Annotated in this window: 38 protein-coding genes, 1 pseudogene and 1 riboswitch; of the genes and pseudogenes, 22 read left to right on the forward strand and 17 right to left on the reverse strand. The window is 44.5% G+C overall.

Annotated features, from left to right (window positions below):
- Positions 1 to 51: 51 nt before the first annotated feature.
- From dapD to AB4371_RS16830, 6 genes and pseudogenes are all read right to left on the reverse strand, one after another.
- Complete coding sequence (dapD, locus tag AB4371_RS16805; protein WP_017059885.1) at positions 52 to 1083, reverse strand: 2,3,4,5-tetrahydropyridine-2,6-dicarboxylate N-succinyltransferase; 1032 nt, start codon at positions 1081 to 1083, stop codon at positions 52 to 54.
- A gap of 258 nt (positions 1084 to 1341) precedes the next feature.
- Positions 1342 to 1485: pseudogene (locus AB4371_RS16810) on the reverse strand (MarC family protein); the annotation flags it as partial.
- A gap of 197 nt (positions 1486 to 1682) precedes the next feature.
- A complete protein-coding gene (locus AB4371_RS16815) occupies positions 1683 to 2672 on the reverse strand; it encodes a GGGtGRT protein (protein WP_065584394.1) in 990 nt (329 codons plus the stop codon).
- A gap of 25 nt (positions 2673 to 2697) precedes the next feature.
- Positions 2698 to 3390 (reverse strand): iron-sulfur cluster assembly scaffold protein, encoded by a 693-nt coding sequence (locus AB4371_RS16820; RefSeq protein WP_017071044.1) that lies wholly within the window; start codon positions 3388 to 3390, stop codon positions 2698 to 2700.
- 194 nt (positions 3391 to 3584) lie between these two features.
- A riboswitch (Fluoride riboswitch) is annotated at positions 3585 to 3669 on the reverse strand.
- A gap of 155 nt (positions 3670 to 3824) precedes the next feature.
- Positions 3825 to 4118, reverse strand: coding sequence for a YebG family protein (locus AB4371_RS16825; RefSeq protein ID WP_008223840.1), 294 nt, complete (start codon positions 4116 to 4118; stop codon positions 3825 to 3827).
- Between the two features lie 88 nt (positions 4119 to 4206).
- A complete protein-coding gene (locus AB4371_RS16830) occupies positions 4207 to 5103 on the reverse strand; it encodes a LysR family transcriptional regulator (protein WP_017059889.1) in 897 nt (298 codons plus the stop codon).
- A gap of 208 nt (positions 5104 to 5311) precedes the next feature.
- Here AB4371_RS16830 and AB4371_RS16835 point away from each other — a divergent pair, with 208 nt between their 5' ends.
- The 6 genes from AB4371_RS16835 (at position 5312) to recD (ending at position 20604) form a co-directional block, all read left to right on the forward strand.
- On the forward strand, positions 5312 to 6268 hold the full coding sequence (locus AB4371_RS16835) for a TDT family transporter (RefSeq protein ID WP_372150374.1): 957 nt from the start codon (positions 5312 to 5314) through the stop codon (positions 6266 to 6268).
- A 125-nt stretch (positions 6269 to 6393) separates the two neighbouring features.
- Positions 6394 to 8256 (forward strand): MrcB family domain-containing protein, encoded by a 1863-nt coding sequence (locus tag AB4371_RS16840; protein ID WP_372150375.1) that lies wholly within the window; start codon positions 6394 to 6396, stop codon positions 8254 to 8256.
- A gap of 26 nt (positions 8257 to 8282) precedes the next feature.
- Entirely contained in the window at positions 8283 to 10628 is a 2346-nt protein-coding gene (locus AB4371_RS16845; RefSeq protein ID WP_372150376.1) for a DUF2357 domain-containing protein, read from the forward strand.
- A gap of 205 nt (positions 10629 to 10833) precedes the next feature.
- Positions 10834 to 14310, forward strand: a complete 3477-nt coding sequence (gene recC, locus AB4371_RS16850; RefSeq protein ID WP_372150377.1) for an exodeoxyribonuclease V subunit gamma — start codon at positions 10834 to 10836, stop codon at positions 14308 to 14310.
- Between the two features lie 409 nt (positions 14311 to 14719).
- Positions 14720 to 18394, forward strand: a complete 3675-nt coding sequence (gene recB, locus AB4371_RS16855; protein WP_372150378.1) for an exodeoxyribonuclease V subunit beta — start codon at positions 14720 to 14722, stop codon at positions 18392 to 18394.
- The gene (gene recD / locus AB4371_RS16860; protein ID WP_372150379.1) at positions 18394 to 20604 is read left to right on the forward strand and encodes an exodeoxyribonuclease V subunit alpha; all 2211 of its coding nucleotides are present in this window, start codon (positions 18394 to 18396) and stop codon (positions 20602 to 20604) included. The genes recB and recD overlap by 1 nt, the downstream gene beginning before the upstream one ends.
- Positions 20605 to 20685: 81 nt before the next feature.
- On the opposite strand, the gene AB4371_RS16865 is transcribed toward recD, so the two are convergent.
- Together AB4371_RS16865 and argA are read right to left on the reverse strand one after the other, a co-directional pair.
- Positions 20686 to 20877, reverse strand: coding sequence for a hypothetical protein (locus AB4371_RS16865; RefSeq protein ID WP_046224581.1), 192 nt, complete (start codon positions 20875 to 20877; stop codon positions 20686 to 20688).
- Between the two features lie 283 nt (positions 20878 to 21160).
- The gene (argA, locus tag AB4371_RS16870; RefSeq protein WP_017065782.1) at positions 21161 to 22498 is read right to left on the reverse strand and encodes an amino-acid N-acetyltransferase; all 1338 of its coding nucleotides are present in this window, start codon (positions 22496 to 22498) and stop codon (positions 21161 to 21163) included.
- Between the two features lie 161 nt (positions 22499 to 22659).
- Here argA and AB4371_RS16875 point away from each other — a divergent pair, with 161 nt between their 5' ends.
- The 4 genes from AB4371_RS16875 to csdE all read left to right on the forward strand — a co-directional run bounded on the left by AB4371_RS16875 (position 22660) and on the right by csdE (position 25716).
- Positions 22660 to 23133 (forward strand): DUF2850 domain-containing protein, encoded by a 474-nt coding sequence (locus AB4371_RS16875; protein WP_017064193.1) that lies wholly within the window; start codon positions 22660 to 22662, stop codon positions 23131 to 23133.
- A gap of 81 nt (positions 23134 to 23214) precedes the next feature.
- Positions 23215 to 24327, forward strand: coding sequence for a murein transglycosylase A (gene mltA, locus AB4371_RS16880; protein ID WP_372150380.1), 1113 nt, complete (start codon positions 23215 to 23217; stop codon positions 24325 to 24327).
- 113 nt (positions 24328 to 24440) lie between these two features.
- Positions 24441 to 25250 (forward strand): tRNA cyclic N6-threonylcarbamoyladenosine(37) synthase TcdA, encoded by an 810-nt coding sequence (tcdA, locus tag AB4371_RS16885; RefSeq protein ID WP_017059899.1) that lies wholly within the window; start codon positions 24441 to 24443, stop codon positions 25248 to 25250.
- Between the two features lie 37 nt (positions 25251 to 25287).
- Positions 25288 to 25716, forward strand: a complete 429-nt coding sequence (csdE, locus tag AB4371_RS16890) for a cysteine desulfurase sulfur acceptor subunit CsdE (RefSeq protein WP_017059900.1) — start codon at positions 25288 to 25290, stop codon at positions 25714 to 25716.
- A 69-nt stretch (positions 25717 to 25785) separates the two neighbouring features.
- Here the strand turns inward: csdE and csdA are convergent, their stop codons facing one another.
- The 3 genes from csdA to AB4371_RS16905 form a co-directional block, all read right to left on the reverse strand.
- Complete coding sequence (gene csdA, locus AB4371_RS16895) at positions 25786 to 26997, reverse strand: cysteine desulfurase CsdA (RefSeq protein WP_017071036.1); 1212 nt, start codon at positions 26995 to 26997, stop codon at positions 25786 to 25788.
- An 87-nt stretch (positions 26998 to 27084) separates the two neighbouring features.
- Positions 27085 to 27978, reverse strand: a complete 894-nt coding sequence (gene panE / locus AB4371_RS16900) for a 2-dehydropantoate 2-reductase (RefSeq protein WP_372150381.1) — start codon at positions 27976 to 27978, stop codon at positions 27085 to 27087.
- A 111-nt stretch (positions 27979 to 28089) separates the two neighbouring features.
- Positions 28090 to 28905, reverse strand: coding sequence for an outer membrane protein OmpK (locus AB4371_RS16905; protein ID WP_137001984.1), 816 nt, complete (start codon positions 28903 to 28905; stop codon positions 28090 to 28092).
- A gap of 588 nt (positions 28906 to 29493) precedes the next feature.
- On the opposite strand from AB4371_RS16905, the gene AB4371_RS16910 reads away from it, so the two are divergent.
- Positions 29494 to 30840, forward strand: coding sequence for a DUF4397 domain-containing protein (locus tag AB4371_RS16910; RefSeq protein ID WP_372150382.1), 1347 nt, complete (start codon positions 29494 to 29496; stop codon positions 30838 to 30840).
- 66 nt (positions 30841 to 30906) lie between these two features.
- Here AB4371_RS16910 and AB4371_RS16915 read toward each other — a convergent pair whose 3' ends face one another.
- The 4 genes from AB4371_RS16915 to AB4371_RS16930 form a co-directional block, all read right to left on the reverse strand.
- The gene (locus tag AB4371_RS16915) at positions 30907 to 32265 is read right to left on the reverse strand and encodes an AmpG family muropeptide MFS transporter (protein ID WP_017059905.1); all 1359 of its coding nucleotides are present in this window, start codon (positions 32263 to 32265) and stop codon (positions 30907 to 30909) included.
- 53 nt (positions 32266 to 32318) lie between these two features.
- Positions 32319 to 32867 (reverse strand): peptidylprolyl isomerase, encoded by a 549-nt coding sequence (locus AB4371_RS16920; protein WP_136978992.1) that lies wholly within the window; start codon positions 32865 to 32867, stop codon positions 32319 to 32321.
- Complete coding sequence (locus AB4371_RS16925; RefSeq protein ID WP_017059907.1) at positions 32867 to 33436, reverse strand: YajG family lipoprotein; 570 nt, start codon at positions 33434 to 33436, stop codon at positions 32867 to 32869. Before AB4371_RS16925 ends, AB4371_RS16920 begins: the two co-directional genes overlap by 1 nt.
- A gap of 66 nt (positions 33437 to 33502) precedes the next feature.
- On the reverse strand, positions 33503 to 34654 hold the full coding sequence (locus AB4371_RS16930) for a methyltransferase (protein ID WP_372150383.1): 1152 nt from the start codon (positions 34652 to 34654) through the stop codon (positions 33503 to 33505).
- A gap of 174 nt (positions 34655 to 34828) precedes the next feature.
- Here AB4371_RS16930 and bolA point away from each other — a divergent pair, with 174 nt between their 5' ends.
- The 9 genes from bolA (at position 34829) to nqrM (ending at position 42948) form a co-directional block, all read left to right on the forward strand.
- Entirely contained in the window at positions 34829 to 35137 is a 309-nt protein-coding gene (gene bolA, locus AB4371_RS16935) for a transcriptional regulator BolA (RefSeq protein WP_076677920.1), read from the forward strand.
- Between the two features lie 521 nt (positions 35138 to 35658).
- Complete coding sequence (locus AB4371_RS16940; protein WP_032545690.1) at positions 35659 to 36999, forward strand: Na(+)-translocating NADH-quinone reductase subunit A; 1341 nt, start codon at positions 35659 to 35661, stop codon at positions 36997 to 36999.
- Positions 37000 to 37004: 5 nt separating this feature from the next.
- Complete coding sequence (locus AB4371_RS16945) at positions 37005 to 38249, forward strand: NADH:ubiquinone reductase (Na(+)-transporting) subunit B (RefSeq protein WP_004735208.1); 1245 nt, start codon at positions 37005 to 37007, stop codon at positions 38247 to 38249.
- On the forward strand, positions 38239 to 39006 hold the full coding sequence (locus AB4371_RS16950) for a Na(+)-translocating NADH-quinone reductase subunit C (RefSeq protein ID WP_017059911.1): 768 nt from the start codon (positions 38239 to 38241) through the stop codon (positions 39004 to 39006). Before AB4371_RS16945 ends, AB4371_RS16950 begins: the two co-directional genes overlap by 11 nt.
- Positions 39006 to 39638, forward strand: coding sequence for an NADH:ubiquinone reductase (Na(+)-transporting) subunit D (locus tag AB4371_RS16955; RefSeq protein ID WP_008223083.1), 633 nt, complete (start codon positions 39006 to 39008; stop codon positions 39636 to 39638). Before AB4371_RS16950 ends, AB4371_RS16955 begins: the two co-directional genes overlap by 1 nt.
- Before the next feature lie 7 nt (positions 39639 to 39645).
- Positions 39646 to 40242 carry an NADH:ubiquinone reductase (Na(+)-transporting) subunit E gene (nqrE, locus tag AB4371_RS16960; RefSeq protein WP_009848375.1) on the forward strand — a complete coding sequence of 199 codons (597 nt, stop codon included), beginning with the start codon at positions 39646 to 39648 and terminating at the stop codon, positions 40240 to 40242.
- A 29-nt stretch (positions 40243 to 40271) separates the two neighbouring features.
- Positions 40272 to 41498, forward strand: a complete 1227-nt coding sequence (nqrF, locus tag AB4371_RS16965; protein ID WP_017059912.1) for an NADH:ubiquinone reductase (Na(+)-transporting) subunit F — start codon at positions 40272 to 40274, stop codon at positions 41496 to 41498.
- A 174-nt stretch (positions 41499 to 41672) separates the two neighbouring features.
- Positions 41673 to 42677 (forward strand): FAD:protein FMN transferase, encoded by a 1005-nt coding sequence (locus AB4371_RS16970; RefSeq protein ID WP_017059913.1) that lies wholly within the window; start codon positions 41673 to 41675, stop codon positions 42675 to 42677.
- Between the two features lie 16 nt (positions 42678 to 42693).
- Entirely contained in the window at positions 42694 to 42948 is a 255-nt protein-coding gene (nqrM, locus tag AB4371_RS16975; protein WP_009848378.1) for a (Na+)-NQR maturation NqrM, read from the forward strand.
- Positions 42949 to 43083: 135 nt separating this feature from the next.
- Here the strand turns inward: nqrM and AB4371_RS16980 are convergent, their stop codons facing one another.
- Positions 43084 to 44322 (reverse strand): response regulator, encoded by a 1239-nt coding sequence (locus tag AB4371_RS16980; protein WP_372150384.1) that lies wholly within the window; start codon positions 44320 to 44322, stop codon positions 43084 to 43086.
- Between the two features lie 162 nt (positions 44323 to 44484).
- Here AB4371_RS16980 and dinB point away from each other — a divergent pair, with 162 nt between their 5' ends.
- Positions 44485 to 45561: a DNA polymerase IV gene (dinB, locus tag AB4371_RS16985; RefSeq protein ID WP_029236421.1), complete on the forward strand. Its 1077-nt coding sequence runs from the start codon at positions 44485 to 44487 to the stop codon at positions 45559 to 45561.
- A 64-nt stretch (positions 45562 to 45625) separates the two neighbouring features.
- Here dinB and AB4371_RS16990 read toward each other — a convergent pair whose 3' ends face one another.
- On the reverse strand, positions 45626 to 47560 hold the full coding sequence (locus AB4371_RS16990; RefSeq protein ID WP_372150385.1) for an ATP-dependent DNA helicase RecQ: 1935 nt from the start codon (positions 47558 to 47560) through the stop codon (positions 45626 to 45628).
- A gap of 145 nt (positions 47561 to 47705) precedes the next feature.
- Here AB4371_RS16990 and AB4371_RS16995 point away from each other — a divergent pair, with 145 nt between their 5' ends.
- Entirely contained in the window at positions 47706 to 48179 is a 474-nt protein-coding gene (locus AB4371_RS16995) for a GreA/GreB family elongation factor (RefSeq protein ID WP_017059917.1), read from the forward strand.
- Positions 48180 to 48210: the final 31 nt, after the last annotated feature.

The following is a 48210-nucleotide window of genomic DNA, read 5'->3' on the forward strand; positions in this document are numbered from 1 at the left end:
CCTCCTCCTACTCGATTTCTAGCATCTAGCATCTAGCATCTAGTGCTTAGATTAGTTGTTGCTGTGCAGCTCGCTGTTTAGCTCAACCGCAGACTTGTTCGCTAGGCACTCGATTTGGCCTGTGATTGAGTTGCGACGGAACAGAAGATCAGACACGCCAGCAAGATCGCGAGCTTTAATGATTTCTACTTCATTGCCTTCTTTATCTAGCATGCGAACCTTAGTACCCGCAGTCACATAAAGACCAGACTCAACTGTACAACGGTCACCCATAGGGAAGCCAAGACCCGCGTTTGCGCCTAGTAGGCAGTTTTCGCCGATAGAGATAACCATCGTACCGCCACCAGACAGAGTACCCATGATAGAAGCGCCGCCGCCGATGTCTGAACCGTTACCTACAACAACACCCGCAGAGATACGACCTTCAACCATGCTCACGCCAGTTGTACCAGCATTGAAGTTGATGAAACCTTCGTGCATTACTGTTGTGCCTTCGCCTACGTGTGCGCCAAGACGAACACGAGAAGTGTCAGCAATACGAATACCTGTTGGTACTACGTAGTCCACCATTTTAGGGAACTTGTCTACGCAATCTACAGACAGAGCACGACCTGCAAGGCGAGCTTCGATTTGACGCTCAGCCAGCTCAGGTAGGTCGATAGGGCCTTCGTTTGTCCATGCGATGTTGTGCAGTAGACCGAAGATGCCGTCCAGTACCGTACCGTGTGGTTGTACTAGGCGGTTAGAGATAAGTTGTAGCTTTAGGAAGCCTTCAGCAACTGATGCTGGCTTCTCGTCAGTAGCAAGAACAACAAGAACAAGTGGCTGTTCAGACGCTGCCGCTTTTTCTGCGAAAGATGCGTTAGCTGCATCATCGTTTGCTGCGAATGCTTTCGCCAGTTCTGCGCTTTGTGCAGCAGAGATTTCGATAGCTTGGTTGCCTTCAGCGTAACCTGACACTTCAGCTACAGCTGCTACAAGAGCGTCGCTTGGGTTTAGAAGCGGGTTAGGGAAGAACGCTTCAATGATTTTATTGTCGCGATTTTTGGTTGCCGTACCGAAGGCTAGTGAAAAATAAGCCATGTTGAATCTCCATGTGTTGAGTCTTGATTTTGCTATTCCAAAACAACGGCTCGAATAACAAGCGCTGCCGTTAGCAAAGTTAATTTAATTGCGTTCATCATAAAGAGAGCGCCCTCGTTATGAAAGGGCGTATCGGGATAAAGTCTGTAAAATGATATTGCTTGTCTTTTGAGAGATAGTTTTCTGCAATGAGAAAACACTGCAGATCAACACAAATTGATTGGTGCGTTAATCAACATTCTCCTGTGAATCCCCTCTTTAGATAAACAGTGCCTTATAAGCTTGCTCAATCCCTTCAATCAACATCTGCATACCGATTACCGCGAGTATCAACCCCATCATTCGAGTAATCACGTTCAGTGCGCTTGGTCCAACGGCTTTAACGAAGCGCTCGCCAAATACGACAACAGAATGTATTTAATCTTAGATACAAATAATTATTAGAAATAGATAGTAGAGCAAGTGTGAATAAAAAACAGCCAGCATAAGGCTGGCTGTTTGGTTTTAGTGATAGGTGTAGAGTTTTAGTCGTCCGTTATTGCTTGATTCTCAACTAACAGACTCTACATAACAGGCAGATTGTGGGACTCACTTTGTCGTTATGCGTGTTGAGATTCACTCACTGCCACAGCCAATGCAACCGTCGCTCCGACCATTGGGTTGTTGCCCATGCCGATGAAGCCCATCATCGCCACGTGAGCAGGAACTGAAGAGCTACCTGCGAACTGAGCATCAGCGTGCATTCTGCCCATGGTATCGGTCATGCCGTAAGACGCTGGGCCTGCTGCTACGTTATCTGGGTGCAATGTTCGACCTGTACCGCCACCTGAAGCAACTGAGAAGTATGGCAAACCTTGGCGAGTGCGTTCTGCTTTGTAGATACCAGCAACAGGGTGTTGGAAGCGTGTTGGGTTGGTTGAGTTACCCGTGATACTCACATCCACTTCTTCTCTGTGCATGATCGCTACACCTTCACGTACATCATCAGCGCCGTAACACAAGATCTCGCCACGAGGGCCTTGTGAGAAGCGGCGACGTTCTGTTTCAACTAGCTCACCCGTTTGGTAATCAAATTGAGTGCGAACATAAGTAAAGCCATTGATGCGAGAGATTAGGTAAGCGGCATCTTTACCTAGACCGTTCAAGATAACTTTCAATGGTGTTTTGCGTGATTTGTTCACGTTCAGTGCAATCTTGATCGCACCTTCTGCAGCAGCAAAAGACTCATGGCCTGCAAGGAAAGCAAAGCAGTGGCTCTCTTCATTGAGAAGGCGAGCAGCCAGTGCGCCATGGCCGATACCGACTTGGCGTTGCTCCGCAACACTGCCGGGTTTTGTGAATGCTTGAAGGCCTTCACCAATGATATTCGCTGCTTGTTCTGCGTTGTTCGCTTTACGGAACAGAGCCAATGCTGCACCAAGAGTGTAAGCGTCAGCTGCGCTTTCAAATGCGATAGGTTGAGTGTCCATCACTAATGCTTTTGGATCGACATTGTGTGATAAACAGTATTGGTTTGCTTGCTCTAAAGAGTCGAAGTTCATTTCTGCCAATACGCGAGTTACTGATTCATTAAATTGAGTGTTCATCATATCTTTCCTCTTTTATTGGCAAAAATTATTGTTGGCGTGGGTTAATGGTGGTCACGGCTTCGTCGAAGCGACCATAAGTCCCTGTCGCAAGGTCGGCCGCTTCATTCGCTGGCACGCCTTGGTTAATCGCCTTCATCATTTTGCCGAGGTTGAGATATTCGTAGCCAATCACTTCGCTGTGATCATCAAGTGCAAGCTTGGTTACGTAACCTTCTGCAAGCTCTAGGTAACGAACGCCTTTTGCTGCGGTTGAGTAGCTGGTGCCAACTTGGCTGCGCTGTGTTTGACCTAAGTCTTCTAGTGCTGCGCCGATCTCTAGGCCACCTTCAGAGAAAGCCGACTGAGTTCGACCGTAAACAAACTGCAGGAAGATTTCGCGCATCGCGACGTTAATCGCGTCACATACCAAGTCAGTATTCAGCGCTTCTAGAATGGTTTTTCCGGTGAGGATTTCCGCAGCCATCGCGGCAGATTGAGTCATACCTGAACAACCAATCGTTTCGATTAATGCTTCTTCGATGATGCCGTTTTTTACGTTAAGAGTCAGTTTTGCAGCACCTTGTTGTGGTGCACAAGTGCCAACACCGTGGCTTAAGCCAGAAATAGCGATGACATCTTTTGGGCTAACCATTGCGCCTTCAACTGGAATTGGAGCTGAATTGTGCAGATCACCCCTTTGAATAGGGCACATTGATTGAATTTCTGAAGAGTAGTGCATAATGTTTTCTCACTTATAGAGCCATTTAACGCCTAGGGCGTTGAGAAAACAGGACGTGTTGGAAGAGGTGCGGCTAATTCACTACAGATCTTGAGTATCGATAATCCAAAGGTGTCATGGAACTTGGTCTTAATAGACTAAGTCCATTTCAAAATGGAGGAATAGCGATACGTCCAACAGTATTACCTGTTTTCGATTCTGTAGGAGTCATTAGCACTGTTCGGAAAGAACGGGCGGTTGAAGCAAAAGCTTAGGTGGAACCCCATCACCTGATGGCTATAGATTAGATCTTCCTCACACTTTCATGCAAGCGAATGTTTAGAGCGATTTCGACTATAAACAAGCTTCATTATATTTCGATAAGTATAAAAAAACGCCAATAACGAACTCTGATTAGAGGCGTCATTGACGTTTTTTAGAAAGGTATCAGCTAGTTAAGCTGCATCTTCTTCTGCGTCTTCAACAGCTTCAAGCTTCTTAGCTTTTTTCGGAGCTGGCTTACGCTTAGCACCTAATGCGTAAAGAACTTCTTCTTTGTTCTTCGCTAGGTACATTGCAAGTTCTTCTTGCTTGCCTTCATCTTCAACTAAATCGCTTTTGCCTAACAGTTCAAAAAGCTCATCAGCCATATCCAGCATTTTGTCGTATGCGTCAGCTTCGGCTTTAGAGGTAAAAGTCATTTTCTCTTCTCCGTTGCGTTCCACCACGTACTTGACGATAACAGCCATGGTTAATCCTCTAAGTTTGATAAATTTTACTGGCTTTTTATACAGTTTCTGATGTTAAAAGTCCAGTTGGAGCCCGTACTATGCGGCCTCAATCTTGATGTGCCGCCCAGTCTTCACAATAACTCATGAAAGATTTCAGCAGTGGGCTTTGATATTTGTCCTTGTGTACCAGCATCCAGAATCGGCGTTTCATATCAAGTGGCACATTAAGCGCTTTTACTCGGCCTGAATCGATCGCTCGCTGAGCAGCTAAACGAGACAAACAGGCAAAGCCAAGACCGGCAGAAACAGAGTTGATGATTGCTTCTGTGGTGTTGAGTTCAAAAGATTCATACCAATGTTCGATGCGCGGTGCGACGGCACGAAGGAAAAACTCGCGAGTCCCTGAGCCTGATTCACGTAAAATCCAATGGCTGTCTTCTAAATCGCTTAAAATCACTTTTTCTTTGGCAACGAGAGGATGTTGATTACTAACAATAATGCACATTTCATCGCTGCTAAACTGACTCGAAATGAGTTCAGGGTGTAATGTTTTTCCTTCAATTAGCGCGATATCCAGTTCATAATCCACCAACTTTTGGCAGATCAGTGCACTGTTTGAAATGAACAAGCTTTGATCCTGATGTTGAGTTCGTTCGCGAAAGCCTGACAAAATAAACGGTGCGACCTGATTACCAATCGTGTCACTCGCGCCGACCTTTAGATTGCCACTTAAAGGCTGATCATCACGGAACAAAACATCAATACCAGCAGCACGATGTAATATTTCATCCGCCAATGGAAGTAACTTATGTCCCTCTTGGTTGAGAATTAATCGGTTGTTGACCCGGTCAAATAGAGAGTGGCCGAGTTGTTTCTCCATTTCGCCTAGTGCCATGCTGACCGCAGCTTTAGACAGAAACAGAGCCTCAGAGGCAGCAGTCAATGTCGAGTGCTGAGTAATAGTGACGAACACTTTGAGCTGTTTTATTGAAATATTAGCCATCAGATTCCTAGTTTTACTCTGCTGGTGAAAATGGATTCTGTTCAGTATTGATGAACACTTGTTATATATAATTGGATATTGTTTAACGAAGCGCAAGCGTATTATGGCTTCAACAAGCTGATGAGTTCACAAGTTTAGTGAATTAGGTTTAAGAGAGGCTGACATGATTCAACGTATTAAATATAGATTAACAGGAGCTCCAACACCCATGGCAGGGTTAGCACTCGCAATTGCAAGCTTAGGCTGGTGTTGGGATGGTGTTCTAGTCGCACAAGGTATCTTACATACACCGGGTTTGGTGCAGTGGATCAGTGCTGGCATTGCGGCGGTATTACTTCTTGTTTTAGCTGTGAAATTTTTGATTCATGGTCACCTATTGCGTGAAGATCTTGCTCACCCTGTTGTCGGCAGTGTGGTACCAACATTTGCAATGGGGTGCATGGTGGTGTCAGCGTCTTTGGCGCCAATCTCTCAATTCTTACAAGAAGCTATGTGGTTGGCTTCTGTGGCTTTGCATGTTGTGTTTCTAACGAGCTTTTTGTACCACAGAGCTAAAAACTTTGAGATTCACCACATGGTGCCAAGCTGGTTTGTGCCACCGATCGGTATTATCGTCGCTGACGTCTCTTTCTCAGGTAATCCAGTTTTAGAGCCAGTAGCTAACGCGACTTTGGTATTCGGCTTATTGGTTTACGCAGTAATGCTACCAATCATGGTTTACCGTTTGATCTTCTCTCACGAAGTGCCAGATGCTGCAAAACCAACGATTGCGATTATGGCAGCACCGGCAAGCCTATCTTTGGCGGGTTACTTAACCGTTACTGCTAACCCTTCACCTGTGATCATTGGTTTACTATTTGGTATTGCAGTGTTGATGACGTTCATTATCTATATGGCGTTTTTCAAACTACTTCGTCTTCCATTTAGCCCTGGTTATGCGGCGTTTACATTCCCTATCGTGATTGGTGCGACGGCACTGTTTAAATTGGCGGCTTGGATGGAAAGTGTCGACATTGCAAGCCAATACATAACTCAAGTCCATGCTCTTGCAGTACTGGAACTGGTGGTCGCAACATTGGTGGTGAGCTATGTTGTGATCAGGTATTTAGCTTTCTATCGACCTGTCAAAACCATACTGTTTTCAATGCGTTTGTCGATGAAATAGACGATTAGTCTACTTTGTTTTTAATATCAATTAGATGGTTTGAAAAGTATAATTCAAAGAGTGTACATGAATTAATAGCTAAGATTTAATCGATAAGCTTCGAGTTGTCAAATGAAGGTGAATTTATGAAGTTAAGGGCTCTATTATCAGAAATAGCAAGTAACTGGGTGCAAGCAAAGACAGAGCCATTTTCTAGTCACCCTATTGCTAAGTTACTAAGGAAAGATCTAACTTCATGTTTAAAGGCTGAATTGGATCTTGATGAACGATTTCTGATGAAAGCGAGTGCCGGAGCCGGTAATTGGGCCGATGTCGCTTGGTTATCCATCCTCGACTCAAAAATTACAACTTCAACACAATCAGGTGTATATCCTGTTTATTTGTTTCGCTCAGATGGTTCTGGGGTTTACTTGTCGTTAGGTTTCGGAACCACAGAGTTAAAAAGCAAATATGGGACAACCTTAGCGAAGCAAAAAGCAAAAGAGATGCGAGATAGAATACGTACCTCAAACCAACAGCTTATGCAATGGGATCAGACAGTTGAGTTACGATCGAATACTACATTGGGTCAGTCTTATGAGTGGGCTTCTGCCGGTGCTAAGTTTTATCCGACAGACCAGATGCCAGATAATGATGCTTTAATATCTGACATCAAAGAGCTTTTAGAACTATATGCAGGTATTAATACACGTAATGAGCCTGTAGAACCTACAGTTTTCGTAGAGCGGCAATGCTTATCTAAACCATTCCTTCTTTTAGCCGGTATTTCAGGAACGGGTAAGACTCGCTTTGTTCGTAAACAAGTAGAAGCGACTGGCTCTCTAAATGAAACTTATTGCCTTACTTCCGTGCGTCCTGATTGGCATGAACCAAGCGACTTGTTGGGGTATGTCTCGCGCTTATCAAAAGATGGTCAAGGGGAATACATCACCACTGATGTGTTGCAGTTCATCGCAAAAGCTTGGCGTGGAATCTTTGATAGTGGTTTAAGTGTTCAGGTTCACTCTAATGAACAGCGTGGAGAACGTTTGGTGGTCACTGGTGGTAGTCAAACTCAACAAAAAGTACGATATTATTGGCTCTGTTTGGATGAAATGAATCTTGCTCCAGTCGAGCAATACTTTGCAGATTATTTATCAGTACTAGAGACAAGAAGTTGGAGTTGGGACAACGACCAATTTACCTATTCTAGCGATCCATTGCTGAAGCCATTAGCGTTAGGGTTAGCTGATGAGAACGGTGATACAGATGAAGTTTACGATAGAAAGCTGCGTTCAAGCTTAGGCTTTGATGATGATAAATATGATGAACTATGGCAGTTGTTCTGTCAGTACGGTCTGGGGATTCCATTTAACTTGATTGTAGCCGGAACGGTTAATATGGATGAAACGACTCATGGTTTCTCTCGAAAAGTCATTGATCGTGCATTGAGTATCGATTTTGGAGAATTTTTTCCTAATGACATAGATGAATTTTTTGAAGCGAAGAAACAACCATTAACCTTAGGTTATCCAATATATAGCCAAGCTAAGCTGGATCTGTTCTCTCAAGTTGAGGCTGATTCTACTGCTGAGAAAACGAAAGAGTTCTTTTTGTCAGTAAATGCTGTATTAAAAGGTACCGCATTTGAATTGGCTTACCGCGCATTTAACGAGCTTTGCTTATCAGTCATTAGTTTTTCTCCTAAGGATGAAGATGAATTAGCGGCTGTTTTTGATGACTTTTTAATGTGTAAGATATTACCTCGTGTTGAAGGTGATGAAGATAAGTTGACGACGGAAGATGGCGGTGCACTATTAGAAAAGTTAGTAGAAGTTCTATCAAATCAAAGCACCTTAAAAGCTATTTGGGATGGTGAACGTGCAGATTTATTGCGTCAGAATATTGAAGATAAAGACACACCAATCAAGGTAAGCTGCCGCTCAAAGATTAAGCTTGAGTATATGCAGTCGAAGTTGCAGTCAGGCTTCACCTCATTTTGGCCATAATAATGGTGATAGGGTAGCAGTAAGAAATGGTGAAGAAAAAGCGTGTGACTATCAAAGCTAAACATGATGATTTTACGGTTTATGTTACATGTGATGATATTGATAGCCCTTTAAGTAAACTAGAGCACACTTACAGACAGCGTGATCAGATATTGCCTTCTGGTGATATTGTATTGATTAGTGTGGGGGGAGTAGCGGCTACATTTGATGATGAGGGTGCATCGTCTATCGCTACCCCTTTCTTTTTTGAAAATCGCCAGTATTGGTTTGATATTGAGTTTGAAAGGTCAGTAATTAAGAATACTGCAACAGTTAATCATAAGCATCGTCTAATCGAAGAAGCTTTTCATCTAACCCGAAATGGTGATGGGCTACAAGCTGCTATTAATTTTGGTAATGATGTCGGTAACTGCAGTTTTAATATTGAGTATCAAGTGGGAGATAAGCTTTGTAGTGCTGAAGTTAGCTTTAATATCTTTGCTACAAAGATGGTGATGGATCAAGACCTTCCTTTGATTAATCGTACCATTGATGATATTTATCCTCTTTGGCGCTATAGCTTAAGTAGCAAAACAAATCAGGGTGTGAGTCAATCACAGCGCAGTACTGAAAAGTTTGAACTGTTTTGGCTTGCTCAGTTTCAGCGTTTGGTTGAAGACCTGCAAAGTGGTGTAAAGCAAGTCATTAACTCCCCTCATAATCGACTGCAATCTTTTTCTAAGTATCAAAAGTTAGATCGGGTTAATAAACGATTGAACCCAAAGCAGGCGGAAAAATCTCAACATTTAATCCAAAGCGGAGTGGCGAACCCAAGACTCCCTATTAGCTTTAAAAAACTGCATATTGATACGCCTGAAAATCGTTTTATTAAAATGGTTATTAATAAAGTCGCTAATAATTTACATCATTTAATTTCTACTATTACCCGCACAGAAAAATCTCAATTGTCAGGCTCTTTTATTCAAAAGGTGCAAACGTGGCAGCATACGTTTAACAAAATGTGCAAGCATCAGCTTTGGCGTGAAGTTGGTACCTTCAAAGGGCAAGGTGGTGAGTCGAAGGTATTACAACAGGGCACTGGCTATGCAAAAGCTTATAAAGCATGGCAGCAGTTAAAATATTATTTAAATAATACTAAAAATCAGACGGATATGTCGGTTAAATCGGTCGCTGAGTTATACGAAATTTGGTGTTTTGTTGAAGTTATGGCTGTTATTAAAAGCCTTGGTTTTAAAGAGATAAAGCGAGAGTTAGCTAAGTTAAAACAAGTGCAGTTTGAAAAGCAATTTAGTAAAGATGGAATGGCTGCTGCATTTGAGTTTTCTCGTGATGATGGAGTGATTATCAAGTTAGCTCATGAACCGACCTTTTCACCTAAAGGAGAGAAAGAGCGCACTTGGACAGCAAATCAACGGCCTGATATCGTGCTGCAGGTTACACTAGAAAATCAAGAGTCCTTTCTCATTTTGTTTGATGCTAAATACCGAATCGATAACTATCAAATCAAAGCTCATAACAAGGGATTTGATGCTGTACCTGAAGATGCAATTAACCAGATGCACCGCTACCGTGATGCAATTATTCATCAGCAAAAATTAGAAAATGAAAACCCGATTAAGAGTCGACCAGTAATGGGCGCTTTTGCTTTATATCCAGGTTTTTGTGATCAAGTGAATACTCATAACCCTTACCAAGATGCTATCGAACAAATTGGCATTGGTGCGTTTGCTCTGCTACCAAGTGTTAACAATCAATTGGGTCATAACTTGTGGCTGAAAAACTACTTACAGCAAAAATTAGGAGCGAGTATTACAAGTCGCTCTAGGTTAAGTAACGACTACTATTTCATCGAAGATTCAGCTCGTATTGCACCTTATGGAAGCTGTAGTGCTCGTTATCAAGATCTGACGATGGTAGCTCCATTAAATGAAATCGGTCGTGATGATAGTTACTTGAATCTAGCTCGGAGTGGCAAGCTTAAGGGGTATCATACACAGCTATTAGCGACCAACCGCCAAAATGTGCACCGTAACATTGTTCGTGAAGTTCGTTATTTATTGATCACTGTTCGTAATAAGGTGACTGATAATAGTCAATTTTCAAAGTATCTATATCGTGTGGCTAATGTGAAGTTGCTACCACGAAGTAAAATAAGCCAACAGTTTACGGGTAAAGATAGTCAACAAGATGGCCTATACTGGTTTTTTGAGTTTACTGATGAGCCTATCATATTGAATACGCCAATAGAGAAGTCTTACCAAGAACACTTTAGGTTCAAGTTAACTAAAGCTGAATTATTGCATCAATTGCATCATTGGGATGACGTAAAGGGCGATTATCAGCTTTATGCTGACCTAGACAAAACGTGGTAATTGACAATTACAGCTACTGATATTGGGTTTCTGTGCTTAAATAAAATCCAACTTAGCGGCATAACGGTAAGCAGTTAACAGGATTTAGCTTGAGCTACCAATAGATAGTAAGTTTTTGGCATTTCATAAGCTTATATTCCTAATCCAAACACGGCACTTATGCTAATCTGGCTTTATATTGTGGCAAGATTAGCGTGAGTGCACTTTGTTTACTGTTTACCATTCCAATAAAGTTGATACTTTAAAAATTCTTCTCGTTCACTTAATCAAAAGTGACCCTTTAGCCAATCCTTTCGAAAAAGAGCAGATCTTGGTTCAGAGCCCGGGTATGTCTCAATGGCTTAAGATGGAACTCGCCAAAGAGTTTGGCGTAGCAGCAAATATCGATTTCCCACTTCCAGCAACCTTCATTTGGGATATGTTTACCCAAGTGCTTCCTGATGTTCCTAAACGCAGTGCTTTTAACAAAGAAGCGATGACGTGGAAGCTGATGAGTTTGTTACCCGCGAAACTTGACCACCCTGATTTCTTACCCCTACAGCGCTATCTTGAAAACGACGAAGATGACTCTAAGTTGTATCAATTGGCAGAGAAAATTGCCGATATCTTCGATGGATACTTGGTGTATAGACCTGAGTGGATGGCGATGTGGGAAGCGGGAGAGCCCGTTACAGAATTGATAGATAGTGAAGGGCAGCAAGAGCACCCTTGGCAACCCATTTTGTGGAAGGCACTCTATGATCAAACTCTGTCTCAAGGCCAATCTAAATACCACCGTGGCAACTTGTATCACGACTTCATTGAAGCGCTAGCCAATCAACAAGGTCAGCTACAACACTTACCTAAGCGTCTGTTTGTGTTTGGTATCTCTTCGCTGCCTCCTCGTTATATGGACGCGTTGAAAGCACTTGGCGAGCAGATTGATGTCCACCTGATGTTTACCAACCCTTGCCAACATTATTGGGGCGATATTCGCGATCGTAAATACTTGGCAAGAGTGGAAGCGCAGCGTCGTAAGCAGTTTGCTTTGGTTGATGGTTTACCTCAGCTAGAAGGCGAAGTCTCACCATTAAAAGATGGCATTGAAGCCAATATTGAAGACGAACTGCATACCAGCCAAGCGGTCGGTAATAGCTTACTGGCGTCTATGGGTAAACTGGGCAGAGATAACCTGTTCTTGCTGTCTCAATCAGACAGCGAAGAGCATGAGTTCTTTATTGATGTCGAGAGAGACAGCCTGCTGCATCAACTGCAAGCCGATATTCTTGAGTTAGAAGAGCACCAAGACGATCACATCTTAGACTCCAGCAACCACAAACAAGTGGTTGAGCTGGGCGATCGTTCGTTGACGGTACACGCTTGTCACAGCCCAATGCGCGAGGTGGAGGTTCTCCATGACCAGTTGTTAGCGATGTTTGATGCTGATCCAAGCTTAAAACCACGCGATATCATTGTGATGGTGGCAGACATCAATGCTTACAGCCCTGCTATTCAGGCGGTATTTGGTAATGCTCCGGGTGAGCGTTATATCCCTTACTCGATCTCGGATAGAACTGCAGACCAAGAAAGCCCAATTCTGACCGCTTTCATGCAATTGGTCGCGCTACCGAACACGCGCTGTTTAGCCTCTGAGTTGCTAGAGCTGTTAGAAATTCCTGCGATGATGGCACGCTTTGGTATTGACGAGTTTCAATTCGAGCAAGCCAAGCAATGGGTTGAAGAGGCGGGCATTCGTTGGGGGGTTGATGCTTCAACTGCAACAGAATTTGATCTACCTGCGACTGAGCAAAATACCTGGCTATTTGGTATTCAGCGTATGTTACTGGGCTATGCGATGTCAGACTCTGCGGGCTTGTTTGAAACTGAACATTCTCCGATTGCGGCTTATAACGAAGTTCAGGGTATTAACGCCGAACTTGCGGGTAAGTTAGCGCACTTTATTGACCGTATCGCTCATTACCGCCAACGACTAACTGAAACCCAATCTATCGAGATGTGGCGTGAAACCTTGCTGCAAATGATTGATGATTTCTTTGTGGTTGAACTGGAAGGCGAGGTGGTGCTCAAATCGATTCGTGATGCACTTTCGCAACTGAACGAACAGCTTGATGATGCCTTGTACGAACAAGAACTGTCGCCAAGCATTATCTACCAGTACCTCAATAATAAGTTATCTGGCGCGCGCATTAGCCAGCGTTTCTTAGCTGGCCAAGTTAACTTTTGTACCTTGATGCCGATGCGTTCTATTCCGTTCAAAACCGTCTGTTTGTTAGGCATGAATGATGGTGTTTATCCTCGCTCAATGCCGCCAGAAGGTTTTGATCTAATGAACGGACGCACACGACCTGGCGATCGTTCGCGTCGTGATGATGACCGCTACCTATTCTTAGAGGCGATGCTGTCAGCGCAAGAATGTTTGTACATCAGTTATGTTGGGCGTTCGATTCAAGATAATACCGAGCGAGTGCCGTCGGTGTTGGTATCTGAATTGATTGAGTATTGTCAGCAAAACTACTGCCTAAGTGAAGACCAAGCACTACCAAGTGATGATTCAGGCATTAAGTTGACTCAAGCGATCAGCTTTGAGCACACCATGACACCATTTAGCCCTGCAGCCTTTACCCAAGGTGATGCAAGCCATGTGCTGAGTTACGCCAAAGAATGGCTTCCTGCGGCTAATCGTTCTGGTGAACGCAGTGGTGAATTCAATCGTGCATTGGATGACTATTTGCTTGGTGCGAGCTATCCGTTAGAACTCGATTTGGTTGAGCTACAGCGTTTCTGGCGTTTGCCGGTGCAATACTTCTTTAATCGCCGTCTAAAAGTCGTGTTTGAGCCACCGCTTCCGGTAATGGAAGACGACGAGCCGTTCGTGCTTAATGGCTTAGAAAGCTTCCAGCTTAAAGATGCGCTGCTGCAAGTGTTGCTGGACCACCCAGAAGGCGCAGACGAAGCGGTGCGACTGTTTGTCTCTGAGCAAAAAGCCCAAGGTCGATTACCGGTCGGCGCCTTCGGTGACATCGAATTTGAAACCAACCGTGTTCAAGCGGAAGACTTAGCCAAAGAGATTAGATTTGTGAGCGGATCACCGCAGCAAGATCTCGAAGTGAATATCGAGTTTGACGTGTTAGGCGAAGGTAAGCCTGTTCGCTTGATGGGGTGGTTAACTCAAAACTATCAATCAGGTCTAGTGCGTTTCCGTAGCGGCAAAATACGCTCTCAAGATTACTTGGCTGCGTGGATTGATCATCTATCCTGCGCTGTTATGGGACACGGAAAAACGACCCATATTATTGGCTATGACAGAAAAGAGGGCGTGGTTCACCAAACGCTACAACCTATCGGCGATGCGCAGCAAGCGAAGAGTATATTAGCTGAGTTAGTACGACTGTTTTATCAAGGTATGACTGCACCATTGCCATACTTCCCGAAAACGGCATTAGCTGGTGTTGAAGCGGGCTTTAGCCGTGGTAAGTGGGTCGATGATGAAGAAAAGTCACTCAAGAAAATGGCCGATACCTTTAATGACAGCTTCGCCTTCACGGGCGAGGGTAGAGATACCTACATCTCACGAATCTGGTCTAAATGGGACGATGAATTGGCTACTGAGTCGCGTATGTATTCAACGCTTGTGCTACAGGCGGCAAGGTTGGCTGCTGCCGATCTGGAAGATCAGGAGTAGGTGGCTGTGATCGACAAGATCAATAGCGAGTGCGCTGAATTAATGAAAGACAAAAGAGAGTCGCTGGTAAGCGTTTGGTACGCTTGCTTTCAAGATGTAGGGAATCAAGGTGAATAGAAGCAAGGTACAGGAAATAAAGTGGCCGCCAGTAAATCATTATTAGTGTAGGGCGTTCGCTGTACGGCCACAGGTCAGAGGGACCATTATTCTGTGGTTCAAAGTAACGCCGTAAAGTACAAAACTCGTACGTGCTCCTGAACTCGTGGGCGCATAGTAGCGAGGCGATCCGAATTGATCCGTGAGAGAGATCGCACTAACTATTAACAAATTAGCGTAGGACGTAAATTGAATGACGTTTTCCACGCTAGGTCACATTTGTAACAACATATTTATCAGAAGGCAGTAAGGCATGACGACCACAAGCAGTGTTCAGGTAATTGCTCCACAGACACTCAATACCATGACGTTTCCACTTCATGGCGCGCGTTTAATTGAAGCATCAGCGGGTACAGGTAAAACATTTACCATCGCTGGCTTGTACTTACGCCTACTGCTCGGGCATGGCACGGCCGCTCCACAAGGTGATCTGACTGAAGCCACTCGACACCATGAGCCGCTAACCGTAGACCAAATTCTGGTGGTGACCTTTACTGAAGCAGCTACGGCTGAGCTGCGAGACCGTATCCGTGCGCGAATCCATGATGCTCGCATAGCGTTTGCTCGTGGGCAAAGTGATGACCCAGTGATTGCTCCTTTGCTACAAGAAATCGAAGACCACGCTGGCGCTGCGAAAACACTGCTCAATGCCGAAAGGCAAATGGACGAAGCCGCGGTATACACCATTCACGGCTTCTGTCAGCGTATGTTGACTCAAAATGCCTTCGAGTCTGGCAGCCGATTTGATAATGAGTTTGTGACTGATGAAAGCCATCTTAAAGCGCAAGTGGTAGCTGACTACTGGCGTAAGCAGTTTTACCCGCTGCCGATTCAACTGGCTGGTGAGGTTCGTAATATTTGGGGTTCACCGGCTGCATTGTTAGCAGACGTCAATCGTTATCTGACGGGTTCTCCATTGAAGCTAACCGTCGACGCGATGTCGGGTGATTTGCAAACTCTACACAATCAGAACCTAGACAAAGTGAAGCAGCTTAAAGCACTGTGGTGTGAGTCTGAAGCGGACTTTTTGGCTTTGATTTCAGGCTCGGATGTGAACAAGCGCAGCTACACCAAGAAGTCTTTGCCGACTTGGTTAGAAGCGGTGACTGCATGGGCACAAAGCGACACTCATGATTATCAATATCCAGACAAGTTAGAGAAGTTCTCCCAAGCCACTCTAATTGAAAAAACACCAAAAGGCACCGCGCCTCAGCACGCGGTGTTTGAGGCGATTGACGACTTCTTAAATAACCCTGCCGACTTGAAAGCTCCGTTATTGGCGCATGCCATTACTCATTGTCGAACCATGTTAGCTAAGGCTAAGCAGCAGAAGCAGTGGCTATCATTTGATGACTTGCTGACTCAGTTATCTGCGTCGATTGATGTGGATGAGCAATCACTGCTGGTGGAGAGAATCCGCACCTTATACCCGGTGGCGATGATCGATGAATTCCAAGATACCGATCCGCTTCAATACAGTATTTTTAGCCGAATCTACCTTGATAACCCGCAATGCGGTCTGTTTATGATCGGTGACCCGAAACAGGCTATCTACGGTTTCCGTGGCGCGGATATCTTTACTTACATCAAGGCAAGAAACCAAGTTAGTGCTCACTATACGTTAGGCACTAACTGGCGTTCGAGTGCTGATATGGTCAGCGCGGTAAACCAAGTCTTTATGAATTCGGATAGCCCGTTTATCTACGACCAAGACATTCCATTTCTGCCCGTCGCTGCCAGTCCATCGGCTGACAACCGCCAATGGGTGATGAACGGAGAAACTCAACACGCACTGACCTTTTGGTTACAAGATGCAGAAGATAAGCCACTACCTAAAGGCGAATATCACAAAGCCATGGCCGAGGCGACGGCGAGTCAAATTCAAACCATTCTGACCGCTTCTCAAAACCAGCAAGCCTATTTTGATAACGGCAAAAAACAACATGCCGTGAATGCGGGTGATATTGCTGTTTTGGTTCGAACCGGTAGTGAAGGTCGTCTGATTAAGAACGCGTTGTCGGAACAAGGCATTGCGAGCGTGTATTTATCCAACCGAGACAGTGTGTTCACCAGCTTGGTCGCACAAGATATTCAACGTTTGTTGCAGGCGGTGCTGACACCTGAAAATGACCGAGCATTACGCGCCAGTTTAGCGTCGGAGTTGTTTGCTCTGGATGCCGCATCATTGGATGAACTCAACAACGATGAAGTGGTGTGGGAAAACGTCGTTAACGAGTTTAGAGAATATCGTAAGTTGTGGCTTCAGCGCGGCGTGTTGCCAATGCTTCGCAGCGTGATCAGTAAACGACATCTCGCGGAACGCTTACTGGAAGAAGAAAATGGTGAGCGCTCACTCACTGATTTAATGCACATTGGCGAATTGTTGCAACAAGCAAGACAAGAACTCGACAGTGACTATGGCTTGTTGCGTTGGCTGGCTGAAGCAATCTCAGATGCACAAAATGGTTTAGGTGGCAGTGACGACGACATTCAACGCCTTGAATCAGAAAGAAACTTGGTTCAAATCGTTACCATTCATAAATCGAAAGGCTTGGAATATGACTTAGTATTTTTGCCGTTCGTTGCAAGCTATCGTGAAGCGAGTGAAGGTAAGTTCTACGACCATGATTCAGACACCACAGTACTCGATATTACTGGCAGCGACAGTGCCTTAGCGCAAGCCGATAAAGAACGACTAGCGGAAGATTTGCGCCTGGTTTATGTAGCGCTGACTCGTGCGGTTTATGGCTGTTTTATTGGTATAGCGCCACTGCGTAAAGGGCGTTCAACCAAAGAACCGACAGGCGTGCATTTGAGTGCGATGGGCTACTTGGTTCAAAACGGACAAGAGCAGGGTATTGCCGAATTGCATCAAGCTCTAACGGCAATTGAAGGCAAAAATTCAAGTGTGCTGTTAGCCGAAACACCAACCGCTCATGAACAGGTGTTTGTACAAACAGAGCAAGTGAGTGACGACTTACAGGCCAGTGAACTTAAGGCTTCAATTGACCGATCTTGGCGTATTACCAGTTACTCAGGCTTAGTCAAACAGGGCAGTCACGGCGCGAGCCATGATGCGACCATTGAGGTGTCTGGTTTCGATATTGACTCGGCTGATGAGCAGGATGAGTCTGAGTTGATTGAGCCTGAACGCTCTATCTTTACGTTCCCTCGTGGTGCTCGCCCAGGTACTTTCTTACACACCTTGTTTGAGGAGGTTGAATTTACCGAGCCAGCAACCAGTGAACATAACACGCAAGTAATCACTCACTTATTAGAATCAGAGCAATATGAATTAGAGTGGCTACCTGTGCTTCAGCAACTGGTCGATACAGTGCTGAACACCGCATTAGACGGCAAGAACTTAAAACTAAGCGAGAAAGACTCAACACAACGCTTAGTTGAGATGGAGTTCTTATTACCAATCGAAGTGTTGGCTGCATCTGAATTGAATCAAACCATTCAATATCATGATCCGTTATCGGCGAAAGCGGGCGACCTAGGTTTCCAAACCGTGCAAGGCATGTTGAAAGGTTTCATCGATTTGGTGTTCGAGCATCAAGGTAAATACTATGTACTTGACTGGAAATCGAATCACTTAGGAGATGATGTTGCTGTCTACCATGGTGAAGCATTGAAATCGGCGATGGCCGACCACCGCTATGATCTGCAATATCAAATCTATGCATTGGCGTTGCACCGTTTCTTACGTAGTCGTGTTGCCAATTACAGCTACGAGCAACATTTTGGCGGCGTGTACTACTTGTTCTTACGAGGAATGGACGGTCAATCTCAGCAAGGTATTTTCTCGGCGAAACCAACACTGGCGTTACTTGATGAAATGGATCAATTGATTGACGGTAAAGTGATAGACAGACGTTCAGCACAATTGAATGACGATGAAACTGGACAGATGGGGCTTTTATAATGACAACAACGACCACTAATACCGGCATAGAAACAGCGAACACAACGAAGCCAGTTTCACTTATTCCTGAGCAACTTATGGATGTACTCAAGTTTCTTGCAGATAAGGGTTCGATTCGTCAGTTGGATTATCAGTTTGCCCGTTTTATTGCTCAGCAAGCCACGAGTTACTCTCAAGAGATCGGCTTTCTCGCTGGGGTAGTGAGCCATGAATTAGGCAAAGGACACATTTGTACTCAGCTTATACAGCAGCATACGATAGGCCCTGCACAAACGGCAGATATAGCCCAGTTACTTGGGTTGTACGGTGAAACGGCGCTGCAATTGAATCAAGAGCTATTAGGTATTGATTGGGTGACTGTTTTGCAATCATCTAACCTCGTTGGCGCAACTAATGACTGTGTTAAGCCTCTGATGTTTGATGGACAGCGCGTCTACTTACAGCGTTACTGGAACTATGAGGTTGTGCTGGCTGACACCTTAAATCGTTTAAGTAAGCCGGTAGAGTTCAATATTGAACAGAAAAAGGCGCTGACGGAAACACTCAATCAGCTTTTCGCACGTAGTTATCACTTTCTGTTTAACGCCTTAGCCAAGGCTGAAACAAATCAGCAGACGTCTCAGGTACTGCGCCAACAGTTGGTGTGTGATCATCTTGATATTGTCGATGAGCAATCTTTGAATTGGGGCGCAATTGACCAAGCGATTGTTCAAGCCAAGCAGGTAACGGACTTAGATGTTCTAGACGGTTTAGTACCACTATCGGCATGTTTAAACTGGCAAAAAGTGGCAGCAGCAGTAGCTCTAAGTCGTCGCTTTGCAGTGATCTCTGGTGGGCCGGGTACTGGTAAAACAACCACGGTAACCAAATTACTGTCAGCGATGGTCGAGCAATCACTAAGCCAAGGTAAAACGCCAACGATAAAGCTCGTGGCACCAACGGGTAAAGCGGCGGCGCGTTTAACTGAATCGATCGGTAAAGCGATTGAACAGTTACCATTAGCGCCTGAAGTGAAAGCCAACATACCAACGGAATCGAGCACTTTGCACCGATTGCTTGGTGCTATTCCCAACCGTGCTGAGTTTCGACATAACCGACGTAATCCACTTCACCTTGATATATTGGTAGTGGATGAAGCTTCGATGGTTGATTTATCGATGATGTATAAGCTGGTGGATGCACTTCCTGAGCACGCAAGGCTCATCTTATTGGGTGATAAAGACCAACTCGCTTCAGTAGAGGCAGGTGCTGTGCTCGGTGATATCTGTTCATTCAACTCTGCAGGGTACAGCACAGCGCAAGGCAATTTGATTGCAGAGATGACAGGTTTTGATGCGATAGCTAAACCAAGACAAGACAAAGCTGGAGCGGTGAATCCGCCTGCGATTGCGGATAGCTTGTGTATGCTGCAGAAGAGTTATCGTTTCGATGCGCGCTCCGGTATCGGTCAGCTGGCAAAAGCAATCAATAATGGTTCTGCGAATCAAGTAGACCAAGTGTTTGCCAAAGGTTTTGGCGATATCGAAAACCACCCTCTGTCGAGTGACAGCTATAACCTGATGCTGCGTACTTTGGTTAACGAGTATGGTGCGTACCTCAATAGAATGAATGTGCCGTTGGAAGAGTTAGAAACTCAAGAAGCGAGAGCGAAATCGGTACTCGATTTGTTCAGCCAATGCCGACTGTTGTGTTCCATTCGTGAAGGGGATTTTGGTGTTAAAGGCCTCAACCACAGAATTGAAAGAGCACTGGCCGCAAGGCGTTTGGTGAGCCCTCATAATGATGAGCTGTGGTATCACGGACGTCCTGTTATGGTGACGCGAAATGATCATGGCTTGGGTTTGTACAATGGTGATATTGGTATCTGTATGCTTGAGGCGGGTTCTAGTCAACCTGACTTAACCCCTCGTTTGAAGGTCTATTTTGAGTTGCCCGATGGCAGCGTAAAAGCTGTGCTACCAAGCCGAGTGCCCGATCATGAAACGGCTTATGCAATGACAATACACAAATCTCAGGGTAGTGAATTTGATCTGACCTTAATGATCTTGCCGCCAGATTTCAGCCCTATTTTAACGCGGGAGCTTATCTATACAGGTATTACACGTGCGAAGAAACGACTGATGATGTTCAGCGATACAAATGTGTTGAAGCGTGGGATTAAGGTGAAAACAGAGCGAGTGAGTGGTTTAGGCAGTCGCTTAACGAATTAGTCGTTATGGACGGCTAGAGAAGGTTTTGAACTTAGGGCTAGATAAACACAAAGCAACCATCCTTGGTTGCTTTGAGCGTTATTAGGAATCAGAGCCTAAAAACGCTCGAGTAAACGATATGTGGTTTATCTTGTACTTTGCTTGGCAATTCAAAATAAACTCTTTTAGATTCTCGCTAACAGGGAACACGCAGTGTACGTCTAGCCCTTCTAAGAATTGGTTATCAGCCATATCCCAAAAACTTTGCAGCGAGTTACAAACAATGGTTCTCATATCAATATTGCTCTTTTTGCTGTTTATATTAACGAGCAGAGCTAATGTTAGCGTGCTGGCCGTCAACGGGTATAGCAATCCGTGCAGTGACCACCTCAATGAGTTCGACATGACTATCGAGATGGCAATTCCAATAAAAACATTTGTTAAGATTATTAAAGCGTCTAAATTCTATACAATTATACGTGTGAGTGAAAGTGCATAGTTAATAAATCTCATATAGAAAACGATTACATTTGCAATTATTTTTCTGTCGAAGTGAGATTGTGCTCCAAAACTTTATTTATACGTTGAGCGCCAAGATCTTTGAGTTTCTCTGATAGTTGTATAACCCTTGTTTTTCCATCGGTAATTCATCAACCGCTATCTCGTAAAAACCCTGTTCACGGAACCAGTGAAGGCTGTGCGTAGTAAGGACAAAAATCTGGTCGATATCACGAGATTTTGATTGGTGACGCATGTAATCCAGCAACAATTGCCCACGGTTTCCATCGCGATAGTCAGGGTGAATCGCCACACACGCCATCTCTGCCATGTGATCTTCCGGATACGCATATAGTGCAGCGCAACCAATAATCAGTCCGTCTTTTTCGATAATCGTAAAGCGGTGAATCTCTTGTTCCAATTGTTCTCTTGAGCGACGAACGAGAATGCCTTGTTCTTCCAAAGGACGAATAAGGTCAAATATGCCACCAATATCGTCAATCTGAGCTTGTCTTACTTGCTCGGCACTAGCCATGACCACTTGGGTTCCAATACCGTCAAAAGAGAACAACTCTTGGATTAATGCGCCATCTACCTTGTAGCTGATTAGATGACAACGAGGCACACCAGCTCGACAAGCGGAGATCGCTCCTTTCAAGAAGCGCAGTGTTCCTGTGCTCATGTCTTCGGCAGGATTTTGAGATTCCGTTAATCGTTCTAGAATTTGCTTGGCATCTTTAGGGAAGAGTTCGGCGAGCACGTTACCGCGTTCATCTGTTACCCCTTGTTCGGAGCAGAAGCCAATCAGCTTGTCGGCCTTTAGACGAATAGCAACTTGGGTAGCGACCTCTTCAGAAAGTAGGTTAAAGCTTTCGCCTGTCACGGAGCTGGCAATAGGGCCAAGCAGTACAATTGAACCTTGGTCAAGCGTGCGATTGATCCCTTCGATATCGATTCGACGAATACGCCCGCTATGGCAATAATCCGTACCGTCATCCACGCCAAGCGGTTGAGCCGTAATGAAGTTACCACTCATAACATTGAGTTGAGTGCCTGCCATCGGCGTGTTGTTTAAGCTCATTGAGAGGCGTGCGGTGATGGCAAGTTGAAGCTGTCCAGCAGCCTGCATAGCAACGCCCAAAGAATATTCATCAGTGACCCTAATATTCTTGTGATAAGGCGTATGGCAATCTTGCTTGGCGAGCAATTGGTTGATCTGCGGTCTTGCCCCGTGAACGAGAACAATCTTTACTCCAAGGCTGTGGAGCAAGGCTATATCACTAATAATGTTACCAAAGTTCCTGTCGGCAACGGCTTCGCCTCCCAGCATAATGACCATGGTTTTGCCACGGTGAGCATTTACGTAAGGGGTTGATTGTCTGAAACCTTTTACTAGCGCTGTACTTCTTAATTTCACAGAACAAGTCCATTTTGTTTATTTATTCGATAATTTAGCATTTAAATTCAAATGTAAACAACACCTTTTTGGAATAAAGCGCAAACTATTCTTATCTAGGCTTCAATATATAAACTGTCTCAGTGTAGAATGCGCATAGCATCCTTATGAGTAGTCACCGAATGCAACAAGCTCCAGCAACAAAGAACAAAATCGATGAGATAACCAAAGGTCTCTACAGCGAAGCTGATCAGCGCAATCAATCTAAGTTGAAGCGTAAGATCATTGAACGTTGTTTAATGGTTCTAGCCTTAGTGGGTTCGTTTGCGGTGGTTTCTTTGTTCGGCGATGTGCTTTCCCGAGTGCAAAATGCGGCGACGCCCGACAATCTGATATACGGCACTTGGATAGAGCAAGATGTTGCACATTATGCGACCGATGAGTTTGTTCTGAATGCTAATGGTGTGTCAGTTCGTGGGTCTGTTGTTTCGACGAGCTTTGACTTTGATGGAAACTACTTTGAATACAAGGCGGGTGATAAAACCTATCGCTTCCGCATGACCAATTCTGACAATACAGAAATGGTGCTCGATTCTGACAGTCACTACAATCCCATCTTCCGCCTTAAGGGCCATATCGATAACTCCGTCCGATAGGTTATCTTCTTGTAAACTCTTACAATCTAAGATTGTGTTATCTGACTGTTTTTGTCATCCTCGATGCATAGAATTTTTAGGATGACTCTTGTGATTAAAAAATGGCTTCCCCTTGTCGCTGCCTCTTTGTTATTTGGCTGTGCTCAACCCACTGATCTTGCTCAGCAACACCTTGATGACGAATTTCCTCGCACCTTGAATAAGGTCGATCAGGTTGAATCCAATAAACCAAGAGACTACACCGCATTTGCAGAACAAGCTGAGATAGTGGTTTCTAAATCCCCTTCGATGGCTAAAATCTATGAGCCGCTTTATCAACAACTCAATGAGTGGGCGATGCTGAGTGGAGATCCAAGCGAGCTAGCGAATTTTGGCGTTCAAACCGCTCAACTAGGTGGTGGTGATAAACAAGGCAATGTTTTGTTCACGGGCTACTTTTCTCCTGTGATGGAGCTGCGCCACGAAGCGAATGAAGAATACCGTTACCCTGTTTACGGGCTTCCTGAGTGTGGCAAAGAGTGTCCAACACGCGAAGAGATTTACAACGGCGCATTAGAAGGTCAAGGCCTTGAGTTAGGTTATTCAGCAAACCGTATCGACCCATTTATGATGGAAGTACAGGGCAGTGGATTTGTACACTTCGGTGATGATGACACGCTGCAGTATTTCGCCTACGCGGGTAAGAACAATAAAGCTTATGTGAGCATTGGCCGTGTTCTGATTGAACGAGGCTTAGTTCCACGCGAAAAAATGTCGCTAAAAGCAATCAAAGAGTGGGTATTGGCAAACGATCCTGAAGTGGTCAAAGAGCTGCTTGAGCAAAACCCTTCTTTCGTTTTCTTTGAAGCGAGAGACGACCTATCGGTAATGGGCAGCGCGGGCATTCCTCTATTACCGATGGCGGCGGTAGCGGGCGATCGCTCTATCTTACCTATGGGAACACCGATTCTTGCTGAGGTTCCACTACTGAATGCTGATGGTACTTGGAGCGGCGCTCATCAACTAAGACTGCTATTGGTTTTGGATACGGGCGGCGCGGTTAAGCAAAACCATTTGGACCTTTACCACGGCATGGGCCCTCGAGCGGGTACAGAAGCGGGCCATTACAAGCATTTTGGTCGTGTGTGGAAGCTCGGTTTAGATGGCAGCGCAACTGAAGCGCCTTGGGCTTTGCCTCCTGAAAAGGTTGAGTAAGCTACAATAAAATAGGGCATTGAAAGCGAATCGCTAATCCCCTAGACTTTTTATTCAAGAGTGCGTATAAAACGCACTCTTTTCTTTTTCTCAGAAATAAATTGGCGGCAACAATGCGTGAATTGACCACTCCAGCTTCAGAAAACTATGACCAACGATTTGGTGGCACTCGTCGCCTATATGGCAATAGTGAAGTCGACATACTTAGAGCTGCACACGTGTGCGTGATCGGTATTGGCGGTGTAGGTTCATGGGCGGTTGAAGCGCTTGCTCGTACTGGTTTAGGTGAGCTGACTTTGATCGATATGGATGATGTGTGTGTGACCAACATCAACCGTCAGATCCACGCAATGTCGGGTACCGTTGGTAAAAGCAAAATTGAAGTGATGGCAGAGCGCGTTAAGCTGATTAACCCTGAGTGTAAAGTTAACCTGATTGACGACTTCATCGGCCCAGACAATCAGGCTGAATACCTGTCGAAAGAGTTCGACTTTGTATTAGATGCGATTGATAGCATGAAAGCTAAGGCTTCACTGTTGGCATATTGTCGTAGCAACAAAATTAAGGTGATCACCACTGGTGGTGCGGGTGGTCAAATCGATCCGACTCAAATCAAAGTGGCTGATCTGACGAAGACGATTCAAGATCCGCTAGCGAAGAAGCTAAAAGATACCCTTCGTCGTCATCATAACTTCCCTAAGAATCCAGCACGTAAGTTTGGTATCGATTGTGTGTTCTCAACTGAACAGCTGAAATACCCTCAAGCTGACGGCAGTGTATGTGCTGCGAAAGCGACAGCAGAAGGTCCAAAACGCATGGATTGTGCGACGGGTTTTGGTGCGGCAACGGTTGTAACAGCGACGTTTGGCTTTGTGGCTGTTTCACGTATCGTCGAAAAGCTGATTCAAAAGCACGCTAAGTAACGTCTTCTACTCAATTAACAATCGACTGGATATTAAAATGACCACATTCCCAAGCTCTCCATTCGGCACTGAAATTACCAGTGATGATATCGTCGCGAAGATGCAGACATTCAGCGGCTGGGAAGACCGTTATCGCCAAGTGATTCAATGGGGTAAGAAACTGCCAACGATGCCTGATGAACTGAAAAGTGAGCAGGTGATTGTCTCTGGCTGTGAAAGCCAAGTGTGGTTGGTTTCTCAAAATATCGACGGTGTTTGGCACTTTTGTGCTGATTCTGATGCTCGTATTGTGCGCGGTCTGATTGCATTAGTGATGGCTGCGTATGATGGAAAAACATCAGAGCAGGTTCAAGCGTTCGATATTGATGGTTACTTTGAACAAATCGGTCTAATTACCCACCTTAGCCCATCTCGCGGTAATGGATTAAAAGCGATTGTTGCTCAAATCCAAGAGCTAAGTGCTTAATATCTCCTTGATACACAGAAGCAAAAAGGGTTGACGTTAAACGCCAACCCTAAGTAATTTCGCTACTCCCTAAAGCATATCAACGGCTTTTTCTATTGCCGCGATGAGTTTTTCAACATCCTCCATGGTGTTGTAAATACCAAATGAAATTCGCACCGTTCCTTTCACATTAAGTGCATCCATTAATGGGTGAGCACAATGATGTCCTGCACGTACTGCGATACCTTGCTGATCCAGTAGAGTCGCTATATCTTGATGGTGAACACCATCCATCACAAAAGTAATCACACTTGCGTTAGGTTGATACCCTAAAATCTGAATGTCATCCAGTTTACTGAGAGCAAGATAAGTCTCGTGTTGTAGTTGGTGGATATGATTTTCGACATCTTGTTGTACAAAACCACTTAACCATTCTATTGCGGTGCTTAGTGCTATGGCTCCTGCCACATTTGGCGTGCCCGCTTCGAATTTGCCTGGCAGTTCTGAAAAAGTAGTGCCAGAGAAAGAGACGCGCTCGACCATTTTGCCACCACCATGCCAAGGTGGCATCGCTTCTAACAATTCAAGCTTGCCGTAAAGCACACCGATGCCCGCAGGGGCATAGAGCTTGTGTCCAGAGAATACGTAGAAATCCGCACCTAAAGCTGCAACATCAATAGGCTCATGGACGATGCCTTGCGCGCCATCGACCACAACAATCGCATTCATCTTGTGTGCTTTTTCTATGACAGCTTCAATTGGCTGACGAGAACCCGTCACATTGGTTATCTGAGCTAATGCAACAATCTTGGTTCGTTCATTTAAAAGCGTATCAAACGCGACTAGGTCAAATTCGCAATCCGATGTCATCGGTACTTTAACGACTTTAGCGCCGGTTTGTTGTGCAACAATTTGCCAAGGCACTATGTTGGCGTGATGCTCCATTTCGCTGACTAAGATCTCATCGCCTGGCTGAAGGGTACTTCTTGCGTAAGTTTGAGCAATTAGATTGAGCGCCTCGGTGGCACCACGAGTCCAGATGATCTCTTTTGAAGAGCTTGCACCGATAAACTGAGCGACCTTATCTCTGGCAGCTTCAAACTGACTGGTCGCGTTCGCTGTTAAGCTATGGCTACCACGGTGAACATTGGCATTTTGTTTGGAGTAATATTGGCTAATGGCATCAATAACTACCTGAGGTTTTTGTGTCGTTGCCGCGCTGTCTAAGTAAATCAATGGTTGTTGATTGATGGTTTGTGATAGCGCAGGAAACTGCTCTCGGATGTGATTGATATCAAGCATCTATTCTTACCTAAAATCTTGGAAATTGGTGCCAGCGTTATGCTTAGCGGTATTGTTATTTTATCGCGACTTGTTGACCGTTGCTGACTAATCTTGATGATTCCAGCTATTTTCTTGCTCTTTGACTTGATCGAACAGCTTTTGGTTAACGGGAACTTCTATCTGATGCTTAAGCGCTGTTTTTATTAGGTGTCCAGTGATGAAGTCGATCTCTGTCTTGCGTTGGTAAAACATATCCTGCTTCATGGATGAGTTGTTCTGCGCCGTGGCTTGGATGACCTGCTTGACACTTGCTTCTAATCCGTCGAATGAACAAGCGATCTCTTCGGCCTGCATAACTTGTGTTAGCTCTTCAACGATAGAACTTAAAATACCCTCAAACCTTTGGTCTGCAAGTTCACCATTCTTGATTTGTTCCAACCCTGTCAGTGGATTGATAGCACAATTGATGGCGAGTTTAGCCCAAAGCGCGGTTTCTATTTGTGGGTTCCAACTCACAGCGGGGAGAGCATCATCCAATACATCAACCAAAAACGTGCACTGTTGACCCGTTTGGTTAAAAGCACCCAATTGGGTGTGGCCTAACCCTGTATGAGATACATGATTACGGCTGGGTTTGAATGCGGCTTGAGTCGTGGTCGCCAATACAACGGGGTAACCATCGACTTGAGTAGCAATATTATCGACCGCGCCCATTCCGTTGTGCATGAACATAAGAATGGTGTCAGGGTCGAGATATTGAAGTAACGGAGTGGTGGCTTCTTTTACTTGCCAAGCCTTGACCGTGACGATCACTAAGTCACTCGCAGATAGCTTTTCGATATTGTTGTTACTGAAGGAGAGTGAGGTTTGCTCATCAAGTGATAGGTCTATAGATGTGTCAGAAGAACGACTCCAAAAAGAGACATTATGACCAGCTTGAAGTAGTTTTATGGCCCACAAAGAACCAATCGCTCCGGGTCCAACAATCGTGATGTTCACAGCAATACCGAGATAAGAAAGTGATGCTGCAAGGATAGCGAGGCATTAAATGAAAGCAATAAAAAATGGCACCCGAGGGTGCCATTTAGGAAACTTTTCTTAGAAGTTCGATTAGAACTTGTAAGTTACTGCAACGTAGTGACCTACGCCAGAAGAGTCAGCTTGTGAAGAAGCATCCCATGGTAGGTCTGCGCCATCTTTAAAGCCGTATACATCGCTGTATAGTTTCAGGCCGTAACCAACTGCGAAACGATCTGAGTGCCAGTAGATACCGTTGAACATTGCGCCGCCGTTGCTTACTTGAGCGTATTCATCTTTCATGCCGAATTGGTAATCAATGTAACCTTGGTAAGAGATGAATGAACCGTTCTCGAAGAAGTAGAAAGGTTTGAACCAGTTAGTCGAGATTTGGAAACCGTTCCAATCTTTAACACCTGAATCGTATGTACCGTAAAGGTTTAGACCCATTTTACCGAACCATGGAACCATTACGTCAGAACCTAGACCAACTTTCTGAGTGTTAACACCACCGTTGTTACCATCCCACTCGAAAAGAGTTGAAAGGTATAGCTCTTCAACTGGACCGAAAGAAAGATCTTTACCAGTTAGGCCGTCAAGAGACATACGAGGAGCAAACTTCATGAAGATTTTGCCATCTTTGTCTGCTTTGTCGCTGCTTGAGTCTGATGTTAGGTTAAATACATCAACATAGCCGTAAAGGTCGAAGATTCCAGAGCGACCACCAAATTCCATCTCTAGGTAATCATGAGTAGATTCGTAAGGACCTTTCTCGTTGATTGCACCCATGATGTTGAACTGCATCCACTTGTAATCGTTTTTGTGGATGTCGCCGTCAGAATAATCTGCTGCCATTACTGGAGCAGAAGTTGCTGCAAGTAGGCCAAGAGTTAAAAGTGATTTACGCATAATGGAACTCTCTATGTTTGAAATAAGTAACCCGCTAATCCGTGCGTGTTTATATGTCCGAATGCCGAGCATCATAGCGATTTTGTTCTCAAATAAAAGTGAGACGGAGTGAAAATTGCAATTATTATAGTGAGGTTGATCACACTAACGATCTAAATGATGGAACTTTAAGGTGGTAATGCATCTTGATGCACCCTGAGTTCTATTGATTTTGTGAAATCTGATTATTTTGTAGATAAATTGGTGGATTGCTGCTCTAAGCAAACGATTATACTAAATAGAGTGATATGCATATCAAAATCAACAGTATTCTTTTCTATGTAGTTTATCCCCAGAAAACGACTAAATCTCTCCTCAGTTAGATCCTCTCTTTGATCTATTTTTAACCAACTCCGTAATGGTGGTGGAATCAATTGATGAACAACTCATGTGATAAGTAATTTGGAATGTGAGCCTTATTACTTTTCCCATCACAGATATTATTGAGACAGTTCACTGCACTAAATACTGAGAGAGAGTATTTGAAGATTTTTTACTGAGCTTATCTTTTGTGTGACGAACTGGTCTAACTTTTTGGAGAGAAGACCGATGAAATATTCACCATTACTAGCGGTAGCAATATCAGCGCTGTTCATTGTCGGGTGTGATGATGACGATGAACCTACCACACAACTTCAAGCTGTTCATGCATCACCCGATGCTCCTTTGGCTAATGTTATCGTCAACAGTCAGGCTCGATGGACTGGTGTCGATTATGCTCAAGCGTCTGGGTACGCTTCAGTGACAGAAGGGCAGACTTCAGTGCAAGTTGATGTTCAACTTCCCGGAGAGGCTGTCGCAACCGTCATACCTCAAAGCCAATTTAACCTGAGCCAAGACCTCGATTATACGGTGATGGTGGTGGGCGATGCTGATGGTTCCAACAACCCTGTAGAAGCTTTAGTTGTGACTCGTCCTGCTGTGGGCACGGCAACCAGTTCTAGTTTAGATGTGCAAGTGGTTCACGCTGCTACAGGTGTCGGCGATGTAAACTTGTATGTCACAGGTCCTAGCGATCCATTGGGTGCACCGTTGGGGACGTTGGCTTATAAAGATTTTACCGATGTGCTTAATATTCCAGCAGGGCAATACCGAGTGAGATTAGAAACCGTGAGCGGCAATGCTATTGCTTTTGACTCCGGAGAAATAACTCTGTCTGGCGGTAGCGAGCTAACGATCGCGGCTGTGCCAAGAGCTGACTCCAATAGCACTTCCCCAGTAAAATTGATGGTAATGGACGGTTCGGGCTCATCTTTAATCTACGACATGGCAGAAACTGCAGAAGTAAGAGTCGGTCATCTCGTTGATGGCGCCCCAGATGTAGATGTTTTTGTCAACGGAGCTGCATTTGCACCTCTTGCTGATTTGATGTTTAAAGAGATCCGCGGTTTTATCGATTTAGCCGCAGGAAGTTATGACATTGACATCTTTGCTGATGGCACTACAACCAATGCACTGATTGATGCAGATGGAGTCGCGGTATTTGCTGGTATGGATTACAGCATCTATGCAGTAGGGACGGTAACTCCACTGAATTTGGAACCATTGGTTATTCCTGAAAACCGTCGTCCGGTTGCGACCAGCGCAGTGCTAAACATTACCCACGCCGCTGCTAACCCAATAGCGGCTTCGGTGGATATTTACTTAACAGAAAACGCGGGGATCTCTGGTAGCACTCCGGCGCTAAGTGATGTGAAATTCAGAGATTATGCGAATGGCATTTATGTTGCGGCGGGGTCTTACTTTGTGACGATTACTGTAGCGGGTCAGCCGTCAGTTGTGGCTATCGACTCTGCGCCCGCAACCTTAGCTGATGGTGTGGTGTATCAAGTCGTGGCGATTGATGATTCGATGGGTACGGGTTTTAACCTAATTGTCAGTGAAACAACAGACTAGATCTGAAGACAGAACGTAGAAGAGGGTAGATCAATGCTACCCTCTTCTTATTTGTTTTCTTTGACTCTATTCTTGGTTAGTTTTGGCTTTCTCTAATAAATCCGTGAAAAAGTGGCGTAACGAGTAGAGCATGATCAAACTTGGAATCACCATAAGTGCGGTCAGTATAAAGAAGGTTGACCAATCATTGAGGTAATCGACCAATTCACCACTAAATGAAGCCAGTGTTGTTCGACCGAAGTTACCCAAGGATGCGAGTAATGCATATTGGGTTGCAGAGAAGGCCTGCCCAGTTAATAACGTTAAGAAAGAGACAAAAGCTACTGTTGAAAAGGCGGTCGTGAAGTTATCGACAATAATCGTTGCCAAGAACAGTGTTTCACTTGGGCCTGCTTGAGCGATCCATGCAAACATTAGATTACTGGCTGCCATGGCAACACCGCCAATCATCAGTCCGCGTACAATGCCGAATTTTACATTGAAGACGCTGCCTACCAAAGTGAAGAATATGGTTGCGCCCCAACCAATTAACTTCGAATAGTGGCCGATCTGTTCGTTACTGAAACCTATCTCTTTATAGAAGGTGATCGACATGCGACCTAGGAAGGCTTCACCTATCTTAAATAGGAATACGAACAGCAGTAGGGTGATGGCAACTTGAACTCCGTTTCGTTTGAAGAAGTCATAAAACGGTTCTAACACGGTAACACTGAACCAAGCCACGACTTTCGAACCGACAACCTTATTGTGGCGTTGCTGAGCCTGTTCTTGCAGGGCTTCGCGTTGTGTATTTGGCTCTCCGACAAAAAGAGTAAACAGCATTAGTACGACAACGACGCCTGCCATTCCGTAATACACGCCATTCCAACCGATTGAGTCTGCGTTAATAAAGGCAAGGTAGCCTGGTAGAGAATACCCCGTCCACCAACCAATTACGGCCATTGCAGAAGCTTGCGGCAGTTTTGATGCTTCGGATTTTGGGAAGGTATCAATACGAAATGCATCAATCGCGATGTCTTGCGTGGCTGAGGCAATGGCAATAGCGAGCGCCAACATTGAAGTAAACGCCAAGTTCTCTGCGGGATTGACGCCTGCGATGAATAAGGTACCGATTAAAACAATGGATTGGCAGAAAAAGATCCAACTGCGTCGCTGGCCGAGTATTGCGTGAAGCACCGGCAGTTTTACTCGGTCTACCAATGGTGCCCATAGAAAGTTAATCGCATACACGGCAAACACACTGCCAAAGTAGCCGATGGCAGCACGCGTTAAACCTGCATCTTTTAGCCAACCAGACATATTGGATCCAATAAGAACCCATGGGAAGCCACTCGAACAGCCGAGCATAAACACCCAAAGTAGACGTTTATCTAGGTAGCTGCGAAAAGTCTGCATCCAAGAAAGAGAGGGAGTGCCTGATGACATAGGGCGTCCTTGTATAGAAAAACGCCCTTAAGAAATAAGGGCGTTACATTGGATTACTTAAGAAGGGTCACTTTAGTGATGACGATTGGGTCGACTGGGATGTCTGACATGCGGCCCATTCGCTTGGTTGGAATCGTTGCCATCTTTTGAACAACATCAAAACCTTCAGTTACTTTGCCAAATACAGCGTAGCCTGGGTTACCACCTTTTGCGTTCAAGAAATCATTATCAGAGAAGTTAATGAAGAACTGGCGAGTTGCAGAATCTGGCACATTAGTACGAGCCATAGCGATTGTTGCTGTATCGTTCTTCAGGCCGTTGCTGCCTTCATTCTTGATAGGAGCATAAGTCGCTTGTTGATTCATCTCTTGATCGAAGCCGCCACCTTGAGCCATAAAGCCAGGAATAACACGGTGGAAGATAGTGCCTTCGTAGCTGCCGTCTGCAACGTATTTTAGGAAGTTCTCCGCGCTAACCGGTGCTTGTTCTTGGTTTAGCTCAATTGTGAAGTCGCCTAATGTTGTTTCCACGTTTACTTTAGGACCAGCCCAAACGCTTACGCTCACTAGCATTAATGCGATAGAAGATAAAATACGACCCATTAGAAACGTTCCTTCATGTAAGTTTGTAGCTCTTGGTCGTTAGCGATCTCAGTAAGAACCAAGTTGATCACGTCATTAAGAACCATAGAGATGTCGTCGTTAGATGCACTCAATGCACCAGTGCGTGTTGCAGTGCCGTTGAATGTTTTAACTAGTTTGCCTTCAGGCGTTTCAGCCGTAACTTCAAGCGTTACTTTACCGTCCATTTTGTTTTCCATAATGGTGTGTTCTACGGTAACAAGCGCTTCTTGAATCTCCAAAACAATTGAGTTTTCACTGTTTACGCTTGCACGAAAACCTTGAGACTCTAACTGCTGTGCAACAGCATTTTCTAGAGAGATACGCATGTTTTGCTTAGCGTGAATTGGCTGAATGTTTGAACGGCCACTATCAACCAATGCAACATATTGAGCGGCACGAACATCTTTACTGGTTAGTGTGTATGTTTTGCCTTGTACAAGGTTGCTTGAGCTTAGTGAAGCTTCTGGCATTACATTGATCTGTTCTTGCTGAGGGGCTGAACATGCTGTCAAAGCCATAATAGAAGCAGCCAAAATCAGTTTTTTCATTCCTTTATCCTTTCTAAATTCACACCAGAAGCTCGGTATCTTAAATTCTTGTGAAGTCGTTTCTGCTTATTTATTAAAATTCGCAGGTTCTCTTGTTGCTTGTAATATCTCAAATTTTTGGTTTAGTTCAAGCGTTTCAACGTTAGCTTCACCAAATAGTCTTGCTAGTTTGACATCGTATCCGAGGTGTCGGTTGCCAATAACAATTAATTTGCCTCCATTGCTTAGAACATGCTTTGCATCACAGAACATTTGCCACGCAATGTGATCCGTAATCGCTTGTTGCTGATGGAATGGAGGATTACACATCACTAAGTAGGTGCTGTTTTTCTTGAAGCCATCTAAACAGTTGTTGGCGATGAACTGGAAGTTGCCTTCTTCACCAAGGTTATCTTTGACGTTTTGGCGCGCCGATTCCACCGCCATAAAGCTTTCATCCACACAGGTGATACGGGCTTGTGGGTTCAATTGCCCTGCTTTTACACTCAATACACCGTTGCCACAACCAAGATCGATGATATGACGTAGCTCAGGATCTTGTGGGATGTGCTCTAGCATATAGCGAGCGCCTTGATCGAGTGCTTCCCCTGAGTAAACATTTGGTAAATTTTTCAGGCGGATATCTTCACCGTCTACATCCCATTCAACAAAAGGCTCTACCGTTTGAATTGGCTGGCAGTTTGGAGATGAGAAGACTAAGCGGTGTTTTTTCTTCGCTAGTGATGTTTTGGTTTCTCCTAGGTATTTTTCGAACAGGTTAAGCGTAGAGGTGTGAATCTCTTTTACCTTGTTGACGCCGATCACTTGGCAGCCTTCAGGCAATGCTTGGCGTAGCTGACTCAATTGCCAGATTAGGTGACGATTTGTTTTTGGCAGCTGCATGATCACAAGATCGATACCGTGTGGGATATCATCCATCGTGTTCAAGAAGTTCACTCGGTTACTTTGATTGCGCTGCAAGTTTTTCAGGGCACCACGGTGAGAGATAAATGAGTCGCTCATCATAGTGATATCATGATCTTTCGAGAACCAAGCGGATAGGGCACCGAAGCTGTCGTTCATGATCAGGATGTGTTTGCCAGGTTCAAGGTTCATCTCTTCAACATGACTGATCAGGTATTCGTCGCCCGCATCCCAAGCTTGAAGGGTTTCATTTGAACGTTTCGGGAAACGATGTAAGGTTAAAGTTCTATCGTGAAGGGTAAGTTCGGTTTTCATTGCTTGAGATACTTATGTAAGAAATAACAAAGATATTGTCTCAAATGCAGGCTGAACAAGATAGAAAAAACTCAAGCAAACCTACGCCATTCGCTATCAAATACTCAGACAGTCGACCGCTTAGGGTTTATACTCATCCCACGGATAATGCCAATACGTTATTAAGGAATCACAATGATCCAAGAAGTTATCGAAACAAAATTGCACAATGAGTTTTCACCAAGTCATTTAAACGTGGTTAATGAGAGCTATATGCACAATGTTCCGGCCGGTTCTGAGAGTCATTTTAAAGTGATTGTTGTCAGTGATGCGTTTGAAGGATTGCGTCTTATTGCTCGTCATCGAGCGGTAAATAAAGCTCTTTCAGAAGAGTTAGCGAATAATATTCACGCACTGTCCATTCACACTTATACAAAAGATGAATGGATGAAGCAGCTCGATAACGTGCCAGACAGCCCTATGTGTATGGGTGGTGGCAAGTAACACAGCGAGCATATTGACAAAAGGTGGTGATGCCGCCTTTTTTGCCGCCAAACCTATGTGTTTTTCGTTGTTATATCACTCAAACTGATGGCAATTTGAACGACTAAAAATACCTACAATGAGTAATGTTTTTATTAACAGTGTTTCAACATAACTCGTAAAATAATAGTTTGTGACAGAGTATTAATCTCTTGTTTAAAACACGTTTCAAAAGCCATTTTATCTGTGCGGCTCGTCAAATTTATACATATTTGAGAGTCCATATGCTTCAAATCTCACCAAATAAACGCGGTATTCAAGTTATTGGTCATGGCATCAAGTTGTCAAAAAATGCTAGAATACGGCACCTGATAAATCTCACATAATATTTGTGATGAGTTTATTAATGTAATGTTGCGATTTTGGTATCTCAAATTTACCAAAACCGGACACTGTAATGTCGTGTCTAAGGGCGATTTTAAAACGTCCTGAATTTACGCAATTAAAAGAATCTTTTTCCCGATAAAGTAGTGCAAGTGCGTATGATTACAATAAAGAAGGGTTTGGATCTTCCTATCGCAGGAACTCCATCCCAGGTGATTAATGATGGTAAGTCCATCACTAAAGTCGCCTTGCTTGGCGAAGAGTACGTTGGTATGCGTCCTACGATGCATGCTCGCGTTGGTGATGAAGTGAAGAAAGGCCAAGTTCTTTTTGCAGATAAAAAGAACCCAGGTGTTGTATTTACTTCTCCAGCAAGCGGTAAAGTTATTGAAGTGAACCGTGGTGCTAAGCGTGTTCTTCAATCAGTAGTGATTGAAGTAGCAGGCAATGAGCAAATCACGTTCAATAGCTATGAAGCTAACCAACTAGCAAGTCTTGACCGTGAAACGGTTAAAGCTCAGTTAGTTGAGTCTGGCGCATGGACCGCTTTGCGAACTCGTCCGTTCAGCAAGGTTCCAGCAGTTGATTCTGAAACTCAGGCTATTTTCGTTACTGCTATGGATACTAATCCGCTAGCAGCTGAGCCAGAATTAATCATTAACGAGCAGTCTGATGCTTTCGTTGCTGGTTTAGATCTTCTTTCAACTCTGACTAACGGTAAAGTGTACGTTTGTAAAAAAGGTACTAGCTTACCTCGTTCAGCTCAGTCTAACGTTGAAGAACATGTTTTTGATGGCCCACACCCTGCAGGTCTTGCAGGCACGCATATGCATTACCTATACCCGGTAAATGCACAAAATGTAGCGTGGAGCATTAACTACCAAGACGTTATCGCATTCGGTAAGTTGTTCCTTACTGGTGAGATTTACTCTGAGCGTGTTGTTTCTCTGGCTGGTCCAGTAGTTAACAACCCTCGTCTAGTTCGTACTCAAATTGGTGCTAGCCTTGAAGAGTTGACGGACAGCGAGTTGATGCCAGGTGAAGTTCGCCTGATCTCAGGTTCAGTGCTATCTGGTGTTCACGCTTCAGGTCCACATGCTTACCTTGGCCGTTACCATCAACAAGTTTCGGTTCTTCGTGAAGGTCGTGATAAAGAGCTATTCGGCTGGGCTATGCCTGGTAAGAACAAGTTCTCTGTTACTCGTTCATTCCTTGGTCACGTGTTTAAAGGTCAGTTGTTCAATATGACAACGACAACGAACGGTAGTGATCGCTCTATGGTTCCAATTGGTAACTACGAGAAAGTAATGCCATTAGATATGGAGCCTACTTTGCTGCTTCGCGATCTATGCGCTGGTGACGTTGATAGTGCACAAGCACTTGGTGCGCTAGAGCTAGATGAAGAAGATTTAGCACTGTGTACCTTTGTATGTCCTGGTAAGTACGAGTACGGTCAGTTACTTCGTGAATGCCTAGATACAATTGTGAAGGAAGGGTAATTTTCATGGGCCTTAAAAAGTTTATTGAAGACATCGAGCATCATTTTGAACCAGGTGGTAAACACGAAACGTGGTTTGCGCTTTACGAAGCAGCAGCAACACTTTTCTACACACCAGGTACTGTTACAAAGAAAAGCTCGCATGTCCGTGATAGCGTTGATTTAAAACGTATCATGATCATGGTTTGGCTTGCGGTATTCCCAGCAATGTTCTGGGGTATGTACAACGCAGGTGGTCAGGCTATCGCAGCACTAAACCACATGTATTCAGGTGCAGAACTAGTTTCTATCATTGATGGTAACTGGCACTACTGGCTAACCGAAATGCTTGGAGCCTCCTTAGGGGCCGATGCAGGTTGGGGCAGTAAGATGCTCTTGGGTGCGACTTACTTCTTACCTATCTACGCAACGGTATTTATCGTTGGTGGTTTCTGGGAAGTACTGTTCTGTATGGTGCGTAAGCACGAAGTCAACGAAGGTTTCTTTGTTACTTCTATCTTATTTGCGCTTATCGTTCCGCCAACGCTTCCTCTATGGCAAGCAGCACTAGGTATTACCTTTGGTGTTGTTGTTGCGAAAGAGATCTTCGGTGGTACGGGTCGTAACTTCTTGAACCCTGCTCTTGCTGGTCGTGCGTTCCTGTTCTTTGCATACCCTGCACAGATTTCAGGTGACGTAGTTTGGACTGCTGCAGATGGCTTCTCTGGTGCAACAGCGCTTAGCCAATGGGCTCAAGGCGGCGGTAGTGCACTAATGAACGTAACATCAGGTGAAGCAATCACTTGGATGGACGCATTCATTGGTAACATTCCAGGTTCTATCGGTGAAGTTTCAACGCTTGCACTTATGATTGGTGCAGCAATGATTGTTTACATGGGCATTGCGTCATGGCGCATCATTGCGGGTGTAATGATCGGTATGGTTGCAGTATCAACACTATTTAACGTGATTGGTTCTGACACTAATGCGATGTTCAGCATGCCTTGGCATTGGCACCTAGTTTTAGGTGGCTTCGCGTTCGGTATGTTCTTCATGGCGACTGACCCAGTATCAGCTTCATTTACCAATAAAGGTAAGTGGTGGTACGGCATCCTAATCGGCGCAATGTGTGTAATGATTCGTGTAGTTAACCCTGCATACCCAGAAGGCATGATGCTTGCGATTCTATTCGCAAACCTATTTGCTCCTCTGTTTGACCACGTTGTAATCGAGAAGAACATTAAGCGGAGACTAGCGCGCTATGGCAAGTAATAACGATAGCATTAAAAAGACGCTGTTTGTTGTTATCGCATTGAGCCTAGTGTGCTCAATCATCGTTTCAACAGCTGCAGTTGTTCTTAAACCTAAGCAACAAGCTAACGCAGTTCTGGATCAGCAAACTAAGATCCTTGAAGTTGCGGGCATTGAACTTGCGGGTAATATCCCTGAACTGTACGCAGAGAACATTGAACCTCGTCTAGTTGATTTCGCTACTGGCGATTTCGTTGACGGCGATGCTGCTGCATACGACCAACGTAAAGCGGCAAAAGATCCAGCTCAGTCAATCAAGCTTTCAGCTGAAGATGACATCGCTAAGATCCTTCGTCGTGCTAACACGGGTACTGTATACCTTGTGAAAGATGGCGCTGAAACTTCTAAAGTTATCATCCCTGTTCACGGTAACGGTCTATGGTCAATGATGTACGCATTCGTTGCGGTAGAAACTGATGGCAACACAGTTTCTGGTATCACTTACTACGAGCAAGGTGAAACTCCTGGACTTGGTGGTGAAGTTGAGAACCCATCTTGGCGCGCTCAATTCGTTGGTAAGAAATTATTCGACGAAAACCACAAACCTGCTATTCAGGTTGTTAAAGGTGGCGCTCCTCAAGGTTCTGAGCACGGTGTAGATGGCCTTTCTGGTGCAACACTGACTAGCGTTGGTGTTCAACATACATTTGACTTCTGGTTAGGTGATATGGGCTTTGGTCCGTTCCTAGCAAAAGTTCGTGACGGAGGTCTGAACTAATGTCTAGTGCAAAAGAAATTAAAAAGAGCATCTTAGCGCCGGTGTTGGACAACAACCCAATCGCGCTACAGGTTCTTGGTGTGTGTTCTGCTCTTGCGGTAACCACTAAGCTAGAAACAGCATTTGTTATGACTATCGCGGTAATGTTCGTTACTGCTCTGTCTAACTTCTTCGTTTCTTTGATCCGTAACCACATTCCTAACAGTGTGCGTATCATCGTTCAGATGGCAATTATCGCATCACTAGTAATCGTGGTAGACCAAGTGCTTAAAGCATACCTATACGATATATCTAAGCAGCTATCTGTATTCGTAGGCCTAATCATTACTAACTGTATTGTAATGGGTCGTGCTGAAGCATTCGCAATGAAGTCTGCGCCAATCCCATCTCTAATCGATGGTCTTGGTAACGGTCTTGGTTACGGTTTCGTTCTTATCACTGTTGGTTTCTTCCGTGAGCTTCTAGGCTCTGGCAAACTATTTGGTATGGAAGTACTACCTCTAGTGAGCAACGGTGGTTGGTATCAGCCAAACGGCTTGATGCTTCTAGCACCTTCTGCATTCTTCCTAATTGGTTTCTTGATTTGGGCAATTCGTGTGTTCAAACCAGAACAAGTAGAAGCGAAGGGGTAAGGTAGTCATGGAACATTATATTAGTCTGCTAGTTAAATCGATTTTCATCGAAAACATGGCGCTTTCTTTCTTCCTAGGTATGTGTACATTCCTAGCGGTATCTAAGAAAGTTAAAACTTCTTTTGGTCTTGGTGTTGCGGTAGTTGTAGTACTTACAATCGCTGTTCCTGTAAACAACCTTGTTTACACACACATCCTGAAAGAAAACGCGCTTGTTGAAGGTGTCGATTTAAGTTTCCTTAACTTCATCGCATTCATCGGTGTTATCGCGGCACTTGTACAAATCCTAGAGATGGTTCTAGACCGTTTCTTCCCACCTTTGTACAACGCACTAGGTATCTTCCTTCCACTGATCACAGTTAACTGTGCAATCTTTGGTGGTGTATCTTTCATGGTAACTCGTGACTACAACTTTGCTGAATCTGTTGTTTACGGCTTCGGTTCTGGTGTGGGTTGGATGTTAGCTATCGTTGCTCTTGCGGGTATCCGTGAGAAGATGAAGTACTCTGACGTACCTCCAGGTCTTCGTGGCCTTGGTATCACGTTCATTACTGTTGGTCTGATGGCGTTAGGCTTTATGTCTTTCTCTGGTGTTCAACTGTAGGGTAAGCACCCAGTAATAAGGAATAACAAATGTTTAGTATTATTCTTGGCGTAGCGATGTTTACCATTATTGTACTGGCTCTAGTACTAGTGATTCTTTTCGCTAAGTCTAAGTTAGTACCATCAGGTGACATCACTATTTCAGTAAACGGCGACCCTGAAAAGGCGATCGTTACTCAACCTGGTAGCAAGCTACTTGGTGCCCTGGCTGGCGCTGGTATCTTCGTATCTTCTGCTTGTGGTGGCGGTGGCTCTTGTGGTCAGTGTCGTGTAAAAGTTAAGTCTGGTGGTGGCGACATCCTTCCAACTGAACTTGATCACATCACAAAAGGTGAAGCTCGCGAAGGCGAACGTCTTGCATGTCAAGTTGCTATGAAAACTGACATGGAGATTGAACTAGACGAAGATATCTTTGGTGTTAAAAAGTGGGAATGTACTGTTATCTCGAATAACAACGAAGCTACTTTCATCAAAGAACTTGCTCTAGCGATCCCTGAAGGTGAAGAAGTTCCGTTCCGCGCGGGTGGTTACATTCAGATTGAAGCTGAACCACATCACGTGAAATACGCAGATTACGATATTCCTGAGGAATACCGTGGTGACTGGGATAAGTTCAACTTGTTCCGTTATGAGTCTATCGTTAAAGAGCATTCGATCCGTGCTTACTCTATGGCTTCATACCCAGAAGAGAAAGGCATCATCAAGCTTAACGTGCGTATCGCAACTCCGCCGCCAAACAACCCTGACGTAGCTCCTGGTGTTATGTCTTCATACATCTGGTCTCTTAAAGAAGGCGACAAATGTACTATTTCTGGTCCATTTGGTGAGTTCTTTGCTAAAGACACAGACAATGAAATGGTATTCATCGGTGGTGGTGCAGGTATGGCGCCTATGCGTTCTCATATCTTCGACCAACTTAAGCGTCTTAAGTCTACTCGTAAGATGTCTTACTGGTATGGCGCGCGTTCTAAGCGTGAGATGTTCTACATTGAAGATTTCGATGGCCTAGCGGCTGCAAACGAAAACTTCGTGTGGCACTGTGCACTGTCTGATCCTCAACCAGAGGACAACTGGGACGGTTACACTGGTTTCATCCACAACGTACTGTACGAAAACTACCTGAAGGATCACGAAGCTCCTGAAGATTGTGAGTACTACATGTGTGGTCCACCGATGATGAACGCTGCTGTTATCGGCATGCTGAAAGATCTTGGTGTAGAAGATGAAAACATCCTACTAGATGACTTCGGTGGTTAATCCACTTAAGTGATTGATATTATGGCTGACTCCTACGAGTCAGCCATTTGTTTTTCTAAGACAGCTTTTGACAACATACTGGCTTATATAAGAAAGAGTAAGGCATTCAAAATACCTATTTTTTACTCTTATTTTTCCTTATATAAATCCTCAACATTAGACAGGAGTAAGCAAGTGAGAATTTGGCTTGTTGCATTAACTTCTTTGATTTTTCTTGCGGGCTGTGAGCAGTCAAGAGAGCAAGTGCATTTGAGTGGCCCAACGATGGGCACGAGTTACAATATTAAATACATCAATGGTGATGAATTTCCTGAGTCTAATGAAGTTCATACAGAGATCGATCGTCTACTTGAAGAAGTAAACGACCAGATGTCGACTTACCGTGAAGATTCCGAATTAAGCCGTTTCAACCAGCATAAAGGTGCGGATGCGTTCGAAGTATCTGAGCAAACAGCGACGGTTGTGAAAGAAGCGATTCGTTTGAACGGTCTTACTGAAGGAGCTCTGGATGTAACGGTTGGTCCGTTAGTTAACTTATGGGGTTTTGGTCCTGAAGCTCGTCCTGAAGTTGTGCCATCAGATGAAGAGCTGGCGGCTCGCAAGGCTAAGATTGGTATCCATCATCTTAGTGTTGAAGGCAACATGTTGAAGAAAGACCTACCTAACCTGTATGTCGATCTATCCACGATTGCAAAAGGTTGGGGTGTTGACGTCGTCGCTGACTACCTTGATTCTATCGGTATTCACAACTACATGGTTGAAGTCGGTGGCGAAATTCGTCTGAAAGGTTTAAACCGTGAGAACGTGGGCTGGCGTATCGCGATTGAGAAACCAAGCGTTGATGAGCGTAATATCCAAGAGATCATCGAGCCGGGTGATATGGCTATCGCAACCTCTGGTGATTACCGTAACTATTTTGAACGTGATGGTGTTCGTTACTCACACATCATCAACCCTGAAACAGGAAAGCCTCTTCACCATAAAGTGGTTTCTGTGACTGTTTTAAACCCGTCTTCAATGACTGCAGACGGCTTATCTACGGGCCTTATGGTCTTAGGTGAGGAAAAAGGAATGGAAGTCGCAAACCAACATAACATCCCAGTGTTCATGGTGGTAAAAACAGCAGATGGCTTTAAAGAAATTGCTTCTGAAGCATTTAAGCCATACTTAGGTAAATAAGGTAAGCGAGATAATTATGAATACATTTCTGATTACATTTGGTGTTTTTCTTGCAGTAATCGCAGCGATGTCAATTGGCTACATTATCCAAAAGAAAGTTGTGAAAGGTAGCTGTGGCGGTTTGGGTGCTGTTGGTATTGATAAAGTATGTAACTGCCCTGAACCTTGTGACGCGCGTAAGAAGCGTGAAGCACGTGAAGCTTACCGTGAAGAGAAGCTGGCTGAGCGTCAACAAAAAGAAGCGGCTTGGAGTAAAGACCGTATCGCTTAATTGGTGACAGTCATAGGGGATAGAGTTATCTATGCCCTCAAATTGAAAAGCTCAAGATTATCGTCTTGAGCTTTTTTAGTTTTGAGGTCTAGCAATTAATCTTGGTATACCAAAAATGGAAACAGAGGCGAATGACTATTGTTCGATTTGCATGCTGTTACGCGCAAACACTAGTTGGTTTCTACCTTGCTCTTTTGCCGTATAAAGAAGCTCATCAGCGGCTTTGATCTGCTCATCTAGCTTCGCGTCTAAATCGGTTACGCCGATACTGATACTGACCTTGATTCTTTGAGAGTCATGCTCAACAACATGGCTTTCAATGGCTTCTCTCATGGACTCTAAGTTGTCAACAAAGCTCTCAAACGAACCACACGACTGAATACAAAATTCTTCGCCACCGAAGCGTACAGCAACATCATCTTTAAAATGGTCTTTGATGATCTTGCCGACTTCCACGAGGACTGCATCACCACCATCGTGACCGTAGGTGTCGTTCACTTTCTTGAAGAAGTCGATATCCATCATGGCTATACTGCGCAGCTCACAACCTTTACATGTTTGATTGAACAGGTAACGACGGTTCCATAAGCCAGTAAGAGCATCCTCGTTGGCATGTCGAAATAGCTCGTTGGCCGCTTCTTTCATATCAAGCAGTTGATGGATACGGCAAAAAAATTCTTCTTGGTTAAAAGGCTTGTAAAGGAAGTCGTTAGCCCCCGCTTTAAGGAATCGAGCTGTCATGGTGCGATCATCGCTGCCTGATAACCCTAGAATAGCCAACTGGTTTCTGTCGTGATCGCGTCGTATCTCACGGATCATCGCTATACCGTCTTTCTTCGGCATATCATGGTCTGTAACAACGAACGTAATATCGGGATCGTTATGAAGGAGCTTTAATGCTTGTTCGCCATCTTCGGCTTGGATAGTTTGGATATATTGGTGTTCTAGAAGTTGAGCTATGTAACGGCGAACGACCGCTGAATCATCGACAACCAATGCTTTGTGATGGCGATTATTCGAAATTCTTTGAACCAGGGGAAGTAGGTAGCTTACTGATGACATACTGTCTTTAAGTATGTAATCGATAACGCCTTTGGCTAGGACTTGCTCTCGCAGTTGATTGTCGAACATCCCGGTCAGGACAATGATTTTCTGTTGATAGCCTAAGACGAGATCAATGATCTCGCCGTCTTGGCCGTCAGGTAAACAGTAGTCGAGGACTGCACACAAGAAATCCGTTTCTTGCTCTAAGATCGCTTTGGCTTCTTCTACAGATTCCGCCAACGCAACTTCATAGCCATCGTTCTTAAATTGTTGGTAAAGATAGTTTCTGAATGCGCGACTATCCTCTACCACTAGTATTTTTTCACTCAAAAGCTATCCCTACTTATAGACTAAATACTCCTAACAATACTATCAGAATAGTGGGCGGCGAATGAAGTGAAACCTGTTGAGCTGGACTCCAGATCATTTTAAATCTGAGAATAATTGATTATACTGTTCATAGATACAGTTGTAAGGTTGAGTTATTTCCAAATGTGCAGTTCGGACCAAGAGAAAGTCAGAAAAATAATCCATGTCGATATGGATTGTTTTTACGCGGCTGTAGAAATGCGTGATAACCCTGCTTACCGAAATCGCCCGTTAGCTGTTGGTGGGCATGAAAAGCAACGCGGCGTTTTGAGCACCTGTAATTATGAAGCCCGCAAGTTTGGTGTTCGCTCTGCAATGCCTACCGGAAAGGCCCTACAGCTTTGTCCTAATCTATTGGTTGTGCCGGGAAGAATGTCGGTCTATGTCGAGATATCTAAAAAGATCCGTGAAATCTTCTCTCGATACACATCAATCATTGAACCACTTTCCTTGGATGAAGCTTTCCTTGATGTCACCGATTCTAAGCGGTGTCACGGTTCAGCAACACTTATTGCCGAGTCTATTCGCCGTGATATTTGGAACGAACTGAACCTGACAGCTTCTGCAGGAATTGCACCGATTAAATTCTTGGCGAAAGTGGCCTCAGATCTGAATAAGCCCAATGGTCAGTTTGTTATCCCTCCACAAGACGTGCAATCAGTGATCGATGAGCTACCACTTGAAAAGATTCCCGGTGTCGGCAAAGTGAGCATAGAAAAGCTGCACCAAGCGGGTTTCTTTACTTGTAAGGATATCAAAGAGTCTGACTATCGAGACCTGCTACTCAAGTTTGGCCGTCAAGGTGCATCACTCTGGAAGCGCAGTCATGGCATTGATGATCGAGAAGTTATCATCGAGCGCGAGCGAAAATCGGTAGGCGTAGAGCGCACCTTCACTCAAAATATTTCAACTTACGCTGAATGTTGGCAGGTAATCGAAGACAAGCTATTTCCTGAACTCGAGACTCGCTTAGAAAAGGCTAGTCCAAGCAAAGCGATCATCAAGCAGGGCATTAAGCTCAAGTTCGCCGATTTTCAACAAACCACGATTGAGCACATCCACGCCTCTCTCGATCGTGAACACTTCAAAGAGCTGCTTAGTGAAATACTGAAAAGACAACAAGGGCGAGAGATACGCCTACTTGGTTTAAGTGTAATGCTGCAACCCAAAGACCAAATGCGTCAGTTGAGCTTCTTTTAAAGATAATGAGTGAGATGAATACCGACTACGCTTCATAGCCTAGTCGGTTTTTTATAAGTAAGAATTACCTAGGAAGTTGTTTTACTCGCGCTAAGGTATCACTGAACGGTTGCTGCTCTAGCTTGCCGTAACCGACCATTTTACTGGCTTTGAGTTTGGTTGAAAGCGGGGTGGCGATTCCACATAAGAAGCGAGTAATTGCCTCGTCGGTAATCAGTTGTTGGCTCGCTGAAATAAACTCATGTATCCATGTCATCACCGTCTCATCATCGACAGGTTCAACATCAACGGTTGGTAAGATTGCCACTTCTCCTCGACATACAGAGCAATGACCACAGTTTGCTGGCGCTTTATCATCGGCAAAATAACTCGCAAGGCGTGAGCTTAGGCAAGTATCCGTCTCAAAGAAATTCAGCATTTGGTTAAGACGGTTTATCTCGCTGTGCTCTTTTGCTTTAAACAACTCAGTTAGACGCTCTGACAGCTGCATCATATCTTCTGAGGTATTGTGGATCGCATAGACATCCGTGATCTGTTTGCTTTCCAGTTCAATCCAACCTTGTTCATTGAAGTAGTCGATAGCCGCAATCACGCGCTGACGATCAGCTTGGAAATGAGTCCAAAGCGCATCGAAGTCGACTTGGCACCACACTCTTGCCTGAGGAGAGCATTGGAAAATCGCTTCGACAAATTGACGGCGTTCACTTTGGAACTGTTCGGTGATTTGCTGCTTCGGGCGAATGAACTTAAATTTGTAATCCGCAAAGTAGCTGTACTTTGGCTCAATCACGCCTTCAATTTCGAGATACACCAGCAGTGTTTTTAGCGGTAACTGACGAATGTTGGATTCACGTGATAGTTGGTTAAGCATGATCTCCCATTGATTAGAGCCAGAAGCGCCAATGTTTTGATTTTCGTAGATCTCTTTTAATACCGCTTGGATCGATATGTTGTCGGGTGTATCACCAAAAACGAAGTTCTCGAGTGTGCTTAAACCATGTTTGTTAGCGAGTAGAATACATTCAGACGCTTGACCATCTCGGCCAGCTCTGCCGATCTCTTGTGAGTAGTTCTCGATCGATTTTGGTAAATCAAAGTGAATCACTCGGCGAATGTTGGACTTATCTACGCCCATACCAAACGCAATGGTTGCCACGATACAGCTCACTTCATCATTCATGAATTGATGTTGAATTGCATCTCGGTTTTCAGGCTTAAGACCTGCATGATAAGCCACGGCATTAACGCCAGCGTTACGAAGTTGCTGAGCCACCATCTCTGCTGTTTGTTGAAGGGTGACATAAACAATAGTCGGAGCGAGAGAAGCTTGGTTGACGACATTGCTCAAGGTTTCTAGCTTGCTGGTTTGTTCGCAAGGTTGAATCGACAGGTCGAGGTTTTGACGATAGAACCCCGTAACCACAACGCGTTCCTCATCAATTTCAAACTTCGACTTCATATCTTGGATAACAGATGTCGTCGCGGTTGCTGTCAGTAACAGTACTTGAGGAATATTGAGCTGCTTTTGGTATTGAGGAAGCTTCAGGTAATCTGGTCTGAAGTTGTGTCCCCATTCTGAAATACAGTGCGCTTCATCGACCACAAGCAGTGAGATCGGCACTTGAGAGATAAACTGACGAAAGCGCTCGTTCTTCAAGCGCTCAACGGAGATCATGAGGATCTTTGTGTCACCGTTACGTACCGACTGCATGACCTGTTGTGTGGTTTGTCTGTCTTGGCTTGATTCGATTGCCGCTGCGCTAATGCCTTTACTGTGCAGGAAAGCGAGTTGGTCTTTCATCAAGGCTAACAGCGGTGATATCACCAAGGTTAAGTGCGGCAATTCTAATGCTGGTAATTGATAACACAGAGATTTACCTGATCCTGTAGGGAATATGGCCGCAGTCGAGTGACCAGATAGAACGTTATCAATGACTTGCTTTTGTCCATTACGCAGTGAGTCGAATCCGAATACTTGTTTTAGTTTCTGCTCAATCATTTATGTTCTACCTGAGTTATTAAGTGTCGTATTGATGCTAAAGCGGGCGCCTATTCATGATAGCGTCGCTTGATGAATCAAATGTCTTGCACCTGATTGTACCTAATTCTATTCTGTAGCTCCTATAGAAAAGCACCCCAATAGTATGAATAAGTCTGAGCTTCGCCAAATAATCATAGAGCAACTTGAATCCCGATTACGTATCGCACAATCTGCTACTCAACGCGCTATTGATGCTGCGACAGATGAAGAGACAGTGCCTGAACATAAGTACGATACATTGGCATTAGAAGCTTCGTATCTCGCCCATGGTCAAGCGGTGAGGGTACAAGAGTGTGAAGACGATATTCAGTGTTATCGTAACTTAGTGTTGCGTGATAGTGAGAAGGTTACGGTGAGCAGTTACGTTGTGGTCATTGACGAGCATGATCAATATAAACACTTTTTTATGGGGCCGAGAGTCGGCGGACTTTCTGTCACGTGGAATGAGAATGAGATTGCCATCGTGACGGCAAATGCACCTTTTGGCCAGGCTCTAATGGGTAAAGAAGTTGGTGATGAGATTGAGTTTAAGGTCGCAGATAAACAGTTTTGCTACGAAGTTATCTCTATCGACTAACTAACTAACTGACTAGGGCGTGTTGATCTTT

Source organism: Vibrio sp. 10N.261.51.A3 (assembly GCF_041471965.1).
GTDB lineage: Bacteria > Pseudomonadota > Gammaproteobacteria > Enterobacterales > Vibrionaceae > Vibrio > Vibrio crassostreae_C.

Coding starts and splice junctions, on each gene's coding strand:
- dapD (WP_017059885.1), bottom strand. CDS start 1,083: ATGGCTTATTTTTCACTAGCCTTCGGTACGGCAACCAAAAATCGCGAC.
- AB4371_RS16815 (WP_065584394.1), bottom strand. CDS start 2,672: ATGATGAACACTCAATTTAATGAATCAGTAACTCGCGTATTGGCAGAA.
- AB4371_RS16820 (WP_017071044.1), bottom strand. CDS start 3,390: ATGCACTACTCTTCAGAAATTCAATCAATGTGCCCTATTCAAAGGGGT.
- AB4371_RS16825 (WP_008223840.1), bottom strand. CDS start 4,118: ATGGCTGTTATCGTCAAGTACGTGGTGGAACGCAACGGAGAAGAGAAA.
- AB4371_RS16830 (WP_017059889.1), bottom strand. CDS start 5,103: ATGGCTAATATTTCAATAAAACAGCTCAAAGTGTTCGTCACTATTACT.
- AB4371_RS16835 (WP_372150374.1), top strand. CDS start 5,312: ATGGCAGGGTTAGCACTCGCAATTGCAAGCTTAGGCTGGTGTTGGGAT.
- AB4371_RS16840 (WP_372150375.1), top strand. CDS start 6,394: ATGAAGTTAAGGGCTCTATTATCAGAAATAGCAAGTAACTGGGTGCAA.
- AB4371_RS16845 (WP_372150376.1), top strand. CDS start 8,283: ATGGTGAAGAAAAAGCGTGTGACTATCAAAGCTAAACATGATGATTTT.
- recB (WP_372150378.1), top strand. CDS start 14,720: ATGACGACCACAAGCAGTGTTCAGGTAATTGCTCCACAGACACTCAAT.
- recD (WP_372150379.1), top strand. CDS start 18,394: ATGACAACAACGACCACTAATACCGGCATAGAAACAGCGAACACAACG.
- AB4371_RS16865 (WP_046224581.1), bottom strand. CDS start 20,877: ATGAGAACCATTGTTTGTAACTCGCTGCAAAGTTTTTGGGATATGGCT.
- AB4371_RS16875 (WP_017064193.1), top strand. CDS start 22,660: ATGCAACAAGCTCCAGCAACAAAGAACAAAATCGATGAGATAACCAAA.
- mltA (WP_372150380.1), top strand. CDS start 23,215: ATGACTCTTGTGATTAAAAAATGGCTTCCCCTTGTCGCTGCCTCTTTG.
- tcdA (WP_017059899.1), top strand. CDS start 24,441: ATGCGTGAATTGACCACTCCAGCTTCAGAAAACTATGACCAACGATTT.
- csdE (WP_017059900.1), top strand. CDS start 25,288: ATGACCACATTCCCAAGCTCTCCATTCGGCACTGAAATTACCAGTGAT.
- csdA (WP_017071036.1), bottom strand. CDS start 26,997: ATGCTTGATATCAATCACATCCGAGAGCAGTTTCCTGCGCTATCACAA.
- AB4371_RS16905 (WP_137001984.1), bottom strand. CDS start 28,905: ATGCGTAAATCACTTTTAACTCTTGGCCTACTTGCAGCAACTTCTGCT.
- AB4371_RS16910 (WP_372150382.1), top strand. CDS start 29,494: ATGAAATATTCACCATTACTAGCGGTAGCAATATCAGCGCTGTTCATT.
- AB4371_RS16915 (WP_017059905.1), bottom strand. CDS start 32,265: ATGTCATCAGGCACTCCCTCTCTTTCTTGGATGCAGACTTTTCGCAGC.
- AB4371_RS16920 (WP_136978992.1), bottom strand. CDS start 32,867: ATGGGTCGTATTTTATCTTCTATCGCATTAATGCTAGTGAGCGTAAGC.
- AB4371_RS16925 (WP_017059907.1), bottom strand. CDS start 33,436: ATGAAAAAACTGATTTTGGCTGCTTCTATTATGGCTTTGACAGCATGT.
- AB4371_RS16930 (WP_372150383.1), bottom strand. CDS start 34,654: ATGAAAACCGAACTTACCCTTCACGATAGAACTTTAACCTTACATCGT.
- bolA (WP_076677920.1), top strand. CDS start 34,829: ATGATCCAAGAAGTTATCGAAACAAAATTGCACAATGAGTTTTCACCA.
- AB4371_RS16940 (WP_032545690.1), top strand. CDS start 35,659: ATGATTACAATAAAGAAGGGTTTGGATCTTCCTATCGCAGGAACTCCA.
- AB4371_RS16945 (WP_004735208.1), top strand. CDS start 37,005: ATGGGCCTTAAAAAGTTTATTGAAGACATCGAGCATCATTTTGAACCA.
- AB4371_RS16950 (WP_017059911.1), top strand. CDS start 38,239: ATGGCAAGTAATAACGATAGCATTAAAAAGACGCTGTTTGTTGTTATC.
- AB4371_RS16955 (WP_008223083.1), top strand. CDS start 39,006: ATGTCTAGTGCAAAAGAAATTAAAAAGAGCATCTTAGCGCCGGTGTTG.
- nqrE (WP_009848375.1), top strand. CDS start 39,646: ATGGAACATTATATTAGTCTGCTAGTTAAATCGATTTTCATCGAAAAC.
- nqrF (WP_017059912.1), top strand. CDS start 40,272: ATGTTTAGTATTATTCTTGGCGTAGCGATGTTTACCATTATTGTACTG.
- nqrM (WP_009848378.1), top strand. CDS start 42,694: ATGAATACATTTCTGATTACATTTGGTGTTTTTCTTGCAGTAATCGCA.
- dinB (WP_029236421.1), top strand. CDS start 44,485: ATGTGCAGTTCGGACCAAGAGAAAGTCAGAAAAATAATCCATGTCGAT.
- AB4371_RS16990 (WP_372150385.1), bottom strand. CDS start 47,560: ATGATTGAGCAGAAACTAAAACAAGTATTCGGATTCGACTCACTGCGT.
- AB4371_RS16995 (WP_017059917.1), top strand. CDS start 47,706: ATGAATAAGTCTGAGCTTCGCCAAATAATCATAGAGCAACTTGAATCC.